Source organism: Johannesbaptistia floridana (assembly GCF_057440575.1).
The window spans coordinates 1-47,289 of the sequence record NZ_JALKVM010000378.1 but is presented as its reverse complement, the minus strand read 5'-3'; the positions used below and the strand labels follow the sequence as shown (position 1 = coordinate 47,289).

Here is a 47,289-nt window from a genome sequence, read left to right as displayed (position 1 = left end):
AGAGATGGGCGCAAGCCGGAGAGATGGGCGCAAGCCGGAGAGATGGGCGCAAGCCGGAGAGATGGGCGCAAGCCTTGCGCCCCTACTACTAGTTGGCAATTTTTTCAAAATAAAATCAGCTAAAACCTATACAAATCAAAGTTTTAGTTTTAGATTTATTCAGCAAGCGCCAAATACAAAGAAATTAGCTAAACTACAGTAGCAGTTAACTCCTGTTTAGCAGTACTTAAAGCACTAGCAATTACTTGGTGCATATCATAATATTTATATTGTGCTAAACGGCCACCAAAAATCACATCTTTTTCTTGAGATTCCAACTCTTGATATTTTTTGAGTATTTCTTTGTCTTCAGCAAAATTTACTGGATAATAGGGTTCATCATTATTTACCTGAGAATATTCACGGACAATCACAGTTTCATTGGGTTTATGAGTTTTTTCTAAATGTAGATGTTTTGGTTCGTGAATGCGTGTATAGGGGACTTCTTTGTCTGCATAATTCATGACAGAAGTTCCCTGATAGTCTTCCATACGAATATTTTCTATTTCAAATCTAACAGAACGCCAGTTAAGACGACCAAATTTATAATCAAAGTAGCGGTCAATTGGTCCTGTGTAAACTATTTTTTCTCTGCATTTACTTCTCCAGTAGTTAATATCTTCTAGATAATCAACTTCTAATTCTACTGGAATCCCTTCTAACATTCTTTCAAATATAGGGGTATAACCACCAATAGGTATTCCTTGATATAAATCGTTGAAATAGGAGTCATGGTAGGAGTTACGTACAGGCAAACGGGTAATAATATTAGCGGGTAACTTGGTGGGGTCGCATCCCCATTGTTTCATAGTATAACCTTTAATAAAAGCTTCATAGAGATCTTCTCCAATTAAACTAATTGCTTTTTCTTCTAGGTTTTGAGGTCTAGCAATATTACCGCGTTTACTGGCGAGAAATTCGTCTACTTCGTGAGGTTTAAGATTGATGCCATAAAATTGATTAACTGTACCCAAATTAATCGGCATTGAGTAAACTTTGTCTTTGTGAGTAGTTAAAACTCTATGTTGATAGCGGTTAAATTCTGTGAATCTATTAATGTACTCCCACAAAGGTTTATTGTTGGTATGGAATATATGAGTACCATAGGCATGAATATTAACCTCTGTATCTTCATAGTTATAAGAATAGCAATTGCCGCCTATATGATTGCGTTTTTCTAAAACTAGTACAGTTTTACCACATTCTCGGGCCTGTTGGGCAAATACTGCTCCGAAAAATCCACTGCCTACTACTATATAGTCATATTGAGAGTTCACATTAGCCACCATAATATTTTCCAGAAATTACATACAAGTGAAAAAAAAATAGATAAACTACCTGATAATAAAATTAAAACCTCAAAAAACTGATATCTGAGAAGTTTTAATTGAAGCCAAGAAGTTAAAGTATCGGTAGTCATAATCACTTATCTATTTTTCAATTCCCATATATTTTAAAGCTTTTTCCAAAGATTGTACATCAATAGTTAGAGATGCTGTGGCAAATTCCCGGGGATTTTGTGCTACTTTTTCTTCACTATAGGTTTCAGGCATTTTCCCTGTTACTGCACACCAACTACCACCAACACAAGCTGTTATATTTCTAATACTTTTTACTATATATCCTGGATGGAACAGTTCAATCACTTTAACTTGGTTACGATTAAACATTAAAGCGCCAAAAGCTGCCCCATGAATACCAACAATCACTTCTGCATATCTACCGAGTAACCATTGTTCACTCATGGAGAAATCTTCAAAATAAACTTTTTTGAAATTATAAGCGGTGAGTAGTTCTTCAATTTCCGGTTGATTAGTGATAGTCCTGTTTCCTTTTCTCCCAATTAGTATTCTTGAATAACCCTCAGGTGGTTTCTCTTCGGCTAAAATTTCATCATAAAGAGGTAATAAAGATTGATAAAATTTATCAGGATTCATACATTGCTCAAAATTAGCCACTGAAACTATTTTCCCTTCTATTTCTTTATCAGTGACAACTACTGGTATTTCCATCACCTCACATACTTTTACTATAAATGATTTAACATTATCTTCTAAAATAACTACTATATCTAAATCAGATTTTTTTTTCATGTGTAATGCTGGAGGCATGATATTAATTAACATGTGGGCCACATTATTCTGGTCTATGTGACGACCATCATAGATTATTTTTTCGTTATCTAAGTTAAAATCTTGTAATTTTAATGCTGGTCCTAATGTTTTTTTAGTCTTCATTAAATTGTATTTAATCAGGTTTTGTCCCTTCATTCTTTTGGTATTGAGAGAATCAGTAATTCCCTCTTTTACTGTATAGGCAATCTCCGGTTGAATTACTTCATACCCTGGTGCTTCTATTTCTAAGCTTGCTGGGACAAAGGCATCAGCTAAATAGGTGGGATAACTGAAAATTTTAGATCCTGATACTTTGAGTGTTTCTTCTGGAATTTTATAAGTATTCATAATAAGGGAATTTACTCTGTTTGCAACTGATTAATTGTATCTTATCATAAGAAGCTCTTAACTCAATAAAAAATTTTTTAACTGTATTTAAATTGACTTAAATTAATACCAATTATTTCGCTAGTTTTCTGATTACTTTCAGTAAACTTGTTTCCCACATATTCTTTTGTTACTTGTTTTAATTCTTGTTCTAGATTATCTGATATATTTTTGGGAGTTATTTTATACGCTAATGAAGAGAGTTTATAGCCAAAGTTGCTTTGGGGAGGTAAAAAGAAATTAACTAACCTTTGAGCAGAAACTTGACTTCCTGTAAACCCAATATTTTTTTCAATTGTGTTGCTACAATCTTGGTAAGGTAATCCAACAAAGCTAAAAATACTTTGACAAAATTCTGCTTGGTTTCCCTTGAGCATTTCAAAAGGAAGAACTAGAATTTTATGTGTTCCAAATGTTTGTTGATATTCTGTAATTAATTCATCAAACTTTAAATTGTCTGGGCGAATTATCTCTGACAAAAACTTTTTACAGTTTGATTTTCCTCCTCTTTTAATATACTCTTTATAAGCTGAAATAATTATCGACTTTTGTTCACGAATAACCATTAATATATTTGCCTGAGGAAAGGTTTGATATAATCTTTTTACTATATCTTTTTCTAATCCTTGGTAATAGTTTTTGGGATATACAGCAAAACCCCCTGAGAGAAATTCATTAGAAATTACTGGGATCAAATCCTTCTTACTGGCTGTTTCTAAATAGGGATAAAATACTTGTTGTGTTGCTTCCAAGTCAAAATTATCCGGTTCTACAAATTGGTTTACAGCATCTCTCGACAAACCTTTACTCATTCCTTCTCGGACAATATTTTTCCAGGGAACGCAAAATCCTGTACTTTCCTTAGCAAAAACACTAGATTGCAACCAACTAGACGCTGTTTTAGGGTAACCTATGTGTATTAATATTTGTGCTTTTTGAGTTGACATTGATTGCAACAATTAAGTAGTATATATGTTGTTTATTTTTACGCTATATACTAACATATAATGAAATAAAGAAAACAAGTCTTTTTTGCTCAAAATCTTCCTCTTGAAACTAAAAAGCAATAAAAAATGAAAGTCGGTATAGAAGCACTGTTAAGCGATCAACAAGTAGATGCTAATCAACCAAGCACTCAACGTCAACTACAGATATCCCTTACGGCCATAGAAGCAGAATCACAAGGTAATCTGCCTCTGAATCTTTGTTTAATTTTAGATCGCAGTGGCTCAATGGGAGGAAAACCTCTAGAAAAAGTTAAGCAAGCAGCAATACAAATCATAGAACAACTAGGGCCAGAAGATCGCTTGTCAATAGTAAGCTTTAATCATCAGGCTAGAGTAATTGTATCTAATCAGGCACCATTGGATTTAGCAACTATCAAAGAAAATATTTCTAAACTAGAAGCAGATGGAGGAACATCCATAGACGAAGGTTTAAAAGTCGGGATGACGGAAATAGCCAATGGCAAAAATAATCGAGTATCCCAAATTTTTCTGCTGACTGATGGAGAAAATGAACACGGAGATAATCAAAGGTGTCTAAAGCTTGCTGAACTGGCGTCTAACTATAATATTACGGTGAATACTCTTGGTTTTGGGAATCATTGGAATCCCGATATACTAGAAAAAGTTGCTGATTCTGCCAGCGGGACTCTATGCCATATTCAAGAACCAGAAGAAGCTATTGTTGAGTTTGAACGCCTATTTACTCGTATCCAGTCAGTAGGCATAACTAACGCTCATCTAATTCTAGAATTAATCCCAGACGTACGTTTAGCTGAACTGAAGCCCATAGCTCAAGTATCACCAGAAACAGTAGAATTGAATATACAAAGAGAGAATGATCAAAATGATCAATATGTTACCCGTCTCGGTAATTTAATGCGAGAAGTACCTAGGGTAATTTTAATTAATCTCTATCTTAATCGACTACCAGCGCAACCAGAACTAACCATCGCTAAAGTCCAAGTACGCTATGATGATCCTCTAACAGGCGCAGAATCTATAGTTTCTGATAAAATACCAGTTACGGTCATGGTGACAGATGAATACAAACCACAACCAGAGGAAAAAGTAACTACCTCCGTATTGACTTTGGCTAAGTATCGTCAAACCCAATTGGCAGAGAAAAAACTAGCAGAGGGCGATCGCAAAGGCGCCGCCACTTTATTACAAACTGCTGCTAAAACTGCTATTCAATTAGGTGATAAAAATGCAGCGACCGTGCTTCAAAACAGTTCAACACGTCTACAGTCAGGAGAAGAACTAAGTAGTGCAGAACGCAAAAAGACTCGTATGGTTTCTAAAACTAAACTAAGTTAGTTGGTAGGGGGTAGAATTTCGGTGATCACTTGTTGATTGCTTTGAATATTGCCCAAAGCGCGATCGCCAGCAGCTTGTAGGTTGGGTTGAGGTAACGAAACCTCAGATCTTGCATCTTTACCTAATGTTACTGGTTGTGGTTGAGTAATGAGTTTTGAAGTAATGAGTAATGAGTTAAAGAACTGATGCTCAACGCTTAAAAATTGGTATACCTTTGCAAGATATAGGCTAAAGAGAAATGAACTTTTTCTGAGGTTAATTTAGTACATAAGTTCTGGTGCAAGATATGAGGAAACCCAACTATTTATAGTGATACTTGATAGGGGAATAGGGAAGACTCAGATCTTCCACCAAAACCCACTCATTTACTGGTGGTGGATGAATTTTGAAGTAATGAAGGAGATTATTTACCATGAGTGGCAGAAAAGAAAGATACGTTAGTGTTGCAGAACAAGAACTACGAAGATTACGAGAACAAGAAAGCCGACTACGTTCAGTCCAAAAAGACTTGCCAGAGCGTCTTAATCAAATACGTCAAGAAGCTCAACAAGATATGTTACAAAGACTGGCACCCCTAGAACAAAGGGCAAAACAGCAAGAACAAGAAAGTAAACGCCTACGCAGTAACTTGGCTACCCTAGAACAAAATACTCAACAGCGTCTCCAAAAACAACGCCAGGAATTTCAAAATTCAATCAAAGAATCAGAAACTAGACAGCAACAAGCTTTAGCACGTGAAAGTCAGTCCCTTAAGAATGCGATGGAACAAGGATTTCAACAGCAAAGGGCTGAGTACCTGCGCATTACATCTCAACAGCGCCAAGAATATTTATCCTTAAATCAAAAGTTGGATCAAAAGTTTTCTCAACTTATTGATGAAGAACGTGAAGCCAGAAAAGCGGGACAAAAAATACTACAAGAACAAATTGACCAAGTATTTAACACTATTGAAGAAGAAAGAAAATACAAGGAGAAATTAGCCCAAGACATCCTCTCAGATGTACAACAAATTAGCAAGGAAATTGAGCAAAATTATCAACACGAACGCTTTACCCCAAATAGATTGGCAGATTTACAACGCAATTTACTACTAGCTAAACAAAATCTAGATAACGGCGTTTTTGAAGGAGCGATCGCCACTTCTCAACAAGCTTATCTGGAACTCACGGACCTGCGTCTAGAATTAGAACAAAGAGAACAAGAATGGCTTATATACTATAACGCTGTTTCTGAAGACTTGCGTACTCTCATAGCTGAAGCCGAAGCCCATCATCAGGTAGACGTAGAACTAGGTACAGTAGAAACTGAAGTAGAAACCTTTCGTGAAGAAGTTAACTATTGGACTAACGGACGCTTAACTAGTTATGAGCAAAAACTCAATACTATTGAAAAACGACTTCAACAAGAAGAATCAACTCTTACCCTGGAAGAAATTAAGCAACTATCTGAGGAAATCGAAACCCTACGACCACAATTAGCTGAAATCGTCGAGGATACCAAAACACAGGTAATTCTTTCTCAAATGCGTGCAGAAATAGCAGATCAGGTCGTAGAAGTTCTCAAAGGGCGAGGTTATACAGTAGACAATGAAGCAGACGTTACCTATGAAGAATCTGATTACCGGAAGGCTTTTGTGGCAAAAGTTAAAAATGCAGCAGGAGAAGAGATTGTCACAGTAATTACACCTGAAAAAGAAGAAGGGGCAAATAGAATTACTATTAATACTTTTGGCGATCGCTCCAGTGAAGACGAATTAAAACAACGAGCAAACGATGTTTTCAATGATGTTAGTAATGAACTAGGATTAAAAACTAGAGGAGAAACTATCTGCGAAGAACAACCGATAGAAAAGTATCGCAATATTGAACAAGTCAAACAACAGAAAAATGTTAGACAAGCTTAAGACTAAGATTATCTTATGACACTTATCAATTTAGCTTATTTGTGTGCCGAAACCCGTACCCTAGGACCGGGATTACGTTTTGTCCTCTGGGTACAAGGTTGTTGTTTTCGCTGTCTGGGGTGTACTTCCCCCGAGACAATACCTCAAATAACCGCGAATTTAGTGGAACCTGCCATAATGGCCCAAACTATTCTCAGCAATCCCCGTCTTGAGGGTTTGACTATCTCAGGGGGAGAACCTATGCTGCAAGCTGTGGCTTTAAGTGAACTATTAACCATAATACATCGAGAGAGGGACCTATCGGTTATTTGCTACACAGGTTTTACTCTAAACCAATTAAAAGAGAAAAATACGCCTGAAATTCAAGCTATGCTTTCCCACATAGATGTATTAATTGATGGTTTGTATGTAGAAAATCTCAACGATAATCGGGGCTGGCGAGGTTCTGCTAATCAAAATATAAATTTTTTAACTCCTCGACATTTGGATGACAAAGAGTTATTTACCTCAAGAAAACGGGATGTAGAAGTACATTTACACAAAGATCATGCTTTGATGGTCGGGGTACCACCCCAGAACTTTTCTAGGGAGTTCCCTGAGATTATCTCATCTTTGAGCCTTAAATCTGATTCTGATAAATCTAACTCCCAAGAGGAGGTAAATCAGAAGGTGCAAAAGTAACCATCTGTTCACCTTGGAGGTTTTCCTTTATCAGCCTTACCTGCTGTTTTTGCACCATGGTTTCAAACAAATTGCGCACATCTCGCCCATTACCAAAATTAGCTGTTCTGTTTTGATACATTATATAAAAGCGATCGCGGACAACTGTCTTCACCTCTTCTGGACAGAGATAAGCAGGTTTATGGGTACGACAAAAATACAAAAAAATCTCTAGCATTTCATCGGCCGTATAGTCAGGAAATTCAATTTTTTTGGCAATACGGGATTCTATACCAGAATTGGCATTGAAAAAGTCTTGCATTTCACGAGTATAACCGGCAAAAATCACCACTAGTCGCTTTCGCTCTTTTTCCAGCATTGGTACAATAGTATTAATTGCTTCTTGACCAAAGTCATTAGTTGTGCCGGGTGAGGATGCTAAAGCATAGGCTTCATCAATAAATAAAATTCCATCTATAGCCTCTCGTACTTTAGCGCGGGTTTTAGTGGCTGTTTGCCCCACAAATCCAGCTACAAAGTCTTCTCTGGTAGCTTCAACAAAATGTCCTTTTTTTAGTATTCCTAATGCTTTCAGAATTTTACCGACTATTCTAGCTACAGTAGTTTTTCCTGTCCCAGGATTGCCTAGAAATAACAGATGTCTAGTAATATTATCATCGGTTTGATGGCCAGATTCTCTTAGTTTCTGTTTTGCTTGTTCGCTGATTACGAATTCTTTTATGGCTTGTTTAACGGATGCTAATCCAATCATGCCCTCTAATTCGCCTAGGAGTTGTTCTAAATCAGCGTCATTGCGTCTACCTTGTTGATTAGCTAGTGAGATGAAATCAATGAGAGGTTGCTCTGCTTGAGAGGGAACAATTTGTAAACGGTTATCTTGAAAAATTAATTCAGCTTGGCTTAATTCGCTGTTTTGTAGGTCAATCAACTCATCAGTAAATAAATCAGCAATTTTTTCATTTACTCCCCTTCCTCCATAGTTTTGTGCTTGTTCATAGGTTTCTTGCAACAGGGCAGCTAATGCCTCTTGACCTACTACTAAATTTATATCATAGCGCTCTTGAGCAAAGCGTTTCACCAAACGTAGAATCATTTGACTTTGTTCAGCTAGTCCTAAACGCAGTAGAGGAATAATTTTATCCATACGACCAATGAATTCTGGAGGTAAAAATTCTGTTTTTTGAATAATTTCTTTGGCACGCTCAGGATTTTCAGCTATTTCTTCTCCTGCTAGATTGGTAGTCATTAAACAAATGGTGTCTTTAGGGGCAGTTACTTCTCCCTTAGTATCACTAGCTCTACCTTCATCAAAAAAAGCTAACATTTGTCGCCAAATGCTGCTATGAGCTTTTTCTATTTCATCAAACAGTACCACACAACGGCGCTGATTTCTTCGTAATACATTGGGGATCCATCCTCCCAGCTCCGCTCCTTCGTATCCTATAGGACTACCAAAGAGATTAGAAACTTTATGTTTTTCAGCGTACTCTCCCATATCACACCTTTCTAGGGTAGTTCCTAAACATTGTGCTAAGGTTTTACTTAATTCAGTTTTCCCTGTACCTGTAGGACCTGGAAGCATAATTAATAGAGGTTTGGGGCTTTTTTTAGCGGCAATTTTTCCTCGTACTAGCTTGACTAAAGTAGCGATTTGTTGCTGATGACCAATTATTTTTTGACAAATTGCTGTGGTTAATTCTTCGGTAGTTGGTAAAGGAAATTTCTGAATCCATCGCTGCTGATATGCTTGCTTTAGAGAAATCTCAGGTGTATCTGAAAAGTGATCATACCAATATTTCAGACTTTTATTTTCTTGGGCTAAATTGGTAACTAGAGAGTCTAATTCTCCCCAAACAACTTGCTTCTTGTGCTTAAGACGATAATACTGAATTAAATTATTAATCTCACTAATACTAGGAGAAGGCATGTTAAACACATTAAAATTGTCTTGGGATTCTCTACGATTTGCTAATAACTCTCCCAAATAACTTAAGCCAATGTTTGAGCAACAAGTTTGTAATTTACCATAAGTATCTTGAGGAAAAATCAACACGCATAAGTTATCATTTGGTAACATTAACCTTGACCATGAATTAATTGCTCTAGTTAGGTCAGTGGATTGACTTAGATTTTCTGAATCAGCAAATATGATCGCCGTTTTCTGAGTGGTGTCTTCCATAAAGGTATTCATCAGAGGCATTATCTCCCCGTCTCGCATTCGTCGGTGCAACCGGGAAGTTATTTTGCTATTGGAGTTAGTGGCTGGTGATTGTTTCTTTAAAAACCTTCTTTTTTTTCCCCACTTAGAAGCAAACCGCATTTGATCGCTTTCTTGAACTTCAGAAACACTTTCAGGTTTTAACAGACAGCGATCGCGCGATTCAGTGTCTAAAAAGTATAGACCGAGGTTACTTGAATAAAAAAGAAGGCGCTGATATCCTCGCTCTTTTAAATATTCATGTATAACTTGTTCTATATTTTTTAAAATTAAATCTTCACTACAGAAATTATCAGTTGTATTTATTCCATAAATAACCATATATCTATGTCCAACTCTTGTTGTAATGTTTTCTGCCAGTCTTTCAATAGTCATTACCTTTTATTTCAAAATTCTTAGGTCTTTAGTATTTATTATGGTATGTTTTTATCAGCCTGTTTGTTTCTGCTTCGGTTCTGTTGCAAAAACTCCCAACCAGTGTTGAATCAAAAAATCAGAAATATATAGGATACTGATTAACAGAATTTGCCTGTTTTTGTTGAGCATTACGCAATTCTTGGTCGAATTGTGTCAAATTTTTCTCTAAAGTGTGGAATAAATCATCTATTTGGTGTCTAGTCAATAAGAATAAATCATCATTTTTACTATTTGTTTGAATGTTGCTCAATTTTTCTAACAGTGGTTTTATTTCACTAATAATATAATTTATTTGTTTTTCTTCTATAGGAAGAAAATTTGTTAACTTTTGATTAGCTTGATAATGAGCGTTAAAAGTAGCTAACTTTTCCTGTATTTCTAAAACTAATTTGTTCAAGTCTTGGCAAGCTGAATCAATTAAATGATTTATATTATATGGAATTTGTTTTTCTTGAGATAAATCTTCAAAGACTAAGTAAGATGATGAGTTTTGAACCATGAATCCTATTTTCCATAAATCACCTGATAGTAGTTTAGGTAGTTTAACATTCGGTAAAACTTTTAAAAATAACAATCCCTTTGATTGAGGCTCTATCTCCAAAGTCATGGCAAAAGGTGTATCAATTAAATAAGGAGGTAGAGGACAAGAATTTAAGAATTTAGGTTGAATTAGTTCTTTTAAAGAAATTCCCCCAGTTACAATTGGAATAGTTTTTCTTTCAATTTCATATTGAAGATTGGTGGATTCTATTAATATACTTATACTATGAACATAAGTTGTTTGAGTAATTTTATGATCAGAATTATTACACATATTCTTCTAGTAATAAACCACTACAGACTACACGAAATCCGATATAGTTCATAGCCGAATCAGGAGAGGCATAAGCACGGGCGGCACAGCGACAATCATAAGGACTAGTAATCCATGCTCCCCCTCTAACAACTCGTTTTTGATCATCGCCTCCTTCTACCCATATCCTAGCATCAGAGTAAGCTTGTTGATAATTTTCATGCCAAGGGTCTGCACACCATTCATAAACATTACCGTGCATATCATAAAGCCCAAAGGCATTAGCCACTTGAAACCATCCTACTGGAGTAGTTTGCCCAAGATTTTCTCCAGGATAACCAAGACCAAAAGCTACACTACCATTATAGTTACAGAATTTAGTATTAATACCTTCGCCAAAATGAAATGGTGTTCGCTGACGACCGCGACAAGCATATTCCCATTGTGCCTCGCTGGGTAAGCGATAGTCTCTTCCCGTCATTTTATTCAAATTTTGGCAAAATTCTTGTGCTTGATACCAAGTAATCTCCTCTACAGGATAATTTCCCAATTCTAAATCAGTTAGATTAGTATCAGGTTCCATCACAGCATACCATTGACTTCTAGTAATGGGATATTTACTGATACAAAAAGGCTCTATATTAACTAAATGTTGAGGTTTTTCTGTTGGGTTTTTTCCTGGTTCATCGGAAGATGAACCCATAGAAAAGGAACCTTTGGGAATTAATACCATATTCAAATTAACATTATTTCCCAAATTATCAGTAAAGTATTCAGCTTCGCTCGTATATTTATTGACTTTTTTACCTTCTGGAGACAGTAATACCACTGAAAAAGAAAATTTACCTTGAGTTTGTGGGATAGGACACATTTTTTCTAATTTTGAATTCAACTTGCCTATTTCTCTTTCTAGTTGAGCTTTTTCTTCATTTGCGGTAGTTAATTGTAACTGCATTTGTTCAATAATGCTTTGTTTCTCTTTTGTTTCTTCCTCATTTTCCTGGAGCAGTTGTTTTAGATTAATGTTCTCCTGTTGTAATTGTTCTATTTTTAGTTGAAGTTGACCTTGCTGCTGTTGAAAGGCTGCTTCTAACTCCATTTTTAAATCTTCAATTGGCGGTTGTTTATCTTGTTGTTTTAGCTGCTGCCATTTTTCTTGAGCCCAAGTGAGTTGAGTTTTCAATTTGTTCAGAAAGACGGGAGGAAATGCTCCTAAACCTTGAAGATTATTTTGAAGCTCCCATCCACAGTTAGTACAAATATCAATCTCTTCTGCATATTCTGTTTTACATACAGGGCAATTGACCATAGATAATCTCCTATTTTCCATATCTTTAGTAATTTTTTGAGTCTTTATCTTTTGTATTAAAATATTTTTTTAAAAATTCTATTATCGAATCTTCTATGTTTTTTGGTAAGTTGATTTTGTCTGCTATTAATCTAACAATACGTTCTAAAGATGATTGAGATTGAGGTATAAAAGTTTTTAAAATCAAATCGTATTCTTTTTTTAACTCAGGTTTATCAAACTTTTGTAGATAAGTCTTCATTTCAGAAGAAGGTACTGTTTTATCAAGAATTTCTGCTACTTGAGTCAAAACTTTTTCATAATTTTCTTGGTCTATGCTCATTTGTCGCCAACGTAAAAACTTTTCTACTGTCTTTTCACTTTTTATATACTCACAATAGAAATTTAGAGAGAATGATTCAACTTGCTTATTTTCCCAAGGAGTTTTATCAGGTATTTGTATTAGTAGCTCAAAGATTGGTTCTTGTGTTAATATTTCCGATGATTGATTCCAATTGTTACCTATATTCTTATTTATCAGGTCAAATATTGTTGGTACTTTTATTACCTTAGGATTAGCTTTTCCGATGATTTCAGTTAGTTGAGATTTGCTCAATTTCCAAGCTTGACTTTTTTCTGATATGAAAAAGCGTATTTGCTCATCATCTTTATACTTTTTAAGGGATGAAGCTGCTTCTACTAACAAAGTATTCAATGACTGCTCACTTATCAAATGTTGTTCAAAATTCTCTGGTTGAGAAATAACCTGGGGATGAAAGTCAATCTTGGCTAAATATATCCAGTCTTTATCCTCAAAGTGCTTAGTTACTTGTTGAGTATTGATTAACTTTAATACATCCTCATGTTTTCTTATTTCTTCCTTAATAATTAAATCATTCAAAGATTCTAGAAGAGATCCTGAAATTAAGTGGTAAATTTCACCCTGATATAAACATTTAATTAAATTAGGAATTAATCCTGAATTATCAAGTATAAATCTATCTAGTTCAAAGTTATTTTTATTAACTAACTCTCGAAAATGTTTCCATGTATAACTATTCTTAACAAAATTCTCCTGCCAGTCATTATTATTAGTTTCTTGAAGCCATTCTGAGAAGATTGAATAGAAAAAATTAGTATCTAAAAATGTATTGTTTTGACTCCCTATTTTATAGGTTTTGTCAAGAACATCAATTCTGTCTTGTGGGTTTTGATAGAGTATCCTAAATAATTCTTGCCAACTAGACCACTGATTGGGATTATTCTGTAAATCTCCTAAGTTTTTAATTATATTATGGTTTGATTGATTAGATATAAGAGTTGACAAAGTCTTATTGTAGGTTAAAAAAAACCATTCTCCTGCTGCAATACTCTGCTCAAAAAGACTTTTAATAAACTCTGATAAATGTTCTAATTCAATCAACGGGTTAGACTGTAAAAACTCATTATAAAATAGATCAGCTTGTTGAGATTCCATCTTTGTAATCTGATGAATTTTGGTTAAGCTACTTAAAATGATGTTTTGTGAACGAGAATTTATACAGGTGCGTATCTGCTTATCTAGTTGGAGACTAGTCAGATCTGATTTTCTTACTGAAGACTGTATTAGTGAGTTTAATTTACTGTTTTCGTAAATTTGAATATCAATGTATGGGAGAAAAACAGCTAATTTTTTATTAAAATACAAATAACTAGATTCTTGATTCCTGCTTGATAATGCAAGAGGATAAGCTACATCTAAAAGTCTAAAGCGATCTTGCTTTTCAAAAGTTTCATCTTGGCTGAATTTTTCAGCTATACTTATTGTATTGTTAGTATCAGAATTTTCTTGATTGATAAATTCTATACACAACTCCAGCAGTTCATTTTTGATTTGTTTCTTAATCTCAAGATCGAGATTAGTTAGCAAATCATTATCTAACAAAATTACTCCTAAAGGATTTAAATTATTTTGAAGCTTCTCAACCCATTGTTTGATATATTTTAAAATATTAATATGATTGAGCACCCTAAATATATATGGCAAATATTGCTTAATTTGTCTATTACTAACTATTTCTTGAGCTAATACTTGAAAAGCAACCAGCCAAGCTTCCTGGTCTTTTTCATCAATAGTATTGATAATCTTCTCCCATTGTGAATTATCTAAAGACAGAAGATATTGATTGATGACTTGATTTTTAGTCTCTTTTGGGACAGTAGGAAGTAAACGAATAACTACTTCTGGTGCCTTGAGAGTTTCTGATTGTAGAGATTCTTCGGTAATTTGATTTAGTCTTGATAGAAATTCTTCTAGCTTCTTAGTATTATGATTTATTACTGGAGACAGAAGATTTGTGACATAAAAATTTTCTGCATCATCTGGTTTTGATAATCCTATTAATTGATTAGTAGAACGATTAACCCATATTAAACTATTGTTTGTGTTTGGTTGCTCCTGCTTTTGTTCATAGAGAAGTTTTGCCCAATGACAAAATTGTTGGTTAAAAATTCCTATGGCTATAGGGTAATCACAACGAATCGCTTTAGGCAATAAATCTAATATAGTTTCTATATATAGATAAGATTTAAGCTCACTTCTAAAATAGTTGAAGCTCAACCTTTGGTTATTTAATAATGCCGCTTGGGTTCTTTCTAGTAATTTTTCTTGATTCAAGCCCATTTCTAAATATTTAATTATATCTTCCTGTGATTTTATCGAGTTTTTTAACTCAGAAAAAGGAATAGATATAGGCTCAAGTTGAGGATTAAACTTCGGTAAAAAAGGAATTTTTTGTTTTTCAAGCCATAGAACTAGAGGAAATATCTGATAATCTATTTCTTCTAAATCTTCTAGAGGTATAAAAATATATCTATGTAGAGAAATAATTCTACCACCAGATTTATCGCCAATAACTCGATTTCTATCATCTGTAGCAACAGATGCTTGTACTAAAACTAATTGATTATCGGTGGATTTAAAGCATCCAAATGCTTTATTTTTCTTTAATCTTTGGTCATCATCATCATAAATAGGAGGAACACTTCCCCAAAATAAATGCTCACTTTTTATTGCTTCAAGTTCTTCTAAGCGTGTTTCCAAATTAGCAGTACAACCAGTTATTTGATAATCTCGGCTTTGGTCTACAAATTTGCCGTAAATAAATTGATCATATCTTTTTTCTTGTGTCATAACTTAATTTAGCTTTATTTAATTATATTTTTTATCTTGACTGAATCTGATAAGTTAAAATATTCTCTATTAACCATTGGACAGGTTTTATTACATTATAGGGATTGTTTTTTTGATTTTTAATGCGATCGCGAGAACGCCCTCCCGTTGATTTTGATTGACTAGAAGAATTAATATCAACAGGTTCATCTAAAAAAGAACCTTCTGCTTCTGCCTCTTCTTGATTGTCACTACGTAAGCTTTCATCTATTGTCTCTAATTCTATTAGAGAGGAATCTTCTTCTCGATTAACCTCTTCTACCCCTGAATAATAATCATCACCATCTTGATAAACTCCAATAGAGGATATGGAGAAAAACTCACATCTATTTTCAGACGGATCATATTTACATTCTTCATCCATATTCAAGTATATATAATTATTTTTCAGTATTTCATAAGTTTCCTCGTCCATTATTCTTTTAGCTAAATCTAAAGGCTTATCTCTATATCCCCACAGATTATCTCTGTCTATTTTTGTTACGCAAAATGTTAAAAATTTTTCTAATTTTAATTGAATATTTTGGTTATCTCCACTTTCTTTTTTCGCTCTTTCAAAAAGCTGAAAGAAAAGTTCTCTAAACATACCTTCAAATTTATTTTTTTTATCTTCATATTCAGGTTTAATTAAGTTAGGATCTAGTAAAAAAATGATTCCATCACAATTAATTAAATAGTCTATAACATTGTTAATTGCTGGATGATCTTCATTACTGGAATTTATCTTAATAGTTGTATTTTCAGCAATTTCTTCATACACACCTCCTGGGGCATCAAGAAAATCTAAAACAATTTCCACCTTATCAAAAGGAGGTGTTTTTCCTTGTAAAATATAACTAAAAAGCTTAGTATTTTCTGGAGTTGTTCCGGGAGGGAATATTTTTTTCTCTTTGATTATTTTCAGGTTCTCTTTAATAAAATTTCGTGCTTCGTCATTACCAATGATAATCCAGTTGGGGTCTTTCTCTAAACACTTGAATAGCATGGTTAAAAAGGTCGTTTTTCCTGAACCTTCTGTGCCCCAAATTCCTAAGGTTATCTTTCGATGTTCGGGAGTTACTTTTGTTGTTGTAGTGGTGTTCTTAATATTTCTACCTTGTTTAACAACTTTAGCAAACTTAGAAACGTCTCTTGAATTGTTCATAAAAGTATCTATTGACCCTAAATTGTATTGTATTTCTTTTTCCCCTAAGGTATCCTTGACTAGTAAATAAATATTGGGATTTGATTTGTTGTCAATTGTCATACCGACTTGCCAAGAGTTATTGAGAGAATAGTTAGGGAGAGAATGTTTATTTATGGAAAAGATATTTTCTTTTACATCTTGTTTGCCTTGAGCTACAAATACAGAAATAGATAAATGTGGCGATTTACCAGAAACAGCCAATGGTTTTGTCAAATATGACTTATTGACTATAGACTCTGACAGTTTAGCACCAATCTCAAGTATAGGAACTTTTTTCTTAAGGCGATCGCCATTAAGGTCAAAATTTTCTAATATTATACCGATTATTGTCATCTGTTCTCTTTTTTATGTTTTTCTTTTTTTATGATAAATGCTATATTGATGTGTATAGCATTGTAGTTAAAAAGATAAGATAAGATGATTGAATGTCCTATTTGTCAAACTGAATATCTCTCAGATGAAGAACTAATTGCTTGTGGATTATGTGGTTGGGATTTAAGGGAATATCCAGAGATGCTATCTCTACCAGAAACTTTTGGTGAAAAGCAAAGAGCCCAAATACTTTGGGCTAGGCAAAAGTGGAGACAGTTACAAGGATTTAAACAATTAAAACAAGACAAAATCCAGTTAGAGGGAGAATTATCTGAAGTCTATTCTCAGCTCAATCAAACTACAAAAAAACTTGATCGGCTTCAAAAGCAACACCAACAAATTAAACAAACTCAGTCTAAATTATTTAAGACTTTATCTGAAATAAATTGATTAACCAAGGTTTAGTTTAACAAAGCGAACTTCAATTCTTCTTCTTTTAGGATCATTTCGGGGGCTAGAATCATTAGAATTATCACCAGCTAGACCAATATTGCCTGGTAAAATCAGTTGGGCTGCTGAATAGGGTCTAAACTCTAAACCTGCTAAGGATTTATCTTTTTTCTGAATTTCTTGTAATAATTGTACGACGGCTAAAGCTCTCATGAGAGCTAAATCAGCATTAGACCCTGGTACTAAATTACTAACTTTTCCTTGGTCTACAGAAATTTCTAGTTCTCTATCTAGATTGCTTTGGCTTTTAAGCCTTGTTGATATTGCTTGTCTATCTGTATGTCCAATCACCTCAACTACATTAATTTCTCCAGTTTGTTGTGCTTGTTTAATTATGTCAATGAGATCGTTTGTTATATACTTTTCCAAGTCTGGGAGAATTTCTGCGCTACCAGTGGGGAAACTTTTATCACTTACTGGTATTTCTATAAATTGACGTGCTGCTTTTAATTTTTCTATCTCACCTCTCAAATCGTCTACTTCTTCTTGGGCTTCCCTAGCTTTATTGTTAGCATCTTCTGCTGCTTCTTGGGCTTCCCTAGCTTTATTTTCAGCATCTTCTGCTGCTTCTTCGGCTGCCCTAGCTTTATTGTTAGCATATTCTACTTCTTCTTCGGCTGCCCTAGCTCTATTGTTGGCATCATCTTCAGTTTGACTAGTAAGTTGATTAAGATTGACAACAGTAGCAAAAGCTAGAAAAAGTAATAAAACAATAATTATGAAAGAATTAGACATCAAATCAGTAAAAGCTGTCCATACATTAAAGCTTTCTGTTGGTTTTGTTGATCGCCATCGCCGTCTCATTATTCATCTCCTGGAGAAACCTTAGAATAAATAGTTTAAGAATCATAATTAAGATTGATATAATTTTCTATACCTCTTAATCGTTGAGAGTTATCACTAATATTATTGGCGATCGCCTCAATATTTTGCTCCATTGCTTGTAATTCCTCTCCTAAAGTTAACACTTCACTTGTATATTGTATTAAATTTCTCATCCCTGCCCCCAATTCTTCTAATCCTTGGCGATTTTCTCTGACTATTTGTGGGATGGGCGTTATCCCTTCAATCAGTTGGTCAGAAACATTATGAACAAGATCCCCAGAATTGCGATATTGTTCTGTTAACTTTGTGATTTCGGATGAGTTATTCTTCAAATTATTATTAACAGTTTGTAATCTTTGTGTATATGTTTCCATCTGACTATTTAGATCTTTAGATACATTTGCCAAATTTTGAGATACATCAGCAAGAGTCTTTCTATTTTGTTCTATAGTTTCATCTAGTTGATTTAATTTTTGTTGACTATTTTTCATCACATCATTTAATCTAGTCATTTCTTGAGTAAGATTTGTATTAATACTTGCTAATTCTCGCTCATAGCTTTGTAGACTTTGATTAAATCGAGTAGAAATATCCACAAGCTTTGTCCCAATTTTTTGATTAGAGGAGAATATTTTGGCTAATTCTTCCTGATTTTGAGTAATTAACCTCTTGACTAGAGATGAATTCTCCACAAGATTTTCACCAACGGTTTCTATCTTGTTTCCATTGTCTTCTAGTCTTCTACTGACTCCATCTAATCTTTCTACCTGGAGTGATAAGCTATCTATACAACCCTCAAGTTGCCCTATCATCCCAGAAAATCTGTTGGCGAGCCCACCTATATTACTGCAAGCACTATTTAATGCTTTGGCCCCATCTATCATTACTCCAGCAACTTGATTGAAAATAGTTTTAAATTCTCGTGAACTATTGATTAAAAGCTCAGAATTTTCATGGACGATTTTAGCAAAAACCTCTCCTCCTGACTTAATCACCTTCTCGAATTCTTGTGTTGTTTGGTGAAGTTTATTGACATATTTAACAAAACTACGGGAATGTTCTTCTATAGCTGTTGTTAAGCTTTCTAACTTTGCACTCTGACTTTCAGAATGCTTATCAATAGCAGATGTTATGTTTGTACTTAGTTGATTTAATGATTTTTTTACTTCTTCATTTTGATTATCAGAAGAAGTATTGATAGTGTTTATTAATTCATCTATTTTTTCCGACTGATTTTGAGAGTGAAGATCAATGCTGTATTTAATTACCTTTACTAAATCGGTCATTAAAGTGCTAATTGTCTTCTGTAAATTTGGGGCTTCCTGTGAATTTGCGGCTTCCAAATAAATAACTTCTTTTTCACCAAATAAAGATTGAGTAATCACCTCACTAATATTAGTTAAATTCTTATTCAGTTTTTCTTCTCGCTCAATATCAATACTATTGAGAGCGTTTTCCTTTTGCTCTTCTAAAGTAGATACAGGAAAAAATACATTAAGAATTCCACTAAATAGAATTCCGAATAAACTGCTTACAAAGGCAATTGACATTGAGCCAGTTATATGAGCAATACTTGATTTAAGGTTTTCTATTGATTTGGCTAAATCTTCTGAATTACCCGTAGAAGATAGGGAGTCTTGTTGACTAAGAAAAAATAAACTTAAGGATATGCCTATAAAAGTTCCTAGTAAGCCCAGAGACAAGATTATATTAGGAAGACTTTGATAGTAATTTTTTTCTTTTTCCCAGTTAATAATATTTTCTTCCCTTATTTTTGTTCTCTTTAAATTTATCCATTTTTTTATAGCAATTATTGTAATAGTAAGTTGTACCAAAACAAACCCAACTAAGAAAAATTTAAACATCTTATTTATTTACTCCAATTTTGAATTATTATATACATTTTTTTTAGAGAGCGAAAAATTTCAGTTCTGTTTATGTATTTCTGGAGCATCATTATGCACCCAACGGCATATAGTTGAGTAATTGACTGATAAACCTGTCTCCAACATCATTTCGGATAAATCCCGGTAGCGAAGATACCATCGCACATTAAGTAAAATACTACTATCTATATATGGCAAATTTCAGTTAATTATATCACGAAAAACTTTTGCAAGTCCTCACCGAAATGTTAAAAACCTACCCTTATCAGTTAGTTGGTAGGGGGTAGAATCTCGGTGATAACTTGTTGATTGTTATCGCTAGTGACAACTAATTGATTGGTTTGAATATTGCCCACAGCGCGATCGCCAGTAGAATAAATAAAGGGTTCTATTTGTTCATAAATCACATTACCCTTAGCTTCAACTATTTGCTGAGGAATTGTCCAAATTAACTCAGTGGCATAGAGTTTAGCTTGGTTGCGGGGTGTCTCTCCTTGAACTCCAGCGCTAAGGTGGGCAATTTCTTTTTCTAAATCTACTTTTCCCAGATTGGCTGTAATAGTAACAGCTTCAGTTTGATGAACCAGTTGTACGGGGTTATCTGCGATAACTAAGCGTTGTTGATAATTCCAAATAATTGAGTTACTAGCAATTTGTACGGGAGGATTAAGAGAAACTAACTCGACATTTTGACTAAATTTTGCTTGATGATCATCTAGAAACACCTCTAAATGTTCTGCAACTACTTGGTCAGTAATTATCTCTCCTTGGTTGTAGCGCACTATTTGAAAAGGAGAATCAACGAGAAGTTGATTAGTGGTTAAATTCCAGGTTACTTGATTAGCTTGAAACTTGATAGGTTGTTCTGTGGTGTAACCAACAACTTCGTCTATTAACTCTAATTCTTGGCGATCGCTATAATATTTGGCTTGTTTAGCGGTAACATTAAGAGTAGGATGTTCACTAGAAATATTGTTTTCTAGAATCAAAAGATTTTGTTTTGGATACCAGCTCAACTTATCACCTCTGACTACAGTTCCATTGCGTACATCTTTAGCTACCACATTATTTTCTAGCAAAATCATTTCCCCATCGTTAATAATTTCTCCAGAATCTGCCGCCAAATAAATAATCATTTCTCCATCTTGGAAAAAATTGCCAGATATAGTCTCAAGTGTTGCCTGTTCGCGATCTGGACTATAATTAGTAGCCTCAGCTTTAATTTTCCAGAGAGTTTGTCCTTGGGAGTCAGCTTGTTCTAAAGTAGCATTAGACATATTGAGGCTACTTTCTTTATTTGTGTCAGGGGTTTGTGTGATGTTTTCTGAAGATGGGTTGTTAGTTTGACAAGCCGTAAGTATGAGAAGAACGAATAAAAGTAAAGATTTCTTGAACATAAATAAGCATTTTAAGGGAAAATAAAGTAATATCATTAACAAAAGTCAGGATTTAAGATGAGTGAAGATTATCAACGCCGTATGCAAAAACGGAAAGAGATCCAGGATCAGCGTATAGCTGCTTGTACTGAGGAAAAAGGCTTAGTCATTGTTAATACTGGTAATGGTAAAGGTAAAACTACAGCAGCTTTAGGGATGGTTGTACGTTCTCTAGGACATGGTTACCGAGTCGCTATTATTCAGTTTATCAAAGGCGCTTGGGAACCGGCAGAAAAAGCTGTATTAAATCAGTGGGAAAAACAATTAGATTTTTTAGCCACCGGAGAAGGCTTTACCTGGGAAACCCAAAGCCGAGAAAGAGACATTGCTAAAGCCACAGAAGGTTGGCAAAAGGCGAAAGAGTTTTTACAGAATCAGGACTATAAATTAATACTCCTAGATGAAATTAATGTGGCTTTAAAACTCGGTTATCTGGATTTACAAGATATCCTTCAAGAAATCGCCAATAAACCTCCTCAAACTCATGTAATTTTAACTGGTAGAGGCGCACCCCAAGAGTTAATTGATGCCGCAGACTTAGTTACTGAGATGAAATTAATTAAACATCCCCTCAAAGAACAAGGTATTAAAGCACAACCAGGAATAGAGTTTTAAGCTATTAGGCTATGAGTACTCTAACATTAAACCTTTCATCTCTAGTGGAGAAAATTAGCGATCGCGATTTAGAAATTCTCTCTCGTGACTAGAAGTTAGTTTGGCTGAAATCTTTGAGGATTAATATTTACTTGAGAAATATTAAACTCTAAAATTAAACAAGTAAAATAGAAAATGATAAATTAACTGGTCAACTAAGATTCGGTTGGCTTATCAAAAAATGAATGCGGCCTTTGATGTTATTGAACTAACGAAACTGCGCCAAGACTCAAATTTTGCTAGTCTTGATGGTAGTGGCTTCAGTGTAGTAGTGATTGATACTGGATTAGATTCTACACATTCTCTTTTAGCTGATAATTACATAACTGGTTTTGATTTTTTAACAGAAACTGAAGAAATCTTTGATGAAGATGGACATGGTACCCACGTTGCCGGAATTATCGGCGCCAGGGATCCAGAAATAGGTATCGCCCCGGAAGTTGGTATAATTGGTTTAAGGGTATTTGCTGAAAATGGTAATGGTTCCAATTTAAAAATAGATCAAGCTTTAGAATGGGTATTAGCCAATCAAGAAGAATATAATATTATCGCTGTGAATATCTCTAGCGGTAGTGGCTTCTATACCTCCTCATCAGAAATAACTAACGATCCCTTAAAAGAACAAATTGAGGAAGTAGAAGAAGCGGGAATTACTGTGGTTGCTGCCGCGGGAAATAATTATCAAGATAATCAAGAACCAAATATTGCTTTACCTGGTATTTATAGTACTGTGGCGGTGGGAGCTACTTGGCCTAATGACCAAAAACGCAGAATTAATTGGGTTGGAGGTACTATAGATTTTTCTACAGACACAGACCGTATTGTCAGTTTTAGCCAACGTTTAGATGCTGCCAATATGATGTTTGCTCCCGGTGCTGTGATTAAGAGTACCATACCTGAGGATCGTACTGGGAGAAAAAGCGGCACCAGTATGGCAACCCCTATGGTAACAGGTACTGTAGTTTTAATGCAACAAGCAGCCTTAGAATTTGGCGATCGCCTTTTAGAACCATACGAAATTGCTGATATTCTCCAGGATACTGCCGATACTATTTTTGATGGTGATGATGAAGATGATAATGTTGATAATACTCAACTTGAATATCCTCGTCTCAATACCTATGCTGCTGTCTCCCGAGTTAAAGCAAGATTAGAACAGGAATTTCTAGGGACTGACGATGCTGATTTAATTGAAGGTACTAGGGGTGATGATAAAATTCTCACCCTCAGAGGTAATGATACCCTCAAAGGTGCCCACGGTAATGATACTTTGATTGGTAGTGGTGGCAATGATCGCCTTTTTGGTAGTTATGGTCATGATATTCTCACTGGGGGGATGGGAAGCGATCGCTTTATCATTGCTTCTCCTCGCCAACAGCGCGATCGCATCCGTGATTTTAATCCCGATCAAGATCTGATTGTGATTTATGCCAATCAATTTCAACTAAATACTCCTCTGAGAGAATCTCTCCCTCCCGAATATTTTTCTCTTGGTAGTCAAGCCACTAATACTCAACAGCGTTTTCTCTATGAAGCTAATTCCGGTGAACTCCGTTTTGATGCTGATGGTAGTGATTCTCAATTTTCTCCCGTAACTATCGCTAGATTGCAGGGTGAGCCTGAATTTGACCACTTCCATCTTTTTGTGGTTTAAGTATTTATTTATAATTTTGTATCTAATTGTTGCGTTCTTTGTTAAACTATGTTAAGCTTTATATCAGAAGGGTTGACAGATTAACCTAAGTTAGTAACTCAATAGAGGTATAAACATGGAAGAGAAACAAGCTAAATTTGGATTTAACAACTTTGCAGAAACTTGGAATGGTCGTCTAGCCATGCTTGGTTTCACTATCGGAATTTTAACTGAACTATTAACCGGAAAAGGAATATTAGCTCAACTAGGTATCATGTAATTCACCTGTATCTAGTTGACAAACTTAATATAATAATTCCCTAGATTGTTAATCAAATCTAGGGTTTTTTTTATAGCAGTAGTTCGTGTTAACAATATTTAGGGTAGGATCAATTCTTTAACTCATTACTTATTACTTATTACTCATTACTCAAATAATTAGTAGCCTCTTCTACAGATAGAGGTTTAGCAAACAAAAAGCCTTGACCTTTTTGACAGCCTAACTGAAGTAAACATTCTACTTGACCCTCAGTTTCTATCCCTTCAGCAATTGTCTTTAATCCCAAGCTAGAAGCTAAATTAACAATGATGCCGATAATGTGCCTACTTTCGTGACTAGTTTCTGCATCTTTAACAAAACAACGATCAATTTTGAGAATATTAATGGGAAAACGATGTAAATAACTCAGAGAAGAATAACCAGTACCGAAATCATCAACAGATATTCTTAATTGTCTTTGTTGTAATTGTTGCAAAATGCTGATTGTAGTTTCAGTATCTTGCATTAACAAACTTTCAGTAATTTCTAATTTAATGCGATCGCGCCTTACCTTAGTTGTGGCAAAAATTTGATCAATTTCTTCGATTAGACGAGGATTATGAAATTGCTTAGGGGAAATATTAATACTCATTTGCAGATGTACATGTTGAGGAAATTGTTCATGCCACTGTTGCAACTGATAACAAGCTTGATGAAACACCCAAAAACCAAGAGGGATAATTAAACCAGTTTCTTCAGCAATCGTGATAAATTCTCCTGGTGATAGTACTCCTTCTGTAGGGTGCCGTAAACGTACTAAAGCTTCAAAACCTAAAATTTGGCGATTTTCCAAAGAAACAATTGGTTGATAAAAAAGTTCAAAATTATTGTCTTCTAAACCCTTACGCACATCTAATTCTCTATTTATACGTTTAAAGGCCATAGCCTGCATCTCGGGGTTAAAGATTGCGTAGTTATTCTTACTAATTTTTTTGGCGCGATGCAAAGCAATTTCCGCACCACTCAACAAATCTTTAGGAGAAAGATTAGCTGTATCACTGAACATAATACCCATACTTACTGTTATGTTTAAGTTAAAGTTCTCTTTAATAGAGATTGGCTTATTTAAACAAGAGTGAATTTTTTTAATGATACTAAGTATTTGTTTTAAACTTTTTACTCCTTCAAGTAAGATAGCAAATTCATCTCCTCGTAAACGTGAAATTATATAAGTTGGTTGTAAACAGAGTTTTAATTCATTAGCGATTTTTTGTAATAAAGTATCTCCCACACTATGTCCAAAAGCTTCATTAATTATCTTAAATTCATCTAAATTAAGTACTAGTACAGCAAAGTGATAATCTTGTTTTTCTTGAGCATTTTTACAAGCATATTCTAAATAAGATAAAAATAGAGTTCGATTAGGTAGACGAGTTAAAGGATCATAAAAAGTTAGGTGTTGTAGTTCTATTTCTGCCTGTTTGCGTGTAGTTATATCTTTTTCCATACCATCAAAACGTATGATTTTATGGTGTTTCTCATCGTAAATAGCCCACGCACGACAATCTAACCAGCAAATTCGATTATCGGCACAAATTATACGGTATTCAAAGTTGACTTCTGTTTTAGTATTTAATAGATTTAAATGATTATTAGCTATTTCTAGATCTTCTGGATGAACTATCTGAAACCACAACTGAGTATCTCTATAAAATTGTTGTGGAGAATAACCAGTAATTTTAGTTACTGCCCTATTAATAAATAATACACGAAAAGTTTCTGGTTCCAACGACCAAATTATATTATCAATACTGTTAAGAATACTGTTAAGACGTTGTTCACTGTCTTGAACTCTCACTTCAGCGGAGTGGCGATCGCTCACGTCTCGTAGAGAGATTAAATTAGCTGATTCACCTTGCCATTGCATTTTCTCAACGCGCATTTCAGCAGTTATTATTTTCCCATCTCGATGAATAATATCAATATCAGTACTTTTGTGATTAACTAGTGGTAATCCCAGGGTACGTTCTTGTATTTCTGAGAGGGAGCGACCAAATAGAGATAAAGTTTTTTGGTTGCTGTATAAAATTTGACCTTGATTATTGACCACCAGGAGACCGTCGGAAATATTATTAATTACTTTAGTTAAAAATTCTTCTTTAGCAGCAAGTTGTTTATAGAGTTTTTCTTGTTTTGTGATATCGTAGGCGACGCCAACTAAACCAATAATTTCTCCTATTGAATTTTGAACGGGAGTAAGTTGATGCTGAAAAATAGTGCCTTGATAATTCTGAATCCAAGTACAATTTTTACCAGCTAAAACCTCTTCAATCTTTGCTAACGCCTCTGGATAATCTTGATAAATAGTAAAAATTGAGAATCCTACTAGCTGATTTTGGTCAATATTTAGCGATTTTAGGGATTTTCCTCGGTAAATGGTGAATATACCTTCCCTATCGGTGGCATAGAGAATCATCGGTAAACTATTTACAGTCTTTTCTAATAATTCTTGAGTTTTCCGATAAGCTAATTCAGTCTCTCTCGTTTGGGTTATGTTTCTAGCTATTCCATAGATTAAACCCTCATCTAAGTTTAGATTAGCAGTCCACTGTAAAATTATTTCTCTTCCATCTTTGTGAAGATAGCGATTTTCAAAGTAAGTTATATTTATTCCTTCTGTTAATTTTGCCATTGCCTCTAAAGTAGTCGAGCGATCCTCAGGATGGACAAACTCTAAAAATGGCCTATTCATTAATTCTGCTTGAGTATACCCTAAAGTTTTTGACCAAGTTGGATTAAGTTTACAAAAGTAACCATCAAGATTAGCGATACAGCAGAGATCTTCAACTTTCATAAACAAGTTACTGCTATCTGCTTGTAGTTGTTTTTGTAGTTTTAATCCCTGATAAATAAATCTTATCACTAATATTATTACAATTATACCGAATATCACAAAAGTTACTTGGCTAGGGAAAATTAGTTGATTCTCTAATTCTCCCTGATTGGGTAATCTTGATAAATTTTCTGTGAACATGTTTAAAATAGTCTCATATCCCCATATATGCTCTTTTTTGATGACTATTACCACTAAATGAGCTAAGTTATAGCTAATGAGCATACTGAGTCATACTAGTAATAATAACCTTGTTAACAGTAAAATTGCTTAGTTTAAAGAAATTTAAAGATCTGAATTATCGACCCGATAGAACAGAACAGACCTTTTTTTATACTCTAACATAATTTATTCTTTCGTAGTTTTTTTGTCCCCAGGGTTAGTAACATTGAGTATAGTTAGTGTTGCTCAATCAATTGTCTGATTCTATTAACTCTAGCCAAGTTTGGATTTTGTCAATTAACCAGAGGCATTCATCTTTGGTTAAGGCATTACCAATTATCCAGGTATCAATATCGGTTTCTAAGACTATTTCATAAATGTAATCTTTTCTTTTTAAGTAAATTCCTTGTAAATCTTCTAAAGCGACTTCTTTATTTACATATACGATTCCTAGACTTTGGCGAATTATTTCTATTTTTTGCCTAGTCATATTGAGTTGAATATTTTCTTTATAAACAATTAATAATTTACTAAATAAGATCACAAAAGCTACTAGATGCAAACCAATAACCAATAAAAAAATCATTAAAGCTAAAGAAATAATAATTAAACTGAGAGGAGATATATTATAGAGTTCACCATAGATTTTGCCAAATATCTTTCTCTCTACTTGCCAAAAATCTGGATCGATGATTTTGCCTAAACGACGGTATCCTCCCTCTGGGAAAAAAACTTCTAACTTTTGGCTGGTTGTAACTAAACTAATTTTAGTATTTTGGGGTTTTTCGTGACCAGTGCTAGTAACTTTAATACGATAAGATTTTTTTAATTTGTCCTTCAGCAAATCTTGTAATGCTAATGATGCTGAGTTAAAGCGTAGGTTAACATCTAGGGTAACAGTTTTTTCTATCCAAGTAACTAAATCTGGTTTTAAATCAACTAATTGGGGAAGTTGAGGCAAATCAACAGGATATTTTCCCGTAGCTAGATGAATCAAAGTAGCGCCTAAAGCGTAAATATCAGTATTGGCTTCAGATTCCGAATTAAGATTGGATTCTGGATCTTGATAATCTTTGTTACTGGAAGTGATACTATCAAAAATCTCAAAATCTACTAGGTAAATTTCTTTGCTGTCGCTTTTAATTAGATTAGCAGGCTTAATATTGTTATGGATAATTGGGGGAGTTAATTGATGTAGATAATCTAATGTTTCTAAGACTTGAGTAGCTATGAAGCTAATTTCTTCTGTGGAGAATGTTTGATTAGTAGCGATTAATTCTTTTAAAGAAATGCCATGAATGTATTCTCTTACACAAACAAACCAAGGAAGCATATCAGCTTCATTAGTAAATTCAAAGTAATGAAGATAATTAGGTAGTCGAGGATGGTTTAGGGTTTTTAGTGTATCAATTTGATGTTGCCATATACTTAATTGTTGTATACGCATTTGAGAGTTCAAAGCCACTAATTTGAGAATTACTACATCATCAATAGATAAATCTGTAGCCAGCCAAGTTTGATAATCAAAAGAGGATGAATGTCCTAGCTGTTCTTCAAGTGTGTAACGCTTTTCTATGGTTTGCTGAGATTGAAACACGTTATTTGATGAGCTAATTTATTATAAATATATTTTACCCAAGTTTTTCCTATTTGCGATCATTTTATTTTAATGATTTGTTAATTTCTTTTATTTTATATGATTAGAATGGTTAGAATTGCAGGTTTATTAGGAGTAATGAGTAATTAGTAATGAGTAATAAGTAATTAGTAAAAGAATTGATCCTAACCACTTAAAAATTGATTTTCGCCTGTTGGCCTATTTCGTACTTTTTTAGGAGTGCTTTGATTTCAGTTTTAGGAAACAAAAATAGGCGCAAGCCAAACAGAGGGCGCAACTCAGACCCTCGCATCTTTACCCAAAGTTACTGGTGGAGGTTGAGTAATGAGTTTTGAAGTAAGGAGTAATGAGTAAAAGAATTGGTGTTAAACCCCTAGGAGACAAAGATTATAGAGAATTAACCATAAAGAACATTTTTCCTGAAAAATTAGTACATAAGTTCTGGTGGAAGATATGAGACAAGCCAAACAGAGGGCGCAAGCCTTGCGCCCCTACTACTGCGCATATTATTTTCGTATGAATAATTAATACAAATTCGTTCACAAAACCTCTTTACTCAGACCCTCGCATCTTTACCTAATGTTACTGGTGGATGAATAATGAGTTTTGAAGTCTTAAAGTAATAAGTTTTGAAGTAAGAAGTAATGAGTTAAAGAATTAATGCGATCGCCCTTAAAAATTGGTTGACCAAAAAGACATATTCAGTATTTTTGTTCTCCTGATGCTTTTCTTAAACGAAAGAGAAATGAACTTTTGACTCACTTTTTAAACTTTTTAGCCAACCAGGGAAGTATAGATAACAAAAATAAACAACTCATCGCCAAAAATAGAGGGAATATATCTCCACCGCTTAAAGCCTGTTGACCGCTTACTCCTAACCAAGTATAAGCCAAGCTGCCGGGAATAATCCCAATAAAAGTAGCTAAAGTATAGGGGAAAGCAGGAATAACGGTTAATCCGAAGAGAAAATTTACTAAATTAAAGGGAGAAATGGGCACAAAACGCACAATTAAAACGAATCTAAAGGGTTTTTTTGCCACAGCACTTTGGAATTTAGCCAGGATTTGATTATTTTGCCAACGCTGTTTACAGTAATCTCTCAAAAGATAGCGTGCCACCCAAAACGCACCTAAAGCCCCCAGGGTAGCCCCAATTACTGTACACAAAGTTCCCCACCACAAACCAAAGATTACACCGCCTATGAAGGTTAATAAGGTACCTGGGATGCCTAAAACTGTAAGAATAGCGTAGACTAAAATAAATATAGGTACAGTAGCGCTTTGATGGCTTTGTAAATATTCTAAAAGCAGGTCATAGTCCCAAATTATCTTCCCTGGACCTATAACTAGAAATAAAGATAGCAAGAATAAAACTATCCCTAAACCTAATTTAATAAAATTAATTTTCACCCTTTTTCTATTTGATTATCTAAAGCTTGTTTGGCTATTTTTGTTACATATAGAGTGACAGCAACGGTAGCGATAAAACCAATAATTCTAATCGCCCATTGTAAACCATCTGCCTGTTGAGTTCCGGCGCCTAAACTAGCTAAGTTTTTCCCCAGAGAACCGATATAAACATACATTACTGTCCCTGGCATCATACCAATCCAAGAAGCTACGACATAGTCTCTCAGGGAAACTTTAGTCAAGCTAAAAGCATAGTTGAGAAAAACAAAAGGGAAAATTGGTGATAATCTCGTTAAACCAACAATCTTCCATCCCTCTTTAGCTACGGCGGCATCTATGGCTTTAAACTTCGGTTTACTGTCAATTTGTTTAGCCACCCAACCTCTAGCTAAGTAACGACCAATTAAAAAGGCTGTGGTAGCACCCAGGGTTGAAGCAATAGAAACATAAATGGAACCTTGGACTACACCGAAGAGTACTCCTGCACCTAAAGTTAAAACCGCCCCAGAAATCAAGAAAACCGCTGAGACAACATAAATCCCAATAAAGGCGATCGCCGCCCACGGACCCAGATTTTGAATCCCAGCTAAAATTGATTGTAAACCTTGATTAATAAATTCAAACACGGCTAATTTTTTTCCAATAACAATAATTAAAACGATTACCGCTACTATAGCGAGAAACTTGATAATTTTTTGGCTCAATTTAGCAGATTTTTTCTTTCTTTTGATGATTTCCATCAGATTAATGATCCTCCACAACTAGAACCACTTCCTGCTGTACATCCATAGCAATAATTAGCTGTTTTAACTGTATTAATCACATCTAAATTATTTAAGTTCAATAATTTACTTACAGTTAGTTTTTCTCCTGCTGCTGTAAGAGATGGGACATTTTCCATTTGATTGAAATCACAATCATAAATATTCCCCAAATAGTCAATAGAAAGCTGAGAACGACACATTAACTTTTCTACATTGTTAGAGTTATGATGGTTAGCTAAAAATTCTATATATGGTAGATATAGTTCTTGTTTTTCTAAATATTGTTTAACTCTACCAATCGGTAAATTAGTGATGGTGAATAGGTGATTAAAAAGAATACCAAAGTTATCTTTTAGATAAGCTTTGTAATCTTGTTCTAATTTTATTTGATCGGGAGTAAGAGAGAAATTAACATCCCGAGGTAATTGAGGATTGTATACTAAGTCTATAGTTAACTCTGGGTTAGTTCCGTAACCTAGGTCATTGAGCATTTGTAGAGCTTTCATTGAACTATTATAAACTCCAGCTCCCCTTTGTTTATCCACATTATCTTCTAAATAACAGGGAAGAGAAGCCACAACTTTAAGTTTGTTTTGAGCAAAATATTCTGGTAAATCGGTAAACCCTTGACTGAAAAATATAGTTAAATTAGAGCGAACAATCACCTCTTTTTTGGCTTTAGTTGCTGTTTCTACTAGAGGACGAAAACCATAATTCATTTCTGGTGCTCCTCCTGTTAAATCTACTGTTTTAATCTGAGGAAATTTAGTAATTATTGTTTGTAGTTGACTACAAATTTCTGGGGATAGTTCTTCTGTCCTTTTTGGTCCAGCTTCTACATGACAATGAGTACAAGCTAAGTTACACTTTTTCCCTAAGTTAATTTGTAGGGTAGTAATTCTATCTTTGGTAATTGGACTATCTAGTTTTTCTTGAAAGGGAGTAAAATTAACAGTTGATTGAATCATATTCTTTCCTTAATTATCAATAAGAGGGAATAGGGGAGCTCCGGGAGCAGGGGGAGAGGGGGAGCTCCGGGAGAGGGGGAGAGGGGGAGCTCCGGGAGAGGGGGAGAGGGGAAGAGGGGAAGAGGGTGAGAAAAGTAAGAGAATTGCCTTACTCATATCTTGCACGCAAATACAAAAGTACAGAAATTTGCCAACAGGCTCCGAATCAATTTTTAAGCGCGATCGCATTAATTCTTTAACTCATTACTCATTACTTCAAAACTCATTACTCATTACTTCAAAACTCATTACTTCAAAACTCATTACTCATTACTCATGTTTGGTGCGTTACGGGCTTCGCCCTAACACACCCTACTAATACTACTAATACTAATACTGAAACCTAAAACCTGACACCTGATACCTTAACAACAGGGATCTGAAGTGCAACATTCAGTATCTGAATTATCACTAGTCATATTGTAATCAGCACCTTTAGTAGCTTTAGGAGAGCGAATTGCTTTAGAGTTACAGTTAAACTCTGGCGCTAATTCTAGGGGAATATCTTGATAAGGAGGTACAGGTATAATATCTTGATGGTATGGACCTTGGGGATTAGTAAGAATATTGTAGGTTTTATCGCAGACGGCCATTCTTTCCCCACGACAGAGAATATGTCCGTCGTCATCTCGTACCTGTTGCCAGGGTCCACGATAAATAACTGCTTGGTTACGATCTAAACAAGGACCTTCTTTTCCTTTGAAGGCACGAATAGTCAGGGAACGAAATTCGATACCATTGACTATTTGCCAAGGTTCTTCTTGACGTTGTAAGATTTCTATACCATAGAAGCCTGCTTCTGCGAACATTTCGAGAAATACATCTTCGCGAAAAGCTCCAGCAATGCAACCACTCCATAAATCAGGATCATTGAGGATTTCTGGAGTAGGATCCTGATCACAAACTATATCAGAAATAACGGCTCTACCACCTTTTTTCAGGACACGATGAATTTCGACAAATAGCTTTTGTTTGTCTTGGGGATTAACTAGGTTAAGTACACAGTTAGATACAACTACATCAACGCTATTGTCAGGAATTAGGGGCTTTTCTTGGCGCAGGCGATCGCAAAAAGCATTAAATTCTCCCCAAGCTTCTACAGAGGTAATCGGTTCGGTTTTTAGTCTTTTGTCTACGGCGGCTAAGTCTAGTTGTAAATCTTGGATTTTGCCTTTTAAAAATTGAGTGTTAGCATAACCCAATTTTTCGCTAATTTCTTGTTGATACTTAGTTGCTAATTGCAACATAGCATCGTTAAAATCTACACCAATAACCTTACCTTGGGCACCGACTTTTTGTGCTAGTATATAGCAGTTTTTTCCAGCACCGGAACCCAAATCAACAACAGTTTCCCCCTGATTAACATAGCGAGTGGGATCTCCACAACCGTAGTCTTTAGCGATAATCTCATCTGGTAAGATTTTTAAATAGTCATGATCATATTCAGTAGGACAACACAACGAGGGTTGATGTTCTTGGGCACCTTGTTGATATCTAGTTAAAACTGCTTGTTCTTGATCGAGGTAGTTAGGTACTTGAGTCACGAATTAATCACGCTCCTAATCATTACTTGTTTACTAACCTATAATTATATTTAAAACAGTAAATCTGAGTTTCTCCTGAGAATTAGGGAAAATTTTGCTAAAAAAAAAGACACTTTTGATACTGAGCAGCGAAAGTAATCATTTTGTATTAAATTTTACTGAGTATGTAATATAAAAATGCGGCTAAAGTAATTGAGGGTCGGGCGCACTCGCCTAGGACTTAGATCTTGCATCTTTACCTAATGTTACTGGTGGATGAATAATGAGTTTTGAAGTAATGAGTAACGAGTTTTGAAGTAAGAAGTCTTGAAGTCTTGAAGTAAGAAGTTATGAGTTTTTGAGTAATGAGTAATGAGTAATGAGTTAGAGAATTAATGCTAAATGCTTAAAAATTGGTTGATCGAGTGCAAGATCTTAGGCTAGAGAGAAATGAACTTTTTCTGAGGTTAATTTAGTACTTATGTACTGGTGAAAGATGTGAGTAGGAGCGAGATCTCGCACTTGCTCGTTGTTAAATGTATGCTTAATATTAGAGATGGTATAATAGCGATGAATAGTTTAATTATTTATTAAGCAATAGACGCATTAAAACTGAATATTATCAAATTAACTAAAAAACTGATATTCCTCTCTGTTCCCTGTTCCTTAGACCAAAGCACGCAAATACAAAAGTGTGTAAGAGCAAAAAAAAGAGGCGATCGCCCCTTGTAGAGAAATTATTCAATAAGATTTGATCGCCCTTCTGGTAATTACTAGTTATCTAATTGAGCAGTTTTAACGACAAAATCAAGAATATTATCGCCTCTTTGGACAGTAACCTTGATATTTTTATCAACTCCTGCTTCTTCCACTAGAGATTGTAATTGAGTACCATCAGTGATTTTTTGATTATCAACCTTGAGAATTACATCTCCCATACGTATACCTGCGGCGGCGGCGGGTGTCTCAGGAATAACTCGGACCACTAAAACTCCAGATACTTCGGGAATTAAAAAAGGAGAATTAGGATCTTGATTATTTTTTCTAGCTATTTCCGGGGTAAGAGTGATCATCTGTACACCAATATAGGGATGAGCCACTTTTTGACCACTAGCTAAGATATCTTGTAACTCTTTAGCTTTGTTAATGGGAATAGCAAAGCCTATACCATTAGCATCAGCGCGAATAGCGGTATTTATCCCAATAACTTCACCAGCAGAATTAAGCAGAGGACCTCCTGAGTTACCAGGGTTAATAGCTGCATCAGTTTGAATAAAATCAATCCGTTTATCAGGAATACCTACGGAAGCGCTAGGACGATCCAAAGTACTAATAATCCCGAGGGTAACAGTATTATTTAAACCCACTGGGTTACCCACAGCGATCGCCCAATCACCCACGTTAATACTCTCAGAATCTCCTAAGGGAGCAATTGGTAAATCATTACCTTGAGGCTCAATTTTTACTACGGCTAAATCGGTAATTTCGTCACTACCTTTTACTTCTCCTTCAAAGGTTCTACCATCTTTGAGAGTGACAATTACCCGATCTGCTTTGTCAACTACGTGAGCATTAGTTAGTATTATCCCTTCCTTATCAACGATAAATCCTGATCCTTGACCTGCGACCCTTTGCTGATCCGGGATTTGTTGGGAAAATTGATTCCCAAAAAAGTCTTGAAAAAATGGGTCTTCTAACATAGGATTGAGACGACGAGTCACAACTCTCTCGGTATCAATTCTAACTACAGCAGGACCAGTTAATTCTACAGCTTGTGACACAAAACTATTAGTATTAGTAGTATTTAAAGCGATTAACTCGTTTGAGTTTGTAGGACTGAGATTCACCGAATCAACGCTGGTGTCAGCAAAGGAGGAGAGGACTCTTACACTGCCAAAAGAAAGAGACACACCGACAATCAATGCTACTAAATGACTAGTAACAGAACGTAACAAATTTTTCTTAAATTTCACAATTCACCTCAACTAAAATAAGTAGCCCTAAAAGATGTAAAATTAGCTATAGAAACACAGAGGAAATAAACACTTTGACTCTATCTTACGCTATTGATTTTGGTACCACAAATACGGTTATTACCCGTTGGAATTCGGTAAATCAGCAATCTGAGTTAGTTAGTCTCCCGAAAGTCTCTACTCAAATTGGTAATAATCTTGCTTTGATACCTAGTTTACTTTATATACAAGACGCTCAAACAGAAAAAGTGTTCCTAGGGGAAGTAGTTAGAAATAAACGCTTAGACGTAAAAAATGACCCACGCTTCTTTGCTAGTTTCAAAAGAGGCATCGGCGCAAGTATACAAGGTTTTTTACCAGAAATAGATCAAACCAAAATTACTTTTGAAAAATTGGGTAGTTGGTTTTTTCGAGAAATTCTCCAAGGGTTAGAAAATCAAATTGGTGAAACTCCTCAATCTGTAGTACTAACCGTACCTGTAGATAGTTTTGAGAGTTATCGCCACTGGTTAACTGGTCTTTGTCAAGAGTGGTCGATTGATGAGATTAAAATTATTGATGAACCTACGGCGGCAGCTTTGGGTTATGGTACAGGAGAAGCGGAGACTGTACTAGTAGTTGATTTCGGTGGAGGTACGGCAGATTTCTCTCTGGTTGAGTTAGATAATCAGTCTAATAAAACTAAAACTTCTGGTTTTATTCTGAAATTGGGGGGCAAGTTTCTGGGAAAAAATCCCCGACAAAAAGAGAGAAAAGCGAGAGTTTTAGCTAAAGTAGGTAAAAATTTGGGAGGTAATGATTTAGATGCTTGGTTAGTTGACTATTTTGCGGAAAATCAAGGATTACCTCAGTCAAGTTTAATTAATCGTCTCTGTGAACGTCTGAAAATTAAACTATCTCAACAGGAAAATGCTACTGAAGTTTATTTTGATGATTTAACTTTGACTAGTTATGAGTTAAGTTTGGATAGAAAAACTTTTGAATCTATTTTGGCAGAACATGAGTTTTTTAGTCAATTAGATGAATTGATGAATCAAATTTTACAACAGGCAAGAGGTAATGGAATTAATAAAAATAAAATTGATGCTGTATTGCTTGTAGGGGGAACCGCACAAATACCCGCAGTAAAAACCTGGATTGAAAAGTATTTTCCTCTAGAAAAAATAAAAGGCGATCGCCCCTTTGATGCTATAGCTAGTGGCGCTTTACAATTAACTCAAGGGGTTAAGGTTATTGATTTTCTCTACCATAGTTACGGGATTCGTTACTGGAATCGTCAAACTCAAGCCCATAGTTGGCAACCTCTGATTAGAAGTGGTCAACCCTATCCTATGACTCAACCACAAGAGTTGATTTTAGGGGCTTCTGTAGCTAATCAGCCAAGTGTTGAACTAATTATCGGAGAATTAGGGGCAGATACTGGGGCTACTGAAGTTTATTTTGATGGCAATCGTCTGATTACTCGTTCTTTAGGACCAGGAGAAACCCAAGTACAACCTCTAAATGATAAACCAGGTGCTACTACTATTGCTCAATTAGATCCCTTGGGCAATCCGGGGAGCGATCGCCTGAAACTAAAGTTTTCGGTGGATGAACAACGTTTTCTCCGCATCACTGTAGAAGATTTATTAACTGATAAAACTCTTCTTGCTAACCAAATTGTTGCCCAACTTAGTTAATATTTATATTATATATATTGGAGGTAATTAGTATTAAATTATGTTGAATCTTGACCAAATTAACCCAGATATTTTAACTAAGATAGTCTGGGCTGACTACCGAGTAGCTGTCTTATTTTGCGTGGTTGTTCCCCTGATTTTGATTCTCTGGGCTTTACGCAAAAGAGTAGAATCTATTAGCAGTCTTTTAATTATCTATTGGCGGGTTTCGAGTTTGTTAATGATAACTGTATATTTGATGATCGCCTCTTTTCCTTTTAGCTTTTTAACAGGTTTATTTGCTCGCATATTAATACCTGTTTCTCTCTGGTTTTGGGTTGATTTAAATGAAGAAATCGGTGATTTACGTCAAAGTTTACTTAAATTACTCTTTACTGCCTGGCGTTGGGCTGTAACTGTTTATTGTACTATTGGAGTGCTATTTTCTCTACCCTTCGTAAGTTGTGCCTTTAAATCAGCATCTGTGATTAAAGAAACTAGTTATTGTCGCGTTTGGCTAGAAGCACCCTGGGGTTACAAGGCTTATTTGCACCCTGAGGGGGATCCGGGCGTGTTAGGGTTTTTTGGGGTCATGGGTTTAGTTGTGTATATTCTCTATTTACTGTATTTTGTAGTAATAAGATTGGGTAAACAAGGACGTTCAGCATTAGAACCATAATTTTATCGTAACCGTTCAGGGGGGCGATCGCTAATCAAGAGAATAATAAAGAAATTGAGAACAAAGAGGCGATCGTCATTAAAAATAATATAATGTTATCTTAAAAAGAAATTTGAAAAACTAGGAGTTTAAATGATAGTCAACAGTCAACTATTCTGCATAGATCCTCAATATTTAGAAGATTTAGCTGCTAAGAATCGAGAAAGTTATGCTCAAGCTGAGCCTTTTCCTCATATTATCATCGATGATTTTCTTCCTTCAGCAGTTTTAGAAGAAATTCTTAGGGAATTTCCTAAACCAGGAGATATTGATTGGCAAAGCTTTGATCTTAAAACTGAAAAAAAACTGGCATCTACCTCTGAATTACAAATAGGTGAAAAAACCCGGATGTTGCTTTATCAGTTGAATTCTAGTACCTTTATTGATTTTTTAGAAAAGTTAACTGGTATTGATGGCATAATTCCTGATCCTCATTTTGTAGGTGGTGGTTTGCATCAAATTGTACCTGGAGGATATTTAAAAGTTCATGCTGATTTTAATCGTCACACACGTTTAAAACTAGATCGTCGTCTTAATTTACTAATTTACTTAAATAAAGACTGGAAAGAAGAATATGGTGGTCATTTTCAACTCTGGGATAGGGAGATGAAAAACTGCTATAGTAAAGTTCTTCCTATTTTTAATAGATGTGTTATATTTAGTACCACTGATTTTTCCTATCATGGTCATCCAGACCCTCTCACTTGTCCTGAAGGTATGAGTCGTAAATCTTTAGCCTTATATTACTATAGTAACGGCCGTCCAGCGGAAGAAGTTTCAGGCAGCCATACAACTTTGTTTAAAGCTAGAGAAGGTGAAGATATTAAAGTTAAAAAGTCTTTTTCGGAAAACTCTAAAACTGTAATCAAAAAGTTAATTCCTCCTATAATTATTGATCTGAAAAACTCAATTAGTGGCAAAAAATAATAGAGTCAAATAGTTTTGCTATTTTTAGCTAATATTAATCCTTAACTAAACTAAGTTTATAGTTAGGGATTTTTTGTTAAAATGGTAGATATAGCAAGCTCGCAAATAGATGTTTACAGTTATTATGAAAAGCCCCCCGAGTTTGCGGGGGGTTGGGGGGAAAAGTTTATCTAAATATTGTTAACACTACAACGCTCATTGCTATATATAAATTATGCCATAAATAAAACTTATGACAGATAAAGGAACAACCACCAAGATCACTGATGGAGGGCGCATTGTCATTCCGGCAGAATATCGTCGCGCTTTAGCCCTTAATACAGGGGATGACGTTATTCTCACCCTCGAAGAAGGAACCATCCGCATTTTACCCCGAACCGAAGCCTTACGTCGCGCTCAAGAAATCGTCACCCGTTACACGAAAAATCAGGAATTAGCCACTGAATTGATTGAAGAACGTCGGATTGAAGCAGAAAATGAGTAATTATGTCCTTGATGCTTCTGCTGTCCTTGCTGTTCTTAATCAAGAACCAGGAAACAAGCGCGTTAGTGAAATTTTAGCGGCGTCTGTTATTAGTGCGGTTAACCTCAGTGAAACCATCGCCAAACTTATCGAAAAAAATGTCCCAGAACCAGAAATTAAATTAGTGCTTTCTTATCTCAATCTTGAGGTCATTCCCTTTGATGAGCCATTAGCTTTATGTTGCGCCCGTCTGCGTCCTCTCACTCGTCATTTAGGCTTATCTTTAGGGGATAGGGCTTGTTTAGGTTAGCTCAACACCTAAATTATACCGCAGTCACCACGGACAAAGCTTGGGGAAAATTAAACATCGGCATTTCTATCGAAGTTGTTCGTTGAATTTCTCCCATTTGACCTCAGAGTTTGAACGCAGATGTTATCATATAACATAATACTCAATCCAGTTTTCAAAACATCTTAATATAAAAATATGAAAACAACTTTAAGTCTTATTGCAGCAATTCTGATGACAGGTTGGATAGTTAGTATTGCTATTTTTTCCATTCAAAATATTCAACCAGTAACTATTAAATTTCTTTTCTTAGAATCAATTCAGATGCCAGTGGGAGTTTTACTTTCTTTGTGTGTAGGTTTTGGCATCCTGATTGGTTCTATTTTACCCCTACTTTTTAGAAGGGGTAGCCGGATTTAATCATCCTACTAGGTTAAGTCAGGGAACACTGCTTGGACGGCAGGATGAATTAATGAGTGATTATGGACATTTAAACCCTGTCCTAAAACAGGATCCACTTTTAAAGCTTTTAAACCATGATTAGCAAGTTTAACAACATAGGGTAGGGTACTATTATTTAACGCTTGAGTAGCTGTCCAGGGAACCGCACCAGGCATATTAGGTACACCAAAATGAAGTACACCTTCTTCTACGTAGGTAGGAGAGCTATGGGAAGTAGTTTTCATAGTTTCAATACAACCACCTTGATCTACAGCAACATCAATAATGACTGAACCGTCGTGCATTTGTTTAACTAAATCTCGATTAACTAATATGGGTGCTTTACGTCCTAAAATTAAGACAGCACCAATGAGTAAATCTGCTTGAGGAACTACTCGTTCAATTTGAGCTGAGTTACTATACAGTAATTCTACACGGGAACCGAAGATAGTCTCTAAATATGCTAAACGCTCCACATTTACATCAAGAATTGATACTTTTGCACCCATACCTACAGCAATTCTAGCCGCTTCTGTACCAACTACCCCACCGCCAAGGATAACTACTTGTCCAGGTCGCACACCAGGAAAACCCCCGAGAAGAACTCCTCTACCTCCTTGTTGTTTTTCTAAATAGCGGGCGCCAAATTGAATGGAGAGTCGTCCGGCAATAATACTCATAGGAGTCAGGAGGGGGAGTCTTCCATCAGCTAGGGTGACTGTTTCATAGGCGATAGCGCTGACTCCTGATTTAATTAATGCTTCTGTGAGGTTGCGGTCTGCGGCTAGATGTAAATAGGTAAATAGTAGTTGTTCTGACCGTAAAAACTGATATTCTGCCTTTAGGGGTTCTTTTACTTTGACGACTAGTTCCTGAGACCAGGCTTCTTTTTGATTGACAATAGTAGCTCCTGAGGTTTCATAGTCCCTATCAGTAAAACCTGCACCTACTCCAGCACCTGTTTCTACATAAACTTGGTGCTTTTGTTCTGTAAGTGTTCTTACACTACTAGGAGTTAAGCCTACTCTAAATTCTTGGTCTTTAATTTCTTTGGGAACACCTATTTCCATATTTATCCTCACAATAATTTGATTTAAACAGCCTTAGTGCGATCTCTTTTTTCCCCTGATGATTGACGGGTAAATAGTCTAAAGTAAATGGATACCCAAAACTCTTTCCAGGGGAAGGTAACAAAAGTTAAGGGATTTACTGTAACTATGATATTGCGTATATCTCGTTTAGCTAAATTAATGATTTGTTTTGCTACCCAATCTGGAGACATAATGCCTATGGGATTAAGATTACTTTTAAAGGGTCCTAAAATTAATTTACGGATGACACAGGGGGAGTCGAGACGACGTAGAGTGATTAAATCCCCTAGGGTGCGTTTACTTAATTCATACAGAGGGCTAAAGGCGGGAGAAGCTTCAGCTTCTGAGGTATTCATCCAGACTTCTTTTTTGGCTTTGTCTTCGTTGGTGGTGATGGTTGTTAGAAATAACTCTAGCAGTCGCCAACTAGAAAAAGCATTGACTTCATAAGAATTGGCGATCGCCTCTGGGGTTCTCTGTGCGTGTACATTGATTCCATGATTAATTATCAGTATATCTATCTTAGCTAATTCGGAAGTTAATTCTTCCTCAGCACCAACTCCCCAGGTAATAGTTTTTATGGGGAGTTTTTCTGTACCAACGGTAATGGTTATTTCTTGGTTTTTTGAAGTTAGGGCGATAACTTTGGCACCTTCTTGGGTAAGTTGTTTTAACAAAGCTTGACCTAAACTACCGGAGGCGCCTGTAACGGCGATAGTTTTGCCTTTGAGAGAAAGTGCTGTACCCATAATTTTATCTACTAGAGTAAAAGTACCCGAATAATAAGCTTTTTGGTTATCAAAATGATGACGCCAATGATAGGGGCGATTTACGAACCAGTCTCCCGGTAGACTGTTAAAAGCTCCTGGACGATGAGTTATATCTGTAATCTCATCTGCTAGAGGAATCCCACTCCCTCGGGCGATCGCCCCTAGGAGGAAACTGAGACTATAAATACATCCTACCCAAGCGGTCCAATCATAAGTCAATGATAACTTGCTAGTTAGCCAAACTGGAATCAAACTCAACAACAACATTACTATAGATTCTGGTAAATCATTGTACCATTGGGCCTTGCGGTAAATAGTTTCACTGACTACCGATAAATCTGGACGAAAAACGCGGTGATGCCAAGCGTGTAGGCGATATAGGGGTGTCCAGTAATGGGCTAAAAAATGATATACATCTCTGACTAATTCTACCCAAACCACTGCGGCTAATGAAATGATCACCATTTCAAGACTATTGCTCAGCATAATTAGCGATAATTACTCCCTTTCTTCTGGTTATAGTTATTTATCTCATTTAATCTTACTGAAAATTCAGCAAAAAATTTGCTCTAAGTTAGAGTAAAAACTTTTAGTTAAATTCTGAAAAAAGTAAGTAAAATATATTTGCCCTTATTTTTAAAGCTCAAACTTAAGGAATTTACCATGATTCGCAAATTAGCTCAAACTGCCTTGATTACAGTAGCTCTAGCTACCGCAGGGATAGCTCCTCTATCATCTCTAGCTCAAAATACCTCTTCTGTTCAGTTTCAACCAGGTAGTGACAACGCAAGTGTAAACGGCACAATCACTGGTCAGGAATATGTTGACTATGTACTTTCGGCGAAGAAAGGTCAGACCATGGCCGTTGCCCTGACTATTGATGGTACCAATGGAGATGGTAATGCTTTTTTTAACATTTTACCTCCCGGTAGTGATGGTGAAGCGATTTTCAATGGTTCAAGTAGTCCTGAGAGATATGGTGAAGTGAGTTTGCCAGAAGATGGGGAGTATACTATTCGAGTTTATCTGATGGGGAATGACCAAGATACTGGTAAGACAGTGGGTTATACTGTTTCAGTAACCATTCGTTAAATAAGTTTGTAGTAGGGCTTTAGCCCTATCAACTTGTAGTTGAGTAATGAGTTTTGAAGTAATGAGTTTGAAGTAATGAGTTTGAAGTCTTGAAGTGAAAGAAGTTTTGAAGCAGCATTAGTAGGGTGTGTTAGGGCGCAGCCCGTAACGCACCATAATGAGTTTTGAAGTAATGAGTTTTGAAGTAATGAGTTTTGAAGTAATGAGTTTTGAAGTAATGAGTAAGAAGGTAGCCTGTAGGTTGGGCCCTTGTCACGAAACCCAACATTATATTAGTAGTTGTAGTGGCTGAATTTTGAAGTAATGAGTATTAGCACTTGTAGTAGAAATAAAAAGGGCGCAAGCCTTGCGCCCCTACTACACCAATAACTTTTGGAAAACAAGTCTGAGAAAAGCGAATGCGCCTGATTTTGTCGGGTGTGTATTACTCAGATCTTGCATCTTTATCACTCATTTACTTGTGGTGGTTGAGTCTTGAAGTAATGAGTCTGTAGGTTGGGTTAAACAAAGTGCAACCCAACACAAATATAATGGGAGATAATAAGTAGATTGTTGGGTTTCGTAACCTCAACCCAACCTACAAAATCTCAAAACAAGCTTGACAAGCATACGGCAATGCCGTATATAATGGGGCTATGCAGACTGTTGTTGAAATGCCCGAATTTATAAGATGTGCTAAGAAATTAGGCATATCCGATGATGAGCGTCTTGGCATTATTGATCTAATTGCGGCCAATCCAGATTTAGGCGAGGAAATAGTCGGTACAGGTGGCATGAGAAAAGTGCGTGTAGCTGCCAAAGGTAAGGGAAAAAGCGGAGGATACCGTGTTATTACTTTTTTTAGCGGCGTTGATATACCTGTATTTCTGGTGACTGTTTATGCAAAAAGCCAGAAAGAAAACATTACGGACAAAGAAAAGAAGATCCTGAAAACTTTGTCTACTAGTCTTATTGAAATAGAGAGGAGGAAAAAGATATGAGCGAATTAGGTGAAAGTCTTATCAAAGGAATGGAAGAAGCCCTTGCCTTTGCCAAAGGTGAAGACAACGGCGCTGTTGTTCATATCCCTGAAGAAATTAATGTCCGGCGTATCCGTAAAAAGCTGAATATGAGTCAGAAAGCCTTTGCTGATTATTTTGGGGTTTCGGTCAGAACCGTTCAGGATTGGGAGCAAGGTCGCCGTGTGCCATCGGGTGCATCAAAGAATTTTCTGTTTGTTATCGATCGAGAGCCAGAAGCAGTTCGTAGGGCTTTAACCAGGTATCCTTCTTGACACTCCCCCCGCTAAGTCTGTAGGTTGGGTTAAACAAAGTGCAACCCAACACAAATATAATGGGAGATAATAAGTAGATTGTTGGGTTTCGTAACCTCAACCCAACCTACAAAATCTGGTTGGGGTTGAGTTTTGAAGTTTTGAAGTTTTGAAGTTTTGAAGTTTTGGAGTTAAAGAATTAATGCTCAACTGTTATCTTCTAAGTATTGTTGAAGTAAATTGTTTATAGCTTTATGTGCTAGTATTTCTTAGAGCTTCAAGTTCTACATCAAATATAAACTATAATTTTTAACCGACTTTGTATTAAGGTGTATATTGTCTAGATAAAATTTAACTTGTATTAATATCTTCAATACGACTTCCCAACCGTTTCAAAACCTTCAACACATCATAAAGTTCATTTTGTAAAGGTAACAGAGAAAAAACACGAGAGATATCATATTGAGGTGTTCCTTGGCGATTCAACTTGAGAAAAAAGAACTCGCCTCCATTGGTAATCATCCCAAATACAGATTTTTCTAATTCAGGATTGGCCATCATATAGGCTAAAGTTTGAGGAATGGCCATATCCAGATTAACCTCTGTTCCCTTTGACTCTAAAACAGCTATCCACAAACTCTGAGACAGTACTAAAAAATCAATTCTTCCTCGCAAAATTTCTTCAGACACTTCACTAGTTGGCATAGAAGTACTTACTTCAACGGCGACTTCTCCCTGCATTCTAAATGGAGGATCATAAAATCCAGCTAACTCCAGTAAAGGTGATAAAACGAGTAGATTAACTAACCCTTCTGCTAAACTTCCATTAGCGCGATGATAGCGATATCGGGATTTAATTCTATCTAATACTGCTGTTTCTGAATCAGTTAAATTCTCTAATCCCTCTTGCCATTCTAGAAAGAAGTTAACATCAGCAGTACGTACTAAATTAAATTGCCGTTCAGCTTCACCAATGGTTTTAATTTTTTGAGTAATCGCTGTTTGGGACATAGTGATAGAAAACTTAATCAAATTTTTTAAAACTATTTTTCTTCAAAAATAAAAAGCTTATCAACCATATTACTAACATTTGGGTTTTTAGATTGCATATAAATCAGCCATTCCCAAGATATCCATTCTCTAATGGTTATATAATTTTCGTGAATATACTCTATCCATTCAGAATGAAAAATAATTGATTCACATTGACTGTATTCAAGTGAGTCAAAACGGTAGAGAGGTTTTCGAGATTCAAAATATTTATCAACTATCCGCGGCATCGCCTTTTCTAAATCATTTCCTCTCCCTCTATTAACATTTTCTTTCCTTAATTCTTCTTCTAAAAAAGGACAGAGAAGACGATAAGGAACATATTTTGCTAAGTACTTAATAATATTATCTAAGGGTTTAGACTGAATATTATCTCGTAAAACTTTTTTATCTTTGTCCGTAAATTTTAAAATTGGTTCTTTAATTTCAAGGTTTAAAGAATCAAGCTTTTGAATAATTTGATCTTGTGTACCAAAAGATAGTTTAAAATAAATGTGAGGATACCAAGCGTTAACTAACATTTCTACAACTATCTCTTCAAAACTAATTTCAGAAAATAGCTCAAAATCTTTTTGTTTTAAAATATCTAATAGAGAAATAAAGTAAAGATATTTATATGAATTAGTTGTTTCTGCGAATAGATATGATAATGCAGAAATATTTAAACTATCAGATTGAGGAAGTTTAAAATTACGAGCTTCATTATTACTCACTAAATCACCTATGAACTAAATTATCAAAATTGTTTTAATCTAAGATTGTATATAAAATGTTTCTAACTTTTTTTTCTGGCATTTGAGAAAATGAGTTTGGGCATATACTTATATAATTTCACAAAATCTTACTTAATCTACAATTTTACTGAAAAATTTAAAATGTGTGAAATAAATATAAATTTCTTGGTAAATTCTTCTATGGCGATCGCAAAATTATCTCGGTTAATTTCGCTAATATCGCTTGACGACTTGGCTCATCCTTAGGCATTATATCTAAAATTTCTTGAACACGTTGTTCTATTTCAATATCTTTACTATTATCAAGCCATAGCATTTGATGAGTTTCTTTCCCATCAGGACGAGTTACAGTAATCCGTCTAGCCTCAAATCTTCTATCATCTTTAGCTGCTACATCTTTCTGTAAAGCTTCTAAATTCTTAAATCTTCTGGCGATATCTGATAACTTAATCTCAAATGCTGTAACTTCCTCATCTTTCCAAGAAGTAGGGGGTTTATCCCCAATCACCATTACTAAAGCTTCTAACCATTCACTATCAGATTTATCCTCATCAATAGCTGCTTGTACAAAACTTCTTAAATTGCGCTCTACACATTGACCTACTAATAATTTAGCTCTTAATCTTAAATCTTCTCGCAGTTGCTTTTCATTACTTCTAATTCCAAAAGCTTCATAGAGTAAGCTTTGACATTCACTTAATAACTTCTCGTAGGCGGTATGAATTTCTCGTAAAGCTTGAACTAATTTGTTACGTAAATTTTTGGCTATTGCACTTTCATCACCTTCTTCTGTTCCAATTGGCGATAAATTACAAGCTAGAGGAAGTTGAGTAAAAATTAATTCATCAGGTTCCACGGTTTCCTGTAAGGCTTTGAGCACCTTTAATGCTTCTTGACTAAGTCTTTTAGTTTGCTTAGTATAAGCTGGTAGCTTTTTAACAAATTGATACAGGGGAGTCACCACCGTTAATAAAGTTGCGTTTCTCAGTTTCCTGGCTTTTTTTAAATTAGGATTGCGTAGAATAGACTCTAACTCCTTAAAAACCTCTGAACGTAAACCTACCACCTCAAAATACTTAACAGCAAAGCGAGAAGGGCTAAATACAGTTGAAAAATATTTACTCATTACTGCTAAAACTTGCTCATTTGATTAGCTAAATAGTCATAATGGATAATTTTTAGTTGGTTGACAATTAGGGACAAGGGGATAATTGAGACATAATTACTGTGTTTTCCCCCTTGATGATAAGTCGTTTAGTGCGCTACAAGAGAAAGTCTCGACAACTATTGTTTAGCAATGATATATTATTAATACCGAACAGGCTTGTTGATGATGGTGATAAAAAAATCTAATACCCTAAGTTATGTCAAAGCATTGC

Annotated in this window: 40 protein-coding genes; 17 read left to right on the top strand and 23 right to left on the bottom strand. The window is 35.3% G+C overall.

Annotated features, from left to right (window positions below; all coding sequences use genetic code 11):
• A partial coding sequence (locus MW688_RS21340; protein ID WP_486738030.1) for a hypothetical protein occupies positions 1-202 on the top strand: 202 nt, incomplete at its 5' end.
• Here MW688_RS21340 and glf read toward each other — a convergent pair.
• The 3 genes from glf to MW688_RS21325 all read right to left on the bottom strand — a co-directional run bounded on the left by glf (position 189) and on the right by MW688_RS21325 (position 3,487).
• Positions 189-1,328: a UDP-galactopyranose mutase gene (gene glf / locus MW688_RS21335; protein WP_486738029.1), complete on the bottom strand. Its 1,140-nt coding sequence runs from the start codon at positions 1,326-1,328 to the stop codon at positions 189-191. The genes MW688_RS21340 and glf overlap by 14 nt on opposite strands.
• Before the next feature lie 141 nt (positions 1,329-1,469).
• On the bottom strand, positions 1,470-2,501 hold the full coding sequence (locus tag MW688_RS21330; protein ID WP_486738028.1) for a glycosyltransferase family 61 protein: 1,032 nt from the start codon (positions 2,499-2,501) through the stop codon (positions 1,470-1,472).
• A gap of 77 nt (positions 2,502-2,578) precedes the next feature.
• Positions 2,579-3,487 (bottom strand): sulfotransferase, encoded by a 909-nt coding sequence (locus tag MW688_RS21325; RefSeq protein WP_486738027.1) that lies wholly within the window; start codon positions 3,485-3,487, stop codon positions 2,579-2,581.
• 126 nt (positions 3,488-3,613) lie between these two features.
• Here MW688_RS21325 and MW688_RS21320 point away from each other — a divergent pair, with 126 nt between their 5' ends.
• The 3 genes from MW688_RS21320 (at position 3,614) to MW688_RS21310 (ending at position 7,448) form a co-directional block, all read left to right on the top strand.
• Positions 3,614-4,864 (top strand): vWA domain-containing protein, encoded by a 1,251-nt coding sequence (locus tag MW688_RS21320; protein WP_486738026.1) that lies wholly within the window; start codon positions 3,614-3,616, stop codon positions 4,862-4,864.
• 412 nt (positions 4,865-5,276) lie between these two features.
• On the top strand, positions 5,277-6,767 hold the full coding sequence (locus tag MW688_RS21315) for a hypothetical protein (protein ID WP_486738025.1): 1,491 nt from the start codon (positions 5,277-5,279) through the stop codon (positions 6,765-6,767).
• Positions 6,768-6,782: 15 nt separating this feature from the next.
• Positions 6,783-7,448, top strand: a complete 666-nt coding sequence (locus tag MW688_RS21310; protein ID WP_486738024.1) for a 4Fe-4S single cluster domain-containing protein — start codon at positions 6,783-6,785, stop codon at positions 7,446-7,448.
• Here the strand turns inward: MW688_RS21310 and MW688_RS21305 are convergent.
• The 5 genes from MW688_RS21305 to MW688_RS21285 form a co-directional block, all read right to left on the bottom strand.
• Complete coding sequence (locus MW688_RS21305; RefSeq protein ID WP_486738023.1) at positions 7,408-10,041, bottom strand: AAA family ATPase; 2,634 nt, start codon at positions 10,039-10,041, stop codon at positions 7,408-7,410. The two genes, MW688_RS21310 and MW688_RS21305, sit on opposite strands and share 41 nt — an antisense overlap.
• A gap of 118 nt (positions 10,042-10,159) precedes the next feature.
• A complete protein-coding gene (locus tag MW688_RS21300) occupies positions 10,160-10,897 on the bottom strand; it encodes a hypothetical protein (protein ID WP_486738022.1) in 738 nt (245 codons plus the stop codon).
• On the bottom strand, positions 10,890-12,185 hold the full coding sequence (locus MW688_RS21295; protein ID WP_486738021.1) for an SUMF1/EgtB/PvdO family nonheme iron enzyme: 1,296 nt from the start codon (positions 12,183-12,185) through the stop codon (positions 10,890-10,892). Before MW688_RS21295 ends, MW688_RS21300 begins: the two co-directional genes overlap by 8 nt.
• A 25-nt stretch (positions 12,186-12,210) precedes the next feature.
• Positions 12,211-15,336 carry a hypothetical protein gene (locus MW688_RS21290; RefSeq protein WP_486738020.1) on the bottom strand — a complete coding sequence of 1,042 codons (3,126 nt, stop codon included), beginning with the start codon at positions 15,334-15,336 and terminating at the stop codon, positions 12,211-12,213.
• A gap of 31 nt (positions 15,337-15,367) precedes the next feature.
• Entirely contained in the window at positions 15,368-16,894 is a 1,527-nt protein-coding gene (locus tag MW688_RS21285; protein ID WP_486738019.1) for a hypothetical protein, read from the bottom strand.
• Between the two features lie 84 nt (positions 16,895-16,978).
• Between MW688_RS21285 and MW688_RS21280 the strand changes: the two genes are divergently transcribed.
• Complete coding sequence (locus tag MW688_RS21280; protein ID WP_486738018.1) at positions 16,979-17,323, top strand: hypothetical protein; 345 nt, start codon at positions 16,979-16,981, stop codon at positions 17,321-17,323.
• Here the strand turns inward: MW688_RS21280 and MW688_RS21275 are convergent, their stop codons facing one another.
• From MW688_RS21275 to lptC, 3 genes are all read right to left on the bottom strand, one after another.
• On the bottom strand, positions 17,324-18,187 hold the full coding sequence (locus MW688_RS21275) for a DUF2514 family protein (RefSeq protein WP_486738017.1): 864 nt from the start codon (positions 18,185-18,187) through the stop codon (positions 17,324-17,326).
• Positions 18,188-18,222: 35 nt separating this feature from the next.
• Positions 18,223-20,073 (bottom strand): hypothetical protein, encoded by a 1,851-nt coding sequence (locus MW688_RS21270; RefSeq protein ID WP_486738016.1) that lies wholly within the window; start codon positions 20,071-20,073, stop codon positions 18,223-18,225.
• 290 nt (positions 20,074-20,363) lie between these two features.
• Positions 20,364-21,491 carry an LPS export ABC transporter periplasmic protein LptC gene (gene lptC, locus MW688_RS21265; RefSeq protein ID WP_486738015.1) on the bottom strand — a complete coding sequence of 376 codons (1,128 nt, stop codon included), beginning with the start codon at positions 21,489-21,491 and terminating at the stop codon, positions 20,364-20,366.
• Positions 21,492-21,548: 57 nt separating this feature from the next.
• Here lptC and cobO point away from each other — a divergent pair, with 57 nt between their 5' ends.
• The 3 genes from cobO (at position 21,549) to MW688_RS21250 (ending at position 24,097) form a co-directional block, all read left to right on the top strand.
• Positions 21,549-22,145, top strand: a complete 597-nt coding sequence (cobO, locus tag MW688_RS21260) for a cob(I)yrinic acid a,c-diamide adenosyltransferase (RefSeq protein WP_486738014.1) — start codon at positions 21,549-21,551, stop codon at positions 22,143-22,145.
• Positions 22,146-22,350: 205 nt separating this feature from the next.
• Positions 22,351-23,838, top strand: coding sequence for a S8 family peptidase (locus MW688_RS21255; protein ID WP_486738013.1), 1,488 nt, complete (start codon positions 22,351-22,353; stop codon positions 23,836-23,838).
• Positions 23,839-23,953: 115 nt separating this feature from the next.
• The gene (locus MW688_RS21250; protein WP_486738012.1) at positions 23,954-24,097 is read left to right on the top strand and encodes a high light inducible protein; all 144 of its coding nucleotides are present in this window, start codon (positions 23,954-23,956) and stop codon (positions 24,095-24,097) included.
• Between the two features lie 139 nt (positions 24,098-24,236).
• On the opposite strand, the gene MW688_RS21245 is transcribed toward MW688_RS21250, so the two are convergent.
• The 7 genes from MW688_RS21245 to MW688_RS21215 form a co-directional block, all read right to left on the bottom strand.
• Positions 24,237-27,194: an EAL domain-containing protein gene (locus MW688_RS21245; protein WP_486738011.1), complete on the bottom strand. Its 2,958-nt coding sequence runs from the start codon at positions 27,192-27,194 to the stop codon at positions 24,237-24,239.
• Between the two features lie 187 nt (positions 27,195-27,381).
• Positions 27,382-28,728 carry a serine/threonine protein kinase gene (locus tag MW688_RS21240; protein ID WP_486738010.1) on the bottom strand — a complete coding sequence of 449 codons (1,347 nt, stop codon included), beginning with the start codon at positions 28,726-28,728 and terminating at the stop codon, positions 27,382-27,384.
• Between the two features lie 779 nt (positions 28,729-29,507).
• A complete protein-coding gene (locus tag MW688_RS21235) occupies positions 29,508-30,158 on the bottom strand; it encodes a TVP38/TMEM64 family protein (RefSeq protein ID WP_486738009.1) in 651 nt (216 codons plus the stop codon).
• Positions 30,155-30,898: a TVP38/TMEM64 family protein gene (locus MW688_RS21230; RefSeq protein WP_486738008.1), complete on the bottom strand. Its 744-nt coding sequence runs from the start codon at positions 30,896-30,898 to the stop codon at positions 30,155-30,157. The genes MW688_RS21235 and MW688_RS21230 overlap by 4 nt, the downstream gene beginning before the upstream one ends.
• Complete coding sequence (arsS, locus tag MW688_RS21225) at positions 30,898-31,890, bottom strand: arsenosugar biosynthesis radical SAM (seleno)protein ArsS (RefSeq protein ID WP_486738007.1); 993 nt, start codon at positions 31,888-31,890, stop codon at positions 30,898-30,900. The genes MW688_RS21230 and arsS overlap by 1 nt, the downstream gene beginning before the upstream one ends.
• Before the next feature lie 404 nt (positions 31,891-32,294).
• On the bottom strand, positions 32,295-33,473 hold the full coding sequence (locus MW688_RS21220; RefSeq protein ID WP_486738006.1) for a methyltransferase domain-containing protein: 1,179 nt from the start codon (positions 33,471-33,473) through the stop codon (positions 32,295-32,297).
• 752 nt (positions 33,474-34,225) lie between these two features.
• On the bottom strand, positions 34,226-35,425 hold the full coding sequence (locus tag MW688_RS21215; protein ID WP_486738005.1) for an HhoA/HhoB/HtrA family serine endopeptidase: 1,200 nt from the start codon (positions 35,423-35,425) through the stop codon (positions 34,226-34,228).
• 74 nt (positions 35,426-35,499) lie between these two features.
• Here MW688_RS21215 and MW688_RS21210 point away from each other — a divergent pair, with 74 nt between their 5' ends.
• From MW688_RS21210 to MW688_RS21185, 6 genes are all read left to right on the top strand, one after another.
• On the top strand, positions 35,500-37,104 hold the full coding sequence (locus MW688_RS21210; RefSeq protein ID WP_486738004.1) for an Hsp70 family protein: 1,605 nt from the start codon (positions 35,500-35,502) through the stop codon (positions 37,102-37,104).
• A 40-nt stretch (positions 37,105-37,144) separates the two neighbouring features.
• Positions 37,145-37,762 (top strand): DUF3177 family protein, encoded by a 618-nt coding sequence (locus MW688_RS21205; RefSeq protein ID WP_486738003.1) that lies wholly within the window; start codon positions 37,145-37,147, stop codon positions 37,760-37,762.
• A gap of 132 nt (positions 37,763-37,894) precedes the next feature.
• Entirely contained in the window at positions 37,895-38,728 is an 834-nt protein-coding gene (locus tag MW688_RS21200; protein ID WP_486738002.1) for a 2OG-Fe(II) oxygenase, read from the top strand.
• Positions 38,729-38,960: 232 nt separating this feature from the next.
• Complete coding sequence (locus MW688_RS21195; protein ID WP_486738001.1) at positions 38,961-39,212, top strand: AbrB/MazE/SpoVT family DNA-binding domain-containing protein; 252 nt, start codon at positions 38,961-38,963, stop codon at positions 39,210-39,212.
• The gene (locus MW688_RS21190; RefSeq protein WP_486738000.1) at positions 39,205-39,501 is read left to right on the top strand and encodes a type II toxin-antitoxin system VapC family toxin; all 297 of its coding nucleotides are present in this window, start codon (positions 39,205-39,207) and stop codon (positions 39,499-39,501) included. Before MW688_RS21195 ends, MW688_RS21190 begins: the two co-directional genes overlap by 8 nt.
• A gap of 177 nt (positions 39,502-39,678) precedes the next feature.
• Complete coding sequence (locus MW688_RS21185) at positions 39,679-39,900, top strand: LapA family protein (protein WP_486737999.1); 222 nt, start codon at positions 39,679-39,681, stop codon at positions 39,898-39,900.
• A gap of 8 nt (positions 39,901-39,908) precedes the next feature.
• Here the strand turns inward: MW688_RS21185 and ald are convergent, their stop codons facing one another.
• Positions 39,909-40,991 carry an alanine dehydrogenase gene (gene ald / locus MW688_RS21180; RefSeq protein WP_486737998.1) on the bottom strand — a complete coding sequence of 361 codons (1,083 nt, stop codon included), beginning with the start codon at positions 40,989-40,991 and terminating at the stop codon, positions 39,909-39,911.
• A gap of 23 nt (positions 40,992-41,014) precedes the next feature.
• Positions 41,015-42,268, bottom strand: coding sequence for a bifunctional sterol desaturase/short chain dehydrogenase (locus tag MW688_RS21175; RefSeq protein WP_486737997.1), 1,254 nt, complete (start codon positions 42,266-42,268; stop codon positions 41,015-41,017).
• Positions 42,269-42,445: 177 nt separating this feature from the next.
• Here MW688_RS21175 and MW688_RS21170 point away from each other — a divergent pair, with 177 nt between their 5' ends.
• The 3 genes from MW688_RS21170 to MW688_RS21160 all read left to right on the top strand — a co-directional run bounded on the left by MW688_RS21170 (position 42,446) and on the right by MW688_RS21160 (position 44,147).
• Positions 42,446-42,874, top strand: a complete 429-nt coding sequence (locus MW688_RS21170; protein ID WP_486737996.1) for a hypothetical protein — start codon at positions 42,446-42,448, stop codon at positions 42,872-42,874.
• 635 nt (positions 42,875-43,509) lie between these two features.
• A complete protein-coding gene (locus tag MW688_RS21165; protein WP_486737995.1) occupies positions 43,510-43,854 on the top strand; it encodes a type II toxin-antitoxin system RelE/ParE family toxin in 345 nt (114 codons plus the stop codon).
• Positions 43,851-44,147: a helix-turn-helix domain-containing protein gene (locus MW688_RS21160; RefSeq protein ID WP_486737994.1), complete on the top strand. Its 297-nt coding sequence runs from the start codon at positions 43,851-43,853 to the stop codon at positions 44,145-44,147. Before MW688_RS21165 ends, MW688_RS21160 begins: the two co-directional genes overlap by 4 nt.
• A gap of 330 nt (positions 44,148-44,477) precedes the next feature.
• Here MW688_RS21160 and MW688_RS21155 read toward each other — a convergent pair whose 3' ends face one another.
• The 3 genes from MW688_RS21155 to MW688_RS21145 form a co-directional block, all read right to left on the bottom strand.
• A complete protein-coding gene (locus MW688_RS21155; RefSeq protein ID WP_486737993.1) occupies positions 44,478-45,158 on the bottom strand; it encodes a type I restriction endonuclease subunit R in 681 nt (226 codons plus the stop codon).
• An 11-nt stretch (positions 45,159-45,169) separates the two neighbouring features.
• Positions 45,170-45,889: a hypothetical protein gene (locus MW688_RS21150; RefSeq protein WP_486737992.1), complete on the bottom strand. Its 720-nt coding sequence runs from the start codon at positions 45,887-45,889 to the stop codon at positions 45,170-45,172.
• Positions 45,890-46,088: 199 nt separating this feature from the next.
• Entirely contained in the window at positions 46,089-47,036 is a 948-nt protein-coding gene (locus MW688_RS21145) for a hypothetical protein (protein WP_486737991.1), read from the bottom strand.
• Positions 47,037-47,289 lie beyond the last annotated feature (253 nt).

Excerpts from the sequence above, each read along its gene's own strand:
- glf (WP_486738029.1), bottom strand. The coding sequence starts at position 1,328 with ATGGTGGCTAATGTGAACTCTCAATATGACTATATAGTAGTAGGCAGT.
- MW688_RS21330 (WP_486738028.1), bottom strand. The coding sequence starts at position 2,501 with ATGAATACTTATAAAATTCCAGAAGAAACACTCAAAGTATCAGGATCT.
- MW688_RS21325 (WP_486738027.1), bottom strand. The coding sequence starts at position 3,487 with ATGTCAACTCAAAAAGCACAAATATTAATACACATAGGTTACCCTAAA.
- MW688_RS21320 (WP_486738026.1), top strand. The coding sequence starts at position 3,614 with ATGAAAGTCGGTATAGAAGCACTGTTAAGCGATCAACAAGTAGATGCT.
- MW688_RS21315 (WP_486738025.1), top strand. The coding sequence starts at position 5,277 with ATGAGTGGCAGAAAAGAAAGATACGTTAGTGTTGCAGAACAAGAACTA.
- MW688_RS21310 (WP_486738024.1), top strand. The coding sequence starts at position 6,783 with ATGACACTTATCAATTTAGCTTATTTGTGTGCCGAAACCCGTACCCTA.
- MW688_RS21305 (WP_486738023.1), bottom strand. The coding sequence starts at position 10,041 with ATGACTATTGAAAGACTGGCAGAAAACATTACAACAAGAGTTGGACAT.
- MW688_RS21300 (WP_486738022.1), bottom strand. The coding sequence starts at position 10,897 with ATGTGTAATAATTCTGATCATAAAATTACTCAAACAACTTATGTTCAT.
- MW688_RS21295 (WP_486738021.1), bottom strand. The coding sequence starts at position 12,185 with ATGGTCAATTGCCCTGTATGTAAAACAGAATATGCAGAAGAGATTGAT.
- MW688_RS21290 (WP_486738020.1), bottom strand. The coding sequence starts at position 15,336 with ATGACACAAGAAAAAAGATATGATCAATTTATTTACGGCAAATTTGTA.
- MW688_RS21285 (WP_486738019.1), bottom strand. The coding sequence starts at position 16,894 with ATGACAATAATCGGTATAATATTAGAAAATTTTGACCTTAATGGCGAT.
- MW688_RS21280 (WP_486738018.1), top strand. The coding sequence starts at position 16,979 with ATGATTGAATGTCCTATTTGTCAAACTGAATATCTCTCAGATGAAGAA.
- MW688_RS21275 (WP_486738017.1), bottom strand. The coding sequence starts at position 18,187 with ATGAGACGGCGATGGCGATCAACAAAACCAACAGAAAGCTTTAATGTA.
- MW688_RS21270 (WP_486738016.1), bottom strand. The coding sequence starts at position 20,073 with ATGTTTAAATTTTTCTTAGTTGGGTTTGTTTTGGTACAACTTACTATT.
- lptC (WP_486738015.1), bottom strand. The coding sequence starts at position 21,491 with ATGTTCAAGAAATCTTTACTTTTATTCGTTCTTCTCATACTTACGGCT.
- cobO (WP_486738014.1), top strand. The coding sequence starts at position 21,549 with ATGAGTGAAGATTATCAACGCCGTATGCAAAAACGGAAAGAGATCCAG.
- MW688_RS21250 (WP_486738012.1), top strand. The coding sequence starts at position 23,954 with ATGGAAGAGAAACAAGCTAAATTTGGATTTAACAACTTTGCAGAAACT.
- MW688_RS21245 (WP_486738011.1), bottom strand. The coding sequence starts at position 27,194 with ATGCTCATTAGCTATAACTTAGCTCATTTAGTGGTAATAGTCATCAAA.
- MW688_RS21230 (WP_486738008.1), bottom strand. The coding sequence starts at position 30,898 with ATGGAAATCATCAAAAGAAAGAAAAAATCTGCTAAATTGAGCCAAAAA.
- arsS (WP_486738007.1), bottom strand. The coding sequence starts at position 31,890 with ATGATTCAATCAACTGTTAATTTTACTCCCTTTCAAGAAAAACTAGAT.
- MW688_RS21205 (WP_486738003.1), top strand. The coding sequence starts at position 37,145 with ATGTTGAATCTTGACCAAATTAACCCAGATATTTTAACTAAGATAGTC.
- MW688_RS21200 (WP_486738002.1), top strand. The coding sequence starts at position 37,895 with ATGATAGTCAACAGTCAACTATTCTGCATAGATCCTCAATATTTAGAA.
- MW688_RS21195 (WP_486738001.1), top strand. The coding sequence starts at position 38,961 with ATGACAGATAAAGGAACAACCACCAAGATCACTGATGGAGGGCGCATT.
- MW688_RS21190 (WP_486738000.1), top strand. The coding sequence starts at position 39,205 with ATGAGTAATTATGTCCTTGATGCTTCTGCTGTCCTTGCTGTTCTTAAT.
- MW688_RS21185 (WP_486737999.1), top strand. The coding sequence starts at position 39,679 with ATGAAAACAACTTTAAGTCTTATTGCAGCAATTCTGATGACAGGTTGG.
- ald (WP_486737998.1), bottom strand. The coding sequence starts at position 40,991 with ATGGAAATAGGTGTTCCCAAAGAAATTAAAGACCAAGAATTTAGAGTA.
- MW688_RS21175 (WP_486737997.1), bottom strand. The coding sequence starts at position 42,268 with ATGCTGAGCAATAGTCTTGAAATGGTGATCATTTCATTAGCCGCAGTG.
- MW688_RS21170 (WP_486737996.1), top strand. The coding sequence starts at position 42,446 with ATGATTCGCAAATTAGCTCAAACTGCCTTGATTACAGTAGCTCTAGCT.
- MW688_RS21165 (WP_486737995.1), top strand. The coding sequence starts at position 43,510 with ATGCAGACTGTTGTTGAAATGCCCGAATTTATAAGATGTGCTAAGAAA.
- MW688_RS21160 (WP_486737994.1), top strand. The coding sequence starts at position 43,851 with ATGAGCGAATTAGGTGAAAGTCTTATCAAAGGAATGGAAGAAGCCCTT.
- MW688_RS21145 (WP_486737991.1), bottom strand. The coding sequence starts at position 47,036 with ATGAGTAAATATTTTTCAACTGTATTTAGCCCTTCTCGCTTTGCTGTT.